Annotated in this window: 39 protein-coding genes (2 of these 39 cut by a window edge); 32 read left to right on the top strand and 7 right to left on the bottom strand. The window is 52.9% G+C overall.

Annotated elements, in window-relative coordinates; all coding sequences use genetic code 11:
- The 5 genes from PJDR2_RS25540 to PJDR2_RS33640 form a co-directional block, all read left to right on the top strand.
- Positions 1-954 carry the 3' portion of an extracellular solute-binding protein gene (locus tag PJDR2_RS25540; RefSeq protein WP_015846629.1) on the top strand. Its footprint begins 432 nt before the window's first position, so the window shows 954 of its 1386 coding nt (coding positions 433-1386); the start codon falls outside the window, past its left edge; the stop codon is at positions 952-954.
- Positions 955-1043: 89 nt separating this feature from the next.
- Positions 1044-1910, top strand: coding sequence for a carbohydrate ABC transporter permease (locus PJDR2_RS25535; RefSeq protein WP_041614656.1), 867 nt, complete (start codon positions 1044-1046; stop codon positions 1908-1910).
- Complete coding sequence (locus PJDR2_RS25530; RefSeq protein ID WP_015846627.1) at positions 1910-2749, top strand: carbohydrate ABC transporter permease; 840 nt, start codon at positions 1910-1912, stop codon at positions 2747-2749. The genes PJDR2_RS25535 and PJDR2_RS25530 overlap by 1 nt, the downstream gene beginning before the upstream one ends.
- A gap of 48 nt (positions 2750-2797) precedes the next feature.
- Positions 2798-3814, top strand: a complete 1017-nt coding sequence (locus PJDR2_RS25525) for a glycosidase (RefSeq protein ID WP_015846626.1) — start codon at positions 2798-2800, stop codon at positions 3812-3814.
- Positions 3815-3917: 103 nt separating this feature from the next.
- Positions 3918-11519, top strand: a complete 7602-nt coding sequence (locus tag PJDR2_RS33640; RefSeq protein WP_015846625.1) for a discoidin domain-containing protein — start codon at positions 3918-3920, stop codon at positions 11517-11519.
- Positions 11520-11566: 47 nt separating this feature from the next.
- Here PJDR2_RS33640 and PJDR2_RS25510 read toward each other — a convergent pair whose 3' ends face one another.
- The gene (locus PJDR2_RS25510) at positions 11567-12427 is read right to left on the bottom strand and encodes a LysR family transcriptional regulator (protein WP_015846624.1); all 861 of its coding nucleotides are present in this window, start codon (positions 12425-12427) and stop codon (positions 11567-11569) included.
- Positions 12428-12645: 218 nt separating this feature from the next.
- Here PJDR2_RS25510 and PJDR2_RS25505 point away from each other — a divergent pair, with 218 nt between their 5' ends.
- The 7 genes from PJDR2_RS25505 (at position 12646) to PJDR2_RS25475 (ending at position 22378) form a co-directional block, all read left to right on the top strand.
- Complete coding sequence (locus tag PJDR2_RS25505) at positions 12646-13677, top strand: NADH:flavin oxidoreductase/NADH oxidase (RefSeq protein ID WP_015846623.1); 1032 nt, start codon at positions 12646-12648, stop codon at positions 13675-13677.
- Positions 13678-14076: 399 nt separating this feature from the next.
- Positions 14077-14988 (top strand): ABC transporter permease, encoded by a 912-nt coding sequence (locus tag PJDR2_RS25500; RefSeq protein WP_015846621.1) that lies wholly within the window; start codon positions 14077-14079, stop codon positions 14986-14988.
- Between the two features lie 12 nt (positions 14989-15000).
- Entirely contained in the window at positions 15001-15873 is an 873-nt protein-coding gene (locus tag PJDR2_RS25495; protein WP_015846620.1) for a carbohydrate ABC transporter permease, read from the top strand.
- A gap of 99 nt (positions 15874-15972) precedes the next feature.
- Positions 15973-17520: an extracellular solute-binding protein gene (locus PJDR2_RS25490; RefSeq protein WP_015846619.1), complete on the top strand. Its 1548-nt coding sequence runs from the start codon at positions 15973-15975 to the stop codon at positions 17518-17520.
- A 69-nt stretch (positions 17521-17589) separates the two neighbouring features.
- Positions 17590-18837, top strand: a complete 1248-nt coding sequence (locus PJDR2_RS25485; protein ID WP_015846618.1) for an FAD-dependent oxidoreductase — start codon at positions 17590-17592, stop codon at positions 18835-18837.
- 30 nt (positions 18838-18867) lie between these two features.
- Positions 18868-20505 carry a response regulator gene (locus PJDR2_RS25480; RefSeq protein ID WP_015846617.1) on the top strand — a complete coding sequence of 546 codons (1638 nt, stop codon included), beginning with the start codon at positions 18868-18870 and terminating at the stop codon, positions 20503-20505.
- A 25-nt stretch (positions 20506-20530) separates the two neighbouring features.
- Entirely contained in the window at positions 20531-22378 is a 1848-nt protein-coding gene (locus tag PJDR2_RS25475) for a cache domain-containing sensor histidine kinase (protein ID WP_265525080.1), read from the top strand.
- 71 nt (positions 22379-22449) lie between these two features.
- Here the strand turns inward: PJDR2_RS25475 and PJDR2_RS25470 are convergent, their stop codons facing one another.
- Complete coding sequence (locus PJDR2_RS25470) at positions 22450-23289, bottom strand: helix-turn-helix domain-containing protein (RefSeq protein WP_015846615.1); 840 nt, start codon at positions 23287-23289, stop codon at positions 22450-22452.
- Positions 23290-23477: 188 nt separating this feature from the next.
- Here PJDR2_RS25470 and PJDR2_RS25465 point away from each other — a divergent pair, with 188 nt between their 5' ends.
- The 6 genes from PJDR2_RS25465 to PJDR2_RS25440 all read left to right on the top strand — a co-directional run bounded on the left by PJDR2_RS25465 (position 23478) and on the right by PJDR2_RS25440 (position 33207).
- Positions 23478-25949, top strand: coding sequence for a beta-mannosidase (locus PJDR2_RS25465; protein ID WP_015846614.1), 2472 nt, complete (start codon positions 23478-23480; stop codon positions 25947-25949).
- Positions 25950-26119: 170 nt separating this feature from the next.
- Complete coding sequence (locus PJDR2_RS25460) at positions 26120-27010, top strand: ABC transporter permease (RefSeq protein WP_049790081.1); 891 nt, start codon at positions 26120-26122, stop codon at positions 27008-27010.
- A gap of 3 nt (positions 27011-27013) precedes the next feature.
- Complete coding sequence (locus tag PJDR2_RS25455) at positions 27014-27913, top strand: carbohydrate ABC transporter permease (protein ID WP_015846612.1); 900 nt, start codon at positions 27014-27016, stop codon at positions 27911-27913.
- 85 nt (positions 27914-27998) lie between these two features.
- Positions 27999-29690 (top strand): hypothetical protein, encoded by a 1692-nt coding sequence (locus PJDR2_RS25450; protein WP_015846611.1) that lies wholly within the window; start codon positions 27999-28001, stop codon positions 29688-29690.
- Between the two features lie 104 nt (positions 29691-29794).
- Positions 29795-31594, top strand: coding sequence for a cache domain-containing sensor histidine kinase (locus tag PJDR2_RS25445; RefSeq protein ID WP_015846610.1), 1800 nt, complete (start codon positions 29795-29797; stop codon positions 31592-31594).
- Between the two features lie 2 nt (positions 31595-31596).
- Positions 31597-33207: a response regulator gene (locus tag PJDR2_RS25440; protein ID WP_015846609.1), complete on the top strand. Its 1611-nt coding sequence runs from the start codon at positions 31597-31599 to the stop codon at positions 33205-33207.
- A 21-nt stretch (positions 33208-33228) separates the two neighbouring features.
- On the opposite strand, the gene PJDR2_RS25435 is transcribed toward PJDR2_RS25440, so the two are convergent.
- Positions 33229-34707 (bottom strand): sulfatase, encoded by a 1479-nt coding sequence (locus PJDR2_RS25435; RefSeq protein WP_015846608.1) that lies wholly within the window; start codon positions 34705-34707, stop codon positions 33229-33231.
- A 242-nt stretch (positions 34708-34949) separates the two neighbouring features.
- Here PJDR2_RS25435 and PJDR2_RS25430 point away from each other — a divergent pair, with 242 nt between their 5' ends.
- Positions 34950-37070, top strand: a complete 2121-nt coding sequence (locus PJDR2_RS25430) for an alpha-galactosidase (RefSeq protein ID WP_015846607.1) — start codon at positions 34950-34952, stop codon at positions 37068-37070.
- Positions 37071-37089: 19 nt separating this feature from the next.
- Here the strand turns inward: PJDR2_RS25430 and PJDR2_RS25425 are convergent, their stop codons facing one another.
- The gene (locus PJDR2_RS25425) at positions 37090-37980 is read right to left on the bottom strand and encodes an AraC family transcriptional regulator (protein ID WP_015846606.1); all 891 of its coding nucleotides are present in this window, start codon (positions 37978-37980) and stop codon (positions 37090-37092) included.
- A 160-nt stretch (positions 37981-38140) separates the two neighbouring features.
- Between PJDR2_RS25425 and PJDR2_RS25420 the strand changes: the two genes are divergently transcribed.
- From PJDR2_RS25420 to PJDR2_RS25410, 4 genes are all read left to right on the top strand, one after another.
- On the top strand, positions 38141-41479 hold the full coding sequence (locus tag PJDR2_RS25420) for a DUF5107 domain-containing protein (protein ID WP_015846605.1): 3339 nt from the start codon (positions 38141-38143) through the stop codon (positions 41477-41479).
- Between the two features lie 94 nt (positions 41480-41573).
- Positions 41574-42524 carry a hypothetical protein gene (locus PJDR2_RS25415; RefSeq protein WP_015846604.1) on the top strand — a complete coding sequence of 317 codons (951 nt, stop codon included), beginning with the start codon at positions 41574-41576 and terminating at the stop codon, positions 42522-42524.
- Between the two features lie 103 nt (positions 42525-42627).
- A complete protein-coding gene (locus PJDR2_RS33300; RefSeq protein ID WP_015846603.1) occupies positions 42628-42789 on the top strand; it encodes a hypothetical protein in 162 nt (53 codons plus the stop codon).
- Positions 42790-43071: 282 nt separating this feature from the next.
- Positions 43072-43860 carry an SDR family oxidoreductase gene (locus tag PJDR2_RS25410; protein ID WP_015846602.1) on the top strand — a complete coding sequence of 263 codons (789 nt, stop codon included), beginning with the start codon at positions 43072-43074 and terminating at the stop codon, positions 43858-43860.
- Between the two features lie 77 nt (positions 43861-43937).
- On the opposite strand, the gene dhaK is transcribed toward PJDR2_RS25410, so the two are convergent.
- Entirely contained in the window at positions 43938-45698 is a 1761-nt protein-coding gene (gene dhaK, locus PJDR2_RS32585) for a dihydroxyacetone kinase subunit DhaK (RefSeq protein ID WP_015846601.1), read from the bottom strand.
- A 1-nt stretch (position 45699) separates the two neighbouring features.
- Complete coding sequence (locus PJDR2_RS25400; RefSeq protein ID WP_015846600.1) at positions 45700-46836, bottom strand: glycerol dehydrogenase; 1137 nt, start codon at positions 46834-46836, stop codon at positions 45700-45702.
- Positions 46837-47103: 267 nt separating this feature from the next.
- Between PJDR2_RS25400 and PJDR2_RS25395 the strand changes: the two genes are divergently transcribed.
- Positions 47104-48129 carry a PocR ligand-binding domain-containing protein gene (locus PJDR2_RS25395; protein ID WP_015846599.1) on the top strand — a complete coding sequence of 342 codons (1026 nt, stop codon included), beginning with the start codon at positions 47104-47106 and terminating at the stop codon, positions 48127-48129.
- Positions 48130-48277: 148 nt separating this feature from the next.
- Here the strand turns inward: PJDR2_RS25395 and PJDR2_RS25390 are convergent, their stop codons facing one another.
- Positions 48278-49147 (bottom strand): helix-turn-helix transcriptional regulator, encoded by an 870-nt coding sequence (locus PJDR2_RS25390; RefSeq protein ID WP_015846598.1) that lies wholly within the window; start codon positions 49145-49147, stop codon positions 48278-48280.
- A 127-nt stretch (positions 49148-49274) separates the two neighbouring features.
- Between PJDR2_RS25390 and PJDR2_RS25385 the strand changes: the two genes are divergently transcribed.
- The 8 genes from PJDR2_RS25385 to PJDR2_RS25350 all read left to right on the top strand — a co-directional run.
- A complete protein-coding gene (locus PJDR2_RS25385; protein ID WP_150106558.1) occupies positions 49275-50321 on the top strand; it encodes a Gfo/Idh/MocA family protein in 1047 nt (348 codons plus the stop codon).
- Between the two features lie 18 nt (positions 50322-50339).
- Positions 50340-51071, top strand: a complete 732-nt coding sequence (locus PJDR2_RS25380) for a ThuA domain-containing protein (RefSeq protein ID WP_015846596.1) — start codon at positions 50340-50342, stop codon at positions 51069-51071.
- Between the two features lie 110 nt (positions 51072-51181).
- A complete protein-coding gene (locus PJDR2_RS25375; protein ID WP_015846595.1) occupies positions 51182-52189 on the top strand; it encodes a LacI family DNA-binding transcriptional regulator in 1008 nt (335 codons plus the stop codon).
- An 80-nt stretch (positions 52190-52269) separates the two neighbouring features.
- Positions 52270-54045, top strand: a complete 1776-nt coding sequence (locus tag PJDR2_RS25370; RefSeq protein WP_015846594.1) for a histidine kinase — start codon at positions 52270-52272, stop codon at positions 54043-54045.
- The gene (locus tag PJDR2_RS25365) at positions 54023-55627 is read left to right on the top strand and encodes a response regulator transcription factor (RefSeq protein WP_015846593.1); all 1605 of its coding nucleotides are present in this window, start codon (positions 54023-54025) and stop codon (positions 55625-55627) included. The genes PJDR2_RS25370 and PJDR2_RS25365 overlap by 23 nt, the downstream gene beginning before the upstream one ends.
- Positions 55628-55702: 75 nt before the next feature.
- Positions 55703-56617, top strand: coding sequence for an ABC transporter permease (locus PJDR2_RS25360; protein WP_015846592.1), 915 nt, complete (start codon positions 55703-55705; stop codon positions 56615-56617).
- A gap of 10 nt (positions 56618-56627) precedes the next feature.
- Entirely contained in the window at positions 56628-57509 is an 882-nt protein-coding gene (locus PJDR2_RS25355) for a carbohydrate ABC transporter permease (protein ID WP_015846591.1), read from the top strand.
- Positions 57510-57573: 64 nt separating this feature from the next.
- A protein-coding gene (locus PJDR2_RS25350) for an ABC transporter substrate-binding protein (protein WP_015846590.1) crosses the window boundary here: on the top strand, positions 57574-57671 show its start. It continues 1510 nt past the right edge of the window; only the first 98 of its 1608 coding nucleotides appear in the window; its start codon is at positions 57574-57576; its stop codon lies beyond the right edge, outside the window.

Here is a 57671-nt window from a genome sequence, read left to right as displayed (position 1 = left end):
GTGCTGAGTGCCGATACGGCGTGGAAGGATGGCTTCCTGCCAACTGCTTTTAATGATTTGACAAGCGGCGGTCATACTTACGGCGTACCGTTCTCGATGCTGGCGACTTCCGTTATCTATTACAACAAACAAATTTTCGCCGATGCGGGCATTGTTTCGTTCCCTAAGACTTGGGCCGAATTGCAGGACGCGGTTGATAAACTTAAAGCGAAGGGCATAACCCCGATTGCGCTTGGCAACAAGGAGCAGTGGGTTGCGGAATCCTGTATTCTCAGTGCGCTGGGCGACCGGTTCACGGGTACGGACTGGTTCAACGGCATTATTAATAAATCCGGTTCCAAATTTACGGATCCTGATTTTGTGAAAGGACTTACAGCTCTTCAAGATCTGGCGAAGCAGGGCGCGTTTAACGCCGATTTGAACAGCATCAACAACGATCAGCAGAAAACGCTGTATTTCAATGGTAAAGCAGCCATGTTCATGGAGGGCAGCTGGGCTATTGGCGCGGTCGCTTCCGCACCAAAAGAAGTGGCGGACAATACGGATGTAGCGGTACTTCCGTCCGTGGAAGGCGGCAAAGGAAACGCGCTGGCAACATCTGGCGGAGCAGGCTCGGGTTATGCGGTTGGCATCAAAGGCTTTGCCGACAAGAAAGACGCTATCGCCAAGGTGATCAAGGCCATCAGCGGCGAAGAATTCGCGAAGGGTCTTGCCGAGAAAGGCGAGCCGGTTGCGTTCAAGGTAGCGGATTACGATAAGAGCAAAGTAAGCCCGTTAGCCGTGAAATATGCCGAATTGTCTTCGCAGCTGCAATTTACGCCTATCTATGATTCTTATTTGAGCCCTGCGCTGGTCAGCGTGCTGAATGCCGATCTGCAGGCACTCCTCATTAACGCGGTTACGCCTGAGGAGCTTGCCAAGAAGGTTCAAGCGGAGTACGAGAAAGCCAGCTAACTCAACTAATAGAATGGCGCCTTCCGGTGAGCCCGCTCTTTCGGAAGGCGCTGTAAGTAAGGAGTCTCGTCATGAGCAGAAGCCCTTCTATGAAATTATCCAGATTCGGACTGTTTGGCCTTCTGGCTCCGAGCGTCGCGATCTACACCTTTATTATGATCATCCCGCTTGCTCTATCCTTCTATTACAGCCTGACGGACTGGACCGGCGGACCAACAAAGAACTTCATTGGCCTGGATAATTACAAACTGCTGTTGAAGGATAGTCTTTTCTGGCATTCGTTCAAGAACAACCTGATTATTCTGGCTCTTACTCTCGTTATCCAGATGGGGCTGGCATTTTTGCTGACGACCTTCTTTATGTCGAAGGCGCTGCGGCTGAAGGAGTTCCACCGGACCGTTATTTTCTTTCCGGTTGTATTGTCCGCGGTTGTTGTCGGTTTCGTCTGGCAGATGATTTACAGCCATGATTACGGCATTCTAAACGCCGTATTGCGGTCGGTAGGTCTGGAATCGTCCATCCGCGCTTGGCTGGATGACCCGAAGATCGTCCTGTATTCCGTTACGCTTCCGCTTATCTGGCAATATCTCGGGATTCCGCTTATGATTTTTGTTTCGGCGGTTCACGGCATATCCAAGGACATATACGAGACAAGCGAGCTGGACGGCTGCACGGGCTTTAAGAAAGCGATCTATATTACCTTTCCGCTAATCTACGATACGATTAAAGTCGTGATGATGCTGAGCATTTCTTCCAACATGCTCGTATTCAGCCATATTTACGTCATGACGGGCGGAGGACCCGGGACCAGCTCGATGGTGCTTGCGCAATACGCCTACAAAACCTCGTTTGGCAGCATGCAGCTCGGCTACGGAAGCGCGGTTACGATCGGCATGTTTATCGTGAGCTTCGGCATTATTCTGCTGTTCAAGCGGCTGGCGGAGGTGAAAAACTAATGTCGTTCCCCTTGCTGCTCCGAAGAGCGGGAAATCTCTTATTTAACGCCGTGATGATTGTATTCTCGCTTGCCTGCGTCTTCCCGATCTTCTGGATTATCTATTCGTCGCTTAAGACCAAGGACGAATTCATGCTGAATTCGGTATCGCTGCCGCATCAGCTGCAGTTCCATAACTATTACAAGGCATTTGTAGAAGGCAAAATGTATCAGTATTTCATCAGCAGCTCCTTGAACAGCGCGGTGACGGTTATCGTCGTTGTCGTTCTGTCTTTCTGTACCGCTTATGCCTTGTCCAGATTCCGCTTCAAGGGCAGGAATCTGATCTATACGTATTTTATTGTCGGGATGCTGATTCCGGTATACGGCCTTATCGTACCGTTGTTCCTCCAGTTCAAGCAGCTTGGCATGTATGACAAGTTTTATACCTTGCTTCTGCCTTATATCGCGATCCGGCTGCCGCTGCCGATCTTTCTGCTCGAAAGCTTTATCCGCACGGTACCCGTCGAGCTGGACGAAGCGGCGCATATGGACGGCGCATCAACCTTCTATACGATGACCCGCATTTTGCTGCCGATCTGCAGGCCCGCGATAGCGACCATTATCATCTTGTCTTTCCTCGATACGTGGAATGAGTTTCCGTTCTCGCTGGTGCTGGTCAGCCATGATTCCTTCAAGACGCTGCCGGTTGGATTGACGAATTTCTATGGTCAGTACACGTCGGATTATACGACCTTAATGGCGGCAATGGTCTTGTCCATTCTGCCGGTCATGGCTGTCTATCTGGCATTCTACAAAAATATTATTCAAGGCATGACCGCCGGAGCGGTTAAAGGATGAGCCGGCTGTCCGCCCTTATCCTCTTAGACCTGACAGGGAGAGAAAGCAATGAAACTGACAAGACACGAGAATAATCCGATTGTTGTGCCGGGAGGCGCGGATTGGAGGAAAGCCGCCGTATTTAATCCGGGAGTCGTGCAGGCCGACGGAAAATACTACATGTACGAGAGAGCCGCGGGCTCGCTTCGGCCGTTCCAGACCTGTATCGGACTGCTCGAAAGCGAAGACGGCGTTAACTTCAGACCCGTGCTTGACGAGCCGGTGTTCACCGCCGAGATGCTGGGCTACCCCGGCGGAAGCGTGGAGGATGCACGGGTTGTCCGTATCGATGGCCTGTATTACATGTGTTACGCCCTTCAGCCCTATGGCTTTGATTGCTGGCCAACGGGCACCGGCCTTCCGGCTTATTATCCGGAGCATTATCCGGAGTGGGCGGATAACGGGGTAGAGCCGATGATTACGCGCTCTGGCATTGCGGTGTCCGTGGACGGCATCCATTTCAAGCCGCTAAGCTATACGACGCCTGCCGAGATCGATGACAGAGATAACGCCTTGTTCCCGGAAAAGATCGGAGGACGGTTCGCCATTCTCCGCCGGCCGTTGCAATACGTAGGAGAGAAATACGGAACGAATTCGCCGGGAATGTGGATCAGCTATTCGGATAATCTGTTCGACTGGACAGAGCCTGAGCTGGTAGCGGTGGCCGAGAATCCGGAGTGGGAAGGGACCAAGATTGGGGCGGCTGCTACTCCGATCCGGACGGATCGGGGATGGCTCGTGCTGTATCATGGGGTGGATGCCCGGTCGGTCTACCGCGTTGGCGCCTTGCTGCTCGATTTGGAGGATCCGAAGAAGGTTATCGCGCGAACGCGGGAACCGATTATGGAGCCGGAAACGTATTACGAAAAATTTGGCCTTGTTCTGCCAAACGTCGTATTTCCGACAGCGAATTTAGTAATCGATGGGCTTCTCTATATCTACTACGGCTGCTGCGATACTAGCATCGCTTTAGCCACGGTTCCGCTTAATGAGCTTCTTGATGCGATGACGGACGAAGCAAACTAAAGAACCTTGGAGCAGGATCCGAGTGTTGGATGCGACCCCAAGTGTAACCGCTTGGGGTTCTGCAGGGCCTTAATAATGATCATTCGAAAGGGGGTAAGCAGGTATGATTCTCAAGTGTAAGCAAGCTTCTAGTCTAGTCAGAATTCTGTTATGCGCCGTGTTATGCTCGAGTGCGTTTGGTTCTCTGATTAAACCGCCGGCCGTGTCGGCCGATCCTTCTTCAAGCACGGGGCAAACCCTTCATGTGGCGAAAAATGGAAGCGATTCCAATCCAGGTACGGAGGCGGAGCCGTTCCTGACCATTAATCATGCGGCGGAGTTGGCGCAGCCGGGCGACACCGTACTGGTGCACGCCGGCCTGTATCGCGAGACGGTAAAACCGGCGCGCGGCGGTACGGACGAAGCGCACCGCATCACTTACACGAACGCCGGTGACGGCGAAGTCGTGATTAAAGGCTCCGAGGAGATCGATTCCTGGACGCCTTACAGCGGAGACGTATGGCGCGTTACGCTGCCAAACAGCTATTTCGGCAGCTACAATCCGTACTCGACACGCCATCCGCAAGGGGGGGAAGGGAATTTCTTTCCGGGTTATACGGCTGGCGACGTTTATTTGAATGAGCAGGCTTATTACGAGAAGCCTTCCTTAAACAACGTATTATCGGCGGCCGATACCTGGTATACCGAGGTTTCGGCCGATACCACAACGATTTATGCCAATTTCGACGGCGCCGATCCCAACGGGAAGCTTGCCGAAATCAATGTGCGCAAGCAAATTTTTGCTCCGGATGCATGGGGCCTGGGCTATATTACGGTGGATGGCTTTACGGTCAAGCATGCGGCCAATACGTATTCCGATTTTCCGGGCGTGCCTTCAAGAGGACAAGCCGGGGCGATCAGCGTAAACGGCGGTCTCAAATGGATCATTCAGAATAATATCGTTATCAATGCCCGTACGATCGGGATCGATATCGGCCTCGGCAACGATGAGTGGGCAGGCAACAGACCGGGCAATACGCGGACGGATTTCCACGATACCGACAAGTACGGCTCGCATATCGTCCGCAACAACTATATCGCCAAATGCGGCCAGTCGGGAATCGCCGGCGTATTCTCCTGGAATTCCGACATCCTGTACAACAGGATCGAGGATACGAACTACCGCGGGGAGTTCAGCGGAGCCGAGACGGCGCCAATCAAAGTGCATTACATGAACGAAGGCCTCATCAAAGGCAACTATATCAAAAACTCCAAAGGCGGCAACTCGGCAGGCATTTGGACGGACTGGGGCAACCAGAATGTCCGCATTACCGGAAATATCGTCATGAACGCGCCATGGGGATATTACGCCGAAGCGGTTCACGGGCCGATTCTCGTGGACAACAACGTCTTTATCGGCAACAGCGATATCCGGATGCTGGATGCGACCGGCGTTGTATTCGCGAACAATCTGTTTATCGATAACGGCAATATCAACGTTGACGGCGGAGGCAGGGATAACTATTATTTCGAGCCGGGCACGATGAACGAGACTAGCTCCGTCAATGCCGTCCAAAAGTTCTTCTGGTATAACAATCTGGTGCAGGGCTCCGTTCTGCCGTCGGACGCAGCAAACAAAACGCATGTCAAAGAAGGCAACTTCACCAATGTCGTATCCGATGCTGCCTATACGGCCACCAATACGGACCTCAGCCTGAGCTTTAATCTGAATGCTTCCGGCATCAACGGATTGACCCCGGTGACGCAGTCCAGAGTGGGCCTTATTCCGGAGGCGAACGAAAGCATCGCGGCCGACGTTACGACCGACTTTTTCGGCAATGACGTAAACGCCGGCAATATGATGGCCGGGCCATTCGCCGATGCGCATAACGGCGCGAATACTTATGTCCTGTGGCCGCCTCAAGGGCAGACGGTTCCTACGCCTCCGGCGCCGCCAGTCGACGTGCCGGTTAATCTGTCCCTTAAGCCGGGCGTAACGGTAACCGCTTCTTATGAAGACGGTTCGTATACTGCAGCGAAGGCCATCGACGGAAACGGATCGACCCGCTGGTCTACGGATCACAGCAACGATAATAACGCATGGATCTCGGTCGATCTCGGCGATGTATACAACGTATCGAAGGTAGTGCTGTCGTGGGAAGCGGCCTATGCGAAGGAATATAAAATCCAGATCTCGGATGACGGAGAGCACTGGACGGATGCGTATCATACCGCTTCCGGCGGAGGCGGGAACGAGACGGTCACAATCAGGAAGGATACGCGGCATATCCGCATGCAAGGAATTCAGCCGCAGACCGCGTACGGTTACTCGCTGTACGAGCTCGAGGTTTACGGCACGCCGGCAGAACCGGAGGTTGCCGTTAACGTGGCACTAAACAAGGCACCTTCCGCTTATACGGCTTCTTCCCAGTCCAATGACGGAAGCGGGGAGACCAACAGCCAGCCCGATAAGGACAGATCGGCGTTCCGCGCGTTTGACGGCAACCCGGCGACCCGTTGGGGCTCCAATGGCGGAGACGACAACTGGCTTCAGGTGGACCTGGGCAAGACGCATGTGATCGACAAGGTTGTCCTCATGTGGGAAGCGGCTTATGCTTCCGAATATAAAATTCAGGTATCGGAAGACGGCAGCGCCTGGACGGATGTTTATTCCCGGAACGATGCTTCGGTAACCGGAGATCATACCGACGAGATCCAGCTGGATCAGCCCGCGGAAGGCCGGTATGTCCGGATGCAGGGCGTGAAGGCCGCGACGCAATGGGGTCTCTCGCTGTACGAATTCGAAGTCTACGGCAAAGTAAAGCCTGCCGATACCGCGCCGGAGTGGCCTTCCGCCGCTTTGCTCGCCGCAACGTCCGTAACGGATTCCTCCGCAGCGGTTCAATGGCCGTCCGCCGTCGACAACCAGGCGGTAACCGGCTATAAGGTTTATTTGGGCACAACGCTTGTCGGGAGCTTGTCTTCCGGTGAGCATGCTTATACTTTGAACGGGCTGACCGCAGGGAAAACCTATACGGTGAAGGTGACGGCCGTAGATGCGGCGGGCAATGAGAGCAAGGGACTGACCGGCTCGTTTACAACCTCCGGCAATCCTGCGACGAAGGCTTTGTCCACCACTTATCCTCAGAATTACGGCGACTGGGAGGACGGCTTGCTTGCCGGCAACGGTAAACAGGGCATAATCGTGTTCGGCAATCCACGGAATGACACGGTTATTTTTGACGACAAGGATTTCTTTATGGCCAGAACGGAAGCCCGTCCGAACAGAACCTTCAATACGGTAAGCGAGGCAAATATTCAAAAAATCCGGGATTGGCTTATTCAAGGCAAATACCAGGAAGCGAATCAGCTGGCCGCCGATGTTCAGGGTTATCAGAACGGCGGGGAAGGCAGCAAGCATCCTGGCTACAAGATGACCATTACGATGCCGGACACCGGTGAAATTACGAACTATGTCCGTTCCACGGACTATTCCGCCGGAGTCGTATCGGTCAATTGGTCGGATGACCGGGGCGATTGGGAACGCGACTCCTTCGTATCCAGACCGGACGGCGTTACGGTTCAGTATATGCCCGCACCGGCAGGCAAGACGCTGGACGTGAAGCTTGCGCTTAGCATCGATCCGGGCATGAACCTGCTGAATAAAGGAGTTACGTTCCAGAACAACTCCAATGCGGAATTCCTTAATCTGCGGGCGAAATACGCAAACGGCAGCTATAATGCCGGCTACGAGGGAGTTACGCGCGTCATTACCGACGGCACCAAAGTGATGGAAGGCGATGCGGTGTCGGTATCCGGCGCAACCTATGTGCTGCTGCTGTCCCTCACCCAGCGTTACGACGGCACTTACCAAGGCGGTCTTCCCGCCGAACAGGAATGGAATAAGGAGCTGCTGCAAAGCAAGCTGTCCGGAATAACGGACGATTATGAAACGCTGCTGGATCGTCAAGTGAGCGAGCATAGCCAGATTTTTGACCGCGTGTCCTTTGATCTCGGCGCAAGCCCGGAAGACCGCTCGAAGTCCAATGAACAGCTGCTCGCCATGCAGAAGCAATCCGCGACTCCGATTCCGGCCTTGTACGAGAGAATGTTCTACTCCGGCCGCTACCACCTGCTTGGATCTAGCAACGAGACGGCCGCGCCTGACCTGCTCGGCAACTGGACGGGGGACAGCAACGTCGGCTGGGATGGTTACTATCATTTGGACGCCAACTTGAACCTGCAAATTTCCGGCGGCAATATCGGCAATATGCCGGAGGCGATGGCCGGGTACTTCTACCTGAACAAACAGTGGCAGAATGATTTCCGAACGAATGCCGAGAAGCTGCTTGGCACAAGAGGGATGCTCACCGGCGGCAATACGCCTAACGGCGAAGGGCTGATCTCGAACATCAACTTCGACTATCCGTATCAATACGTAACGGGCGGAGAGTCTTGGCTGTTGTATCCGTTCTGGGAATATTACGAGATTAGCGGCGACAAGGATTTTCTGGAAAATCAATATTATCCGCTTATCCGCGACATGGGGGATTTCTATGAAGATTTCCTTGTGGAAAAAGACGGTAATGGCAAATATATCTTTGCCGGATCCATCTCTCCTGAGAACCGGCCTGCTGGCGGAGTGCCGTTGTCCGTCAACTCCGTTTACGATATCTCCGGCGCGCGCTTCGCACTGGAGACCCTGATCGAGACAAGCAAGCTGCTTGGCAAGGATCAGGACAAAATACCGGTCTGGCAGGAGAAGCTCGACAATCTGCCTCCGTATCTGGTTAACAACGACGGAGCGCTGGCTGAATGGGCATGGCCGGATCTGATGAACAAAAACAACTATCAGCATCGTCACTCCAGCGGCCTGATGCCGGTCTGGCCTTACAAAGAGGTAACGCCGGAAAAAAACAAAGCCTTGTATGACGCGGCTAAAGTTTTCCTGAACAAGAAAGACGGCGGCAATTACGAGAACGCCGGTCACGGCTTATTGCACGGCGCGCTTATCGCGGCCAATCTGAATGATGCGGATTCCGTGAATGCGAAGCTTCTTCGTTTCGCGAAGGATGATTATTATTACACAAGCTTGGCTACATCGCACTATAACAATCACGGAACTTTTGCGACGGATGTCGTGAACTCCGTGCCAACGATCATGATGGAGATGCTGGCAACCTCCGAGCCGGGAACGCTGGAGCTTTTGCCGGCCTTGCCGAAAGATTTGAAGAAAGGCTCGATTTCCGGCATCCTCGGCAAAAGCCAATTTACGATCAACAACTTAAGCTGGGATATGAATCAGCGTAAGGTTACCGTACAGCTGACTTCCGCGATTGACCAGGATCTGACGCTGATTCAGCGCGCGGGCATCGAGCAGATCAGCAGTGATGACGCGCAAATCCGCACGTCGCCGATCGGTAATATTGCGCGCGTCCTTCCGCTGAAGGCCAATGAGCCGGTTACGGTACAAATGACGATTAAAGACGCGGCCAAAATCAATCTGGCGCAAGGCAAAACCGCCAGTGCTTCCTCCGAATCGAACGGCCAGCAAACGGCCGACAAAGCGTTTGACGGAGACTCGTCAACCCGCTGGGGAGCTGGCGAAGCCGCGGACAACTTTATTCAAGTGGATCTTGGAGGCATCTATTCCCTGAACGAAATCGTCCTGCAATGGGAAGCTTCCTATGCCAAAGGCTACAAGCTTCAGACCTCGATGGACGGCGTGAATTGGAGCGATATTTACGAGCAGGCCAACTCGCAGGGAGGCAGGGAGCAGATTCCGGTGGATGCCGTTGGACGTTACGTCCGCATGCAAGGGATGGAAAAGTCCGGCCAGTGGGGCTTCTCCTTGTATGAGATGGAAGTATACGGCCAGGAAGCTCCTAATATTGCGCTTGGCAAACCATCGCAGGCTTCCTCGGCATCAAACGCCCAGCAGGCAGCTGCCGCAGCCTTTGACGGCGATAAGAGCACGCGCTGGAGCGCGAGCGAATCGGCTGCAAACTGGATTCAGGTAGACTTGCAGAACACCTATAACGTATACCGGGTTGCGATCGATTGGGAGGACTCTTATGCCAAAGGGTATAAGCTGCAATCCTCTCCGGACGGTCAGGCCTGGACGGATGTATATACCGAAACGAACAGCAATGGCGGTACGGATATCATTGACCTGAATACCGCTGCCCGGTATATCCGGATGCAAGGGGTGGAAAAATCCGGTCAATGGGGCTATTCCATCTACGAAATGAAGGTGTACGGAACGCAGCAGCCCGCTCAGCTTACCGCGCAGGAAGTGGCGGATGGCATTACGGCCATAGCTTCCCCCGCACAAGACGCGACAGCTTTGACCATGCCGTCCGTACCGGCGGGGTTCCAGGCAGCTATTAAGAGCAGCAGCCATCCGGATGTCGTTGGATTAAACGGCGTTATTACTCCGCCTGCCGCAGAGACGACGGTCAGCTTGGTTCTGACCGTAACGCGTACATCGGATAACTCGGCTGCGGATACGATTAGTCTTACGGTTACCGTGCCTGCCAAGTCCGGTGACGGAAACACGGGCGGCAATAACGGCGGGAATGGCGGTACAGGAGGTACAGGAGGTACAGGAGGTACTGGCGGCACCGGCGGTAATGGAGGTACGGGAACATCTCCGACCCAGACCTATGAGGTAAAGGCAGGAGAATTAGCTAATCTGCCGGCAAACGGTAAGGCCGTGGTACAGATTCCTGCTGATATCAGGCATGTGGTGCTTCCTTCTCAAGCCGCGTCGCTTCCGGCGGGAAGCCGGATTATTCTCCGGGCTGCGCAGGTTGAGCTGGAGCTGCCGGCAGAGCTTCTGAAGCAATGGCAGCAGAGTACAACGCAAGGCAATCAAATGGTAGTGGACTTGGATTGGCTGCCGCAAGAGAGCGCATCTAAGCAGCTGGGAAGCCTTCCGGATCAGACGCAGGCAACATTAGCCGGAACGTTTGTTTTGGGCCTGTCCAAGCTTACGGCGTTCGCTCATCCTGTCATTGTTCATTTGAAAGGCGATGCTGCCATTAATCCGAAGCTGGCCGGTATATACAAGCTGAACGCAAACAGTGAACCGGTATATATCGGAGGCAGCTACGAGAATGGTCAGTGGACATTTGAAGCAAATGATCCTGGCAGCTACGCTCTCATAGAGACCGTATGGAATTATAATGACGTGCCATCCGGTTACTGGGCGAAAGACGTCATTCAACAATTGGCGGCGAAGCATATCATAAACGGAACAGGCGGTGGCTCGTTCGCGCCGGGCCGTGCGGTTACCCGTGCAGAATTCGCGGCATTGCTCGTGCGTGCCCTTAAGCTTGAAGGGGATGGAGGTACGGTGTTCGCGGATGTAAGTTCGGATGCATGGTACGCGGAAGCCGTCGCAATTGCGTCAAATGCGGGCATCGTGACAGGCAAGGGCGGCGGAAAATTTGATCCGAATGCGCAAATCACACGCGAGGAAATGGTCACCATGTTGATGCGCGCCTTTTTGGACAAAGGCACTGCGGAAGGAAATAAGGATGCCACATTCCATGACCAACAGGATATTTCCTCTTGGGCGTCGGAATACGTAGAGCAGGCATCCGAACTTGGATTAATTAAAGGACGTTCGGCAGGTATATTTGATCCGCGGGGGATTGCTACCCGAGCCGAATCCGCACAAATCATATTTAATTTGCTTGGTGCTAAAAATATAATCAATTAACGGCAGCAGGGAAGAACGATTTCGTTCTTCCCTGCTTTTCGTTTTTCTCATCTCCGGATAATCGAAATAATTTCCTGCAGCTCGGGCAGATGCTTGTGCTTGCTTTTATAGCCGATTAACAGATCATTAGTAACAGTCAAATTGTCGAAGCAGGTATGAATGCCGGCCTTCGAATGCTCAAGCAGATAGGTAGGGATCACGCTGATTCCGGCGCCCATCTCGACGGCTCTAATAACCGCGTGCAGGTTGGGAATCACATGCTTGGGCTTGATTAGAGGACGTCTCTTGAAATGCTCTCTCCATAGGCGTCTAATTATGGGGAGTTCCAGCCCGTAGGAAATCCATCGCTGCTCGGACAGCCATTCCTCGATCTCTTTGGGATGGCGAAGATCGGGGATCTCGAGCGAAGCCGGCGTTATGATCGTAAAGGTCTCTTCCATTAACAGCTCATACTCAATGCCGGGCACGATAAATTTCTTGGGAGTAATAATAAGCTCCACTTGATCTTCCTTTAACAGCTCAAGCAATTGATCAGCAGTTCCGAAGTAAGAGACGCTGCACATGCCGGAATTCGTAACCTTGGGAAGAAACAGCTCCTGAAAATACTCCAGAGATAAGCCGATGCGGAACACCTTATTGTTCGGCAGGGACGTGGATTTCAGCCCGGCCGTTGTTTCCTCCAGCGATTCAACTAGCGGCGCAACCCGGGAGTACAGCTCTTTGCCCCGTTCGGTTACGGCAAGTCTCCTCGATACACGCGTGAATAACGCTTCTCCAACTTCAGCCTCCAGTGCGGCTAAATGCTGACTCATGGCGGGCTGCGTCATCATTCTGGTCTTGGCGGCTTCGGAGACGGAGTGATGCTTGTATATAGCAATAAAGCTTCGATACCATTCAAAATCGACCATCGTATTCCTCATCCTCTATCGTTATCAGTAAACCGAATTATAAATATTTTTATGGTTAAATGCAATTTATATAATTAGTTTTATTGTAGGAGCAAAGGTATAATGGGCTCTGTAGCATTCTTTTACAAATGCCTGATCATGAGTTGTCCAAAACTGGGTACATTATTATGTAGCCGAATTGGAGCCGTGGAACTATAGAATAGAGGAGAGATCGTATTTTGAAGCACTTATTTACTCCGTACGAGATTAAAAGCTTGTCCTTGAAAAACCGCGTCGTTATGCCGCCGATGTGCCAATACTCGGTAACGGCCAAAGGCGGCATCGCAAACGATTGGCATTACGCGCATTACGTCAGCCGCGCGGTTGGCGGCGCGGGATTGATTATTATCGAAATGACCGACGTCGAGCCGGATGGCCGGATTACGGACTATGATTTGGGATTGTGGTCGGATGATCATATTCCGGCGCTGGCACGCATCGTGGAGGCCGTCCATCAGCACGGGGCAAAAATAGGCATTCAGATTGCCCATGCCGGCCGTAAAGCCGAGGACGCGGAACTGCCGGTAGCACCGTCGGCTATTCCGTTTGACGAAAATTCAAAAACGCCTCGTGCTCTGACCACTGAAGAAGCGGAGCAAATGGTGGAGAAATTCAGACTGGCTGTACGCCGTGCCGTTCAGGCTGGCGTGGATACCATTGAAATTCATGGTGCTCACGGCTATCTGATACATCAGTTCGTGTCCCCGCTTACGAACAAAAGAGCGGATAAATACGGCCAAGACCGGACGTTATTCGGAAAAGAAGTGATTAAAGCCGCAAAAAGCGAAATGCCTGCCCACATGCCGTTATTTATGCGGATCTCCGCCCGGGAATATGCAGAAGGCGGCTATGGCATTAACGAAAGCATCGCGTTTGCGAAGGAATTCAAAGAAGCTGGCGTTGACGTCTTCCATATCAGCGCTGGCGGGGAAGGGCAAATCGCGGCCGCGGGCAGACCGGGCACGCATGCGGGTTACCAGGTGCCTCTCGCGAGAGCGATCAGAGAAGCACTGGATATCCCGGTTATCGCAGTCGGCAGATTAGACGATCCTGCGCTTGCCAATTCCGTGATCGGCAACGAAGACGCGGATCTTGTGGCCGTAGGCCGGGGCATGCTTCGCAATCCTTACTGGGCCCTCGAAGCAGCAAGCGTTCTCCACAAAGAAATCGAAGTTCCGAGACAATACGATCGCGGCTTCGCGCGCGGTTAACATAACTTAATTACCAAAAGCGGTGCAGGATTAAATCCTGCACCGCTTTTTTGATGTCACAAGAATAGTTCCGCTAATCCAATAGCGGAACCAAGAGGACCTCTTCCCCAAGTCGTAAGAATGTAAGGGAAGGTTAATTTCAAACGGAGCATTCGATGATTCTGGAGAAGCGCAGCGTTCGCTTTAGTAAGGGGATTACAACACTAGAATATTGTTCAGAAGGAATCCCCGAGCAAGGCGATCGGAAGAACATCGAATGCGCAGTTTGCAATTTAACCTATGGTCTTTTTCATTCTTTTATAGAAAATAACCAGAAATCAAAGGATTACATTCTACGAACCTCCCACCCTCATCTTTTACAATACAGATATAACATTTCAGAAAAGCAGGTGAGGAAAGTTGAATAACAACAGCCGCTGGAAGCTGGCGCGCAGCAATTGGGATATGTACCTGCTGCTTGTTCCGGGATTAATCTTTTTGCTCCTATTCAAATATACGCCGATGTACGGGGTTGTCATCGCGTTTCAGGATTTCAATATTTTCAGCGGCATCGGAGGCAGCGAGTGGGTGGGGCTGGATCAGTTCCAGAAGCTTGTCCATTCGGACGACTTCACTAGGGTGCTGACGAATACGCTGCTCATCAGCCTGTACAAGATTGTCCTCTTGTTCCCGATTCCGATCGTCGTTGCCTTGTTATTAAACGAAGTCCGCAAGATGATGTTCAAGCGCACGATTCAAACGATTATTTATTTGCCGCATTTCCTGTCCTGGGTTATTATTTCCGGCTTGTTCGTCACCTTGCTCTCTCCGACGGACGGTCTCGTTAACCAGATTATCACGCTCTTTGGAGGCAAGCCAATCTCCTTCCTGCAGGACAATTCCTTCTTCCGCAGCGTTGTCGTCTTTACGGCGGGCTGGAAGGAAATCGGCTGGAACGCCATCATCTTTATTGCAGCCATAGCAGGTATCGATCAGGAGCAATACGAGGCAGCGTCCATCGACGGAGCCGGACGTATCCGCAAAATGATTTCGATAACGCTTCCGGGCATCATGCCTACGATTATCCTGATGCTGATTCTGCGGATCGGCAGCCTGCTCGAAGCCGGTACCGAACAAATTCTGACGATGTACAATCCGCTTGTCTACGATAGCGGGGACGTAATCGGAACCTATGTGTACCGGATGGGGCTTGGCCAGCAGGATTACAGCTTTAGCACCGCGGTTGGCCTGTTTAATTCCCTGGTAGGTTTTATTCTGATCATCAGCGGCAACATGCTCAGCAAGAAGTTCTTGAAGAGAAGCATCTGGTAAGGGGGCAGTACCATGCACAGCAGAAAAATCGGTGATTACGTACTCGATATCTTCATTTATGTCGTATTGATTGCGATGGGAGTATCCACGCTGGTTCCGTTTATCACGGTATTATCGAAGTCGGTCAGCGAAGAATGGGCGATCACTTCCGGGAAGGTTAACCTGCTTCCCATCGGCTTCCAGCTTGATACGCTGAAATACGTCGTAACGAACAATCAATTTCTCCATGCTCTTCTAATCTCGGTGTTGGTAGCGCTCATAGGCACATTGGCATCGCTTATCGTTACGGCCATGACGGCTTATCCGCTGTCGAAGCGGGAGCTGCCCGGCGTGGGGGTCATCATTGTCTTGTTTGTCTTTACGATGATGTTTAACGGCGGCATTATTCCAAGCTATCTGCTCATCCGGCAGCTGGATCTGATTGATAACCTGGCTTCTCTTATTCTTCCGGGATTGATCAGCGTGTTTAATATGCTCGTCATCAAAAGCTATTTCGAAAGTCTCCCGCCAAGCCTGGAGGAGTCCGCCAAGCTTGACGGCGCGCGCAACTATACGATTTTGTTCCGGATTATTCTGCCGCTCAGCGGACCCGTCCTGGCTACAATCGGGCTGTTCTACGCGGTTTATTATTGGAATGATTACTTTAATCCGATGCTTTACATCAACAGCACGTCGCTAAAACCTTTGCAGCTGTACTTGCAGGACATCGTCATGAACGCGGATTCTTCCAGCTTCAAGATGAGCGCGGAGGATCGGATGAATGTTCCCGCGGAGGGAGTGAGGGCGGCAACCGTTATCGCCTCTACCATTCCGATTCTTCTCGTCTACCCGTTCCTGCAAAAGTATTTTATCAAGGGTGTACTAATCGGCTCCGTAAAAGGCTGAGCCACTTTGCGCAATCAACTCTTGCCGCTATGCTTTACGCATCCTGTAGCATAGCGGCAAGATTGATGATAAATAATAGCTAAAATGGAGGGTCATGCAATGAAACAAATGACAAAAAAGCTTTCACTTGCAGCAACAACGGTTGTTCTGGCGGGCTCATTAGCGGCATGCTCGTCGAATAACAATGGCAATGATGCGGCGGCATCCAATGCGCCGTCAGCATCCGCTAACACGGCTTCAACGGAGCCCGGCGGCAATCTTCCGACTCTGAAACGTCTGGATGTTTTCCAAGGCGAGGATTACGCCAATTATCCGGTAGCGAAGCTGCTCGAAGAGAAAACAGGCTACAAGGTGCAATACGATATGCTTCCGCAGGATAATCCCGCGCAAAAGCTGAATCTGCTCATGGCTTCCGGCGAGCCCTACGATATCGTAACCTCTTACATCGACATGGCTCTGTATTCGGATTATGCGAAGAAAGGCGCGCTTATTGATTTAACGCCGCTGATCGATCAATTCGGTCCCAACATCAAAAACGCGATTTCGCAGCAGTCGATGGATGCCTTGAAGGTTGACGGCAAGCTGTACGGGATTCCGAATATTATTACTTATCCGGTAGGCTTCGGCATTCTGATCCGTACGGATTGGCTGGATAAGGTTGGCCTGCAGATGCCAACGACAACGGGCGAATTCCAGGCCGCGCTGCAAGCCTTCAAGGACAAGGATCCGGGCGGCAACGGCAGCCAGAACGTGCCTTTTACGGTTAAAGGCGATTTGCCGATGATTGACGATCTTGTAGGCGCTTTCGGCATGCCGAATCCATGGAATGTGGTGGACGGACAGCTTGTGCCGCGCGTGCTTGATCCGGCCTTCCCGGATTACGTGAAGTACGTTTCCGGACTCTATTCGGGCGGATTGCTCGATAAAGAGTTTGTCGTCAATAAAGACGCAACAGCCAAAGAGAAATTCTCCAGCGGCAAAGCAGGCGCGATTGTCGTTCACTGGGCTGACATCCCGGGCATCTCCGATGCGCTTGCCAAAGCTGCGCCCGATGCGAAATTTGCTTACGTACCGGCTCTTAAAGGTCCTAACGGCAAATCCGGCTTTGGAGCGAATCAAGGCTTTGACCGTCTGAGCTTTGTTCCGAAATCCTCCAAGCATCCGGAGGACGCAGTTAAATGGATTAACGCAAGCCTTGAATCGGCAACCTTCAAAGAAGTAGCGATTGGCGTGGAAGGTACTCATTATACCGTTGATAACGGCTCTTACAATCCGATTCTCCCGATCTTCAACGACGAGCGCAACTTGGCGAACAACTACATGGTCGGAACGGACGAAGCCAACTATCCGCAATACTGGCAGGCCCGCGTTCGCAAAAATCCGGTTATGTTCGAAGCCTTCGATACGCTGAACAACAAAACGGCCGATTCGGATAAAATTCTTAACGTGCTTAGCGTAGCTCCGTATTTGGAGAACTACTCGAAAAATAATTTGAAGCTCGAAACGATGTCCGGCGATTACACCGTTAAATTGATTGCAGGCAGCGAGAAGCTGGACGGCCTTGGCGACTTCCAGAAGAAGTACAATGCCGAAGGCGCGGAAGCGAGCGCTAAAGAAATTAACGATTGGTACAAAACAACCAAATAACAACAAATCCGGCAGGGAGGGCTCCTTTACAAAGGCCCTCCGCTGCGTTCCTATGGAGAGGAGAAATGGATGATGACTACTTATTCTTTTTCGCGCGAGGTTGAGACTTACAAGCATGCGGATGTTGTGATTATCGGCGGGGGACCGGCAGGCACGGCTGCCGCCATCAGCGCAGCCCGCTGCGGCAAGAAGGTTCTTCTGCTGGAGAAAACGGCGCAGCTCGGCGGCATGGGGACGATCGCCAACGTTAGCGTATTTATGCCGATCGGCAACGTAACCGGCATTTATCGCGAGCTTATATCCGAGATGCTGGCTGAATCTTTGCCGGCTGGCCATGATGAATCCATCGCGCCGCAATATTCCCCTTTTATGCTGCGTCATTATTTGAATGAAAAGATGAGGAAAGAGAACGTTGAGGTCTACTTCCATTGCGAATTTGTAGGGACGATCCAAGAGGGCGGTACAATTAAGGCGGTTATCGTGTCCACCCGCGAGGGATTGAGAGCATTTGAAGGCGATTGCTTTATCGATTGTACGGGGGACGCGCGTGTCGCCATCGACGCTGGCGTGCCTTACACAACCGGGCGGGAAACCGATGGACTGACGCAGCCGATGACGCTGATGTTTACGATGCAGGACACGGGCAAGCCGGTAACGCCTATTTTGCCGGATGGCTGCTACGAATACAAAGAAGTGTCCGATCTGCCTCAGGGCAGAAGATTGTATTGGGAGCAGAACAAGGACGGCTCGCTGCTGGTCAACATGTCGCGGGTGAAAGCGAACGGTGCGAAGATTGAAGATATCAACTATGCCGAGACGGAAGCGCTCCGGCAGGTGTTTTCCATTGCTTATTATCTTCAGAAGACCGGCTTTGAGAACTACGCGCTTACGCATATCGCCCCGCAAACAGGAACGCGCGAGACGAATCAGATCGTTGGCCTGTATACGCTGAACGAGCAGGATCTGACCAGCGGAGCGAGATTCCAAGATGTTGTGGCGCAAACGAATTACGAGATTGATATTCATAGCCCGGACGCGCAGAAAACAACCGATGAACGCAAAATCGACGGCTACGATATCCCGTACCGCTGCATGGTGCCAGCAGCATTCGATAACCTGCTTATAGCGGGCCGTTCGATTTCGGCGACGCATGTGGCCATGTCTTCGATGCGCGTGCAGGCGACCTGTTATGCGCTGGGGCAGGCTGCGGGGATTGCGGCATCGCTGTCGATCGACGACGCGGCAACGATGCAAAATATAGCCATGGACAAACTGCACAATATATTGGAAGATCAAGGTGTGAAGTTTAAGAAATAACGCGAACCGCTTAAGAAGGAGGACAACCCCATGTACAAGCTGCTTATCGTTGATGACGAGACTACGGTCAGAATGGGCTTGCAATCTTACTTCAACTGGTCCTCTTTCGGAATCGAGATTATGGGGGAAGCCGACGACGGGGATGTCGCCTTCGAAATGATCGGGCGGGAAGCGCCCGATCTTGTCCTGACGGATGTGCGTATGCCCAATATGGACGGGATTACGTTGGCGCGCCTGATTAATGAACATTACCCGCATGTGAAAATCATTTTCGTCAGCGGACATGACGATGCCGATTATTTGAAATCCGCGATGAAGCTCAGTGCGGTTGATTATATCTTCAAGCCGGTTAACCTGGAAGAGCTCAGCTCGGTGCTGAGGCATGTCGTAAGCGACTTGGATGAGCAACGCGCCGAGCAGCAGCGGAAGGAAGAGCTGCAGGTACGGCTGAAGGAAGGAATGCCTGTCCTGCGGGAAAAATTTCTGTTGTCGCTGATGGGCAGCGGCGTTCAGAGGCAGGATATCCGGGAGAGGGTGCAGTTCCTCGAGCTAAGCCTGCCCGAGGAGGCATCGTATTGGGTGATCGTCATATCGGTGGATGATCTCCCCGAAGTGATGAGCACCCGCAGCGAACGGGACCGGCAGCTGCTCTGGTATTCGATCAATAACATCTGCCAGGAGCTGATCGACAGCCATATGGGCGGATACGTGTTTGAGTATCAGACGGGTGAATTCGCGGGTATTTTGCGCAGGGGGGCCGAAAGCGAAGTGTCCGGCGATGCCGCTGAAGGACTGCTTGAGCTGACCAGCAGGATTCGCGACAATCTCGAACGGTGGCTGAAGATCAGCGTAACGATTGGGATCAGCGACCGCGTGACGGGACTTGGCAATCTGGGCAACTGCTACAAGCAGGCGCGCGAAGCGGTCAATCATAAATGGTATTTGGGAAAAAACCGCATCATCACGATGGACAGCCTGGAAAGTTCGGAGCAAGCCAGCTTAAGCGCCGGCCGGTATGAATTCGTCTATGACGAGGAGCTTACCTCCGCGCTGAAAGCGGCGAACCCGGAGAAGCTGCGCGAGGTGCTGGACGCGATCTTTGCCGATTTGAACCGTAACCGCCCCGACGGCCTGAAGTATGGTCGCAACGTCTGCATGCAGATATTTCTGGCCGCTGGCCAGCTGCTGCTGGAGTTGAATATGCAGTCCGAGGAGCTGGAATCGGCGGAAGCCGCCGTATGGGAATCCTTGCTGGACCGGGAAACGCTTGGCGAAATGCGGCTTATTCTCGAGGCTTATCTGCTTGCGGCCTGCGAGCGGATCGGCGAGAAGCGGACGGGCAAGGTAGCCAATCTGGTTGAGCGTGTCCGCGCTATTATCGACCGGGATTATTCGAACGGCAGCTTAACCGTTACGGATATCGGCAGGGAGGTATTTCTGACTCCAACCTATGTCAGTCTGTTATACAAGCAAGAGACCGGTCAGACCGTTGGCGAATATATGACGCAGGTCCGAATGGAGAAGGCGAAAGAGATGCTGCGCGACCCGCAATACAAGTTTTACGATATTTGTTACGCGATCGGGTATACGGATCCGAGCTATTTCACCAAGCTGTTCAAGAAAATGACCGGCGTAACGCCAAGCGGCTACCGGGAGAAATATGTTTAGGGAAGCAAGGGAGACGCGCCAAGCATTGCGTCAATCCAGAGGAGAAGGCGGCGGATGGTTCCGCCGCCTTCTTCGCCGTCTTGCGATCCCGCGCCAATGGCTGATCGCTTATTGTATCCTGATCGTTTTCCCGGCAGCGGTCATCCTGTACGGGTATTACGAACGCTCGGCCGCCATTCTGAAAAACGAAGTGATGCGGACGATGCAGCTGACGCTGGAGCAGGCGGGCAGCAATTTGTCCTATAGGCTGGAGCATATCGAGGAGATCAGCGATGCCGCGTTTATGAATAACAAGCTGCATGAATACTTATCCGTAAGCGATACGGACAAGCTTATCAGCACGCAGCTTGAGGTCGTCAAGGATTTGCGGAATCTGGTCGAATCGGTTCAATCGAATTCGGATGTGTTCCGCGTCAGGCTGTTCGTAGACAAATCAAAGCTGTACGCGGGGGAGAAGGTAAACTTTTTCTCGCTGGACAGCTTGATGGGCGAGCCCTGGTATAAGGAGATTCTCGCGGCTAACGGAAGTATTGTCTGGAGCGGCATTTACCGGCAATCTTATTTGGAAGCGGGTAATGTCGACGTGCTGTCGTCAGCCCGCATGCTTCGCGATCCCGAGCATTACGATCGAATCTCCGGAGTGATGATGATCGACGTGAAGGAGAAGATGGTCTCGGATCTGCTCTCCGCCCTCGAATTCTCGTCCGGCACGCAGGTCTACCTGGTAGACTCGAACGGAACCGTCATCGACCATCCTGACAGAGCCCGAATCGGAACGCAGATTGCTCCCGAAATGAGGGACCGGCTTAATGCAAGCAAGGACAGCGGAGGGCATGCTTTCCGGTTAAGCAAGGATTCGGACGAGGTTATGTTCACAACGGTATCACCGACCAACTGGAAGCTTGTTGCGCAAAATAGCGGCGGTCAGCTGTCTCCGCAGGCGGTGAAGCTGACCCAAAGGTCAAGCCTGACCTCTTTGCTGGAATATTTCGCGCTCTTCACGCTGCTGCCTTTTGTGCTGCTGGCTATTATCGTGCGGGGGATGAACCAGAGGGTGAGGAAGGTTATTACCGTTATCCGCAGGGAAGGCACCGAAAGTCTGGAGGAGCTGCCCGTTGTAGCGAATAGCGATTTTCTTGCTTTGGAGCGAAGCGTGGATCATCTGATCCTGCGCGTGCGTACGCTTGTCGAGGAGAAATATTTGGCCGAGATTCATGAACGGGAGGCGCAGCTTCAGGCGCTTCAGGCGCAGATTAATCCTCACTTCCTGTACAATACGCTTGATATGATCAATTGGATTGCCATCGGCAAAGGGGCGTCGGATATCAGCCAGATGATCGACTCGCTGGCGAAATATTTCCGGCTAAGCCTTAACAAGGGCAAGAGCATCGTTAGCGTGGAGGACGAGGTCCGGCTTGCGGAGGTTTACCTGGGCATCCAGCAAAGCCGGTTCCCGAATACGTTCGATGTCCGGGTCGAGGTGAATCCTCAGATTGCAGGCTGCCGGATTCCGAAGCTGATTTTGCAGCCGATTGTGGAAAACGCGCTTTTGCACGGCATACGTAAAATGAAGCAAAGACGCGGTCTTATCTCCATTATCGTAACAGAGGAAAATGAGGATTTGCTTATTACCATTTCGGATAACGGCATCGGAATGGAGGAGGAGCGTGTCCGTCAATTGCTGAAGGCGGCACTGCCCCCGGAGGAGAAATCGGACGCCACGGGAAGCTCTTACGGATTGTTTAATGTAAACGAGCGGATCAAGCTGTACTCCGGGGATCATTACGGATTGGAGATAACCTCGGCCCTTGGGGTCGGCACAACGGTAACGATTCGGATGCGGGCGGATAGGGCGCACGAGGGCAATTCGTAAAAATGCGGTAAGTAAAGAGGTTATCTCAATCTTAGGTTGAGATAACCTCTTTTTATTGTAGAGCCTGCATTTCATTGCCAGTTGCGGATTTTGCCAGGTGCAATCCCGTAGGCGTCTTTAAAGAGATGATAGAAATGGCTTAAATTATCGAACCCGGCCTCGTAAGCGATATCGACGATGGGAAGCTGCGTGGTGAGAAGCAGGTTTTTGGCATGGCCAAGCCGCAGATGGTTCAAATAAGCCGTTGGCGTCATCCGAAGATACTGCTTGAATACGCGGTTGAGATGGCCGTCGCTTCGGTCCGTCAATTCCCTCAGGCGGGGCAGCCCGGCGCTGAAATTTTCTTTTCGCTGCAGCTGAGCGAGCAGATGATCGAACCATTGCGGCATCGCTTGCGTGCCGTCATTCCGGAACTCGAGGAAAAAATGGGTTAAGGCATCGCTTAAGAAGCTGCGGGCCATCGTTCTTGCCTTTTGCTTATCGGTCGAGTTAAACAGCTGGATCTGCTCGCTTTTCCTCATGAGAGCCTCCATGTCCGTTCCGGGGAGCATGATGAAGGGCGGGAGCTGCGGACTCCGGAGCGCCTGGGCAAACGCCGCGTGGCCAATGTAATCGAAAGCCCCCTCCACGACCTCTTTATAGAAGTTGACGTTCAAGAACCGGCAGTCCCCGCCTTCCAGCAAATCATAGCTATGCGTGTCGTCGGGACGAATGAACACCATAGCTCCCTCTCTCAATAATTGGGTATCTCCGTTGACCAGATGCGTGCATTGGCCGGAAATGACGATAAAGATTTCGTAGAAGTCATGTCCGTGCAGCGGATACGCATGTCTCACCGAATGCACGATGTGGAAATTGGATTGCACCAGCGGATCAATCAAAGCTGCCGCATACAGCATGGGAACGTTCATGGCTGCTGCCTCCTAGTCGCTGTTCGTTTATTGATGTTAATATAGCACAAAAAAAGCAACTGCATAACAAGACGGAATTTTGCTTGGGATGCTACGATAGGGCCGAATCATGCATTCTTCCTTACCTGGTATTAAAGGAATCGCATCATTCCAGCACAATTCATATTTTTGAAAGCAGGTTGATAAGCATGCGCTCAGTAACGCTAAACGGCAATTGGACGATGAAAAGAACGGATGAAGCGGAATGGAACAACGCCGTTGTTCCGGGCTCCGTATTCCATGATCTAATGTCTGCGGGTAAGATGGAGGATCCTTATTACCGCGATAACGAATACGATATTTTAGAGCTGACGAAGTTTGACTATGAATACCGCCGCAGCTTCCTCGTTGACGGGGATCTGCTGCGGATGGACCGCGTGCTGCTCCGCTGCGAAGGGCTCGATACGCTTTGCGAGGTTTACGTAAACGGGCAAGCCGTATTAAATACGGACAATATGCACCGGACATACGAAGCGGATGTGAAGGGGCTGCTCACTGAAGGCAGTAACGACATTCACGTCATTATCCGCTCGGCCACGAACTTTGTGCTTGCGAAGGATAAGGAGCTTTTTCTGACGAGCTGCGCCGACGCCGTGCCGGGCATCTCGCATCTGCGCAAGGCGCATAGCATGTTTGGCTGGGATTGGGGTCCGCAGCTGCCGGATATGGGCATTTGGCGGGACATGTCCCTCTGCGGATTTAATATCGGCCGGATCGATGATGTCTACATCACGCAGCAGCATGGCGACAATAACGTTAAGGTGAATATCGCCGCGGAATTGCAGCGCTGGTCCTCTGACGAGTCTCTTGCTCTTTATGCTACGATCGAGACACCGGATGGAAGGACGCTGGAGGCGTCGGTAAGCGAAGCTGGCGAAATCTCCAACCTTGTGATCGACGTTCAGGATCCCGAGCTATGGTGGCCGAACAATCTCGGAAGCCAGCCTTTATACGGGTTGCGGGTTGAATTGCGGAGCGGAGACCGGCTTCTGGATGAACGCTCGCTGAGCATCGGACTCCGGACGCTGCATGTCGTGCGCCAGCCGGATAAGTGGGGCGAGTCGTTTGCGTTTGAAATCAACGGTCATCAGATCTTCGCGATGGGCGCCAATTTTATTCCGGAGGACAACATCTTCGGTCGGCGCAGCAACGAACGGACGGAGCAGCTGATCCAAAGCTGCGTCGAGGCTAACTACAACTGCATCCGCGTCTGGGGCGGCGGGTACTACGCAGACGATTACTTCTACGATCTGTGCGACCGGCACGGCCTGATCGTGTGGCAGGATCACTTATACGCATGCGGAGCTTACGATTTTAACGACGAGTTCAAGGAAAATATCCGGCTCGAGACGATCGACAATATGAAGCGGATCCGTCACCATGCCTCGCTGGGCCTCTGGAGCGGGAACAACGAGCTGGAATACGCCTGGGCGTATTGGGGCTGGACGGAGCGCTACGGCGAGAAGCAGCGCGACGATTACCTGAAGCAGTTCGAAGAGTTCCTGCCGGTGCTGTCGCAGTCGCTTGATCCAAACACCTCTTATTTGGTGTCATCGCCATCCTCCAAGGGCGGTATCGACGATCCGAATAACGAAGACATCGGCGACATGCATTATTGGGATGTCTGGCACGGGCGGAAGCCGATAACGGAATACCGGACGCTTCATCCCCGTTTTATGTCCGAGTTCGGTTTGCAGTCGTTCCCGTCCATTAAGACGGTCGAGACGTTTACGCTGCCAGAAGACCGCAATATTTTCTCGAGGGTCATGGAAGCACATCAGAAGAACGGCACCGGCAACGAAAAGATCATGTATTACATCAGCGAATATTTCAAGTATCCGAGAAACTTCGAGAAGCTGCTGTACGTCTCCCAGCTTATTCAGGCCGAAGGCATGCGGGTTGGCGTGGAGCATTGGAGACGCAACCGCGGCAGATGCATGGGGGCGGTCTACTGGCAGCTTAACGACATTTGGCCGGGCGCATCCTGGTCAAGCCTGGATTACTTCGGCAGATGGAAGGCGACGCATCATGCCGCCAAGCGGTTCTTTGCGCCGGTGCTTGCATCCGCTCTGGAAGAAGGGACAACGGTATCGCTTCACGTGACCAACGAAACGCTGCAGACTGTAAGCGGGCAGCTCCGCTGGAGACTGCTGGACCGCAAGTCGGAGACGATTCAATTCGGCGAAGCCGAAGTAACGCTTGACGCTCTCGCTTCGGAAGAGATCGTCTCGCTGGACTTCTCGGAGACGCTGACGACCAAGCAGCTGCTCAGCCAAAGCTATCTCGCTTTCGAATTTGTTATGGGCGAAGAGACGATCAGCGAGGGTACGGCACTGTTCGTGAAGCCGAAGCATTTCGAGCTTCTCAATCCGGAGATCCGCGCTGCTGTCGCGGAGGAAGACGACCGTTTTGTCGTTACGCTGGACAGCCGGGCGTTTGCACCTTTTGTTCTGTTGGAATTAAGCCATGCCGACGCCCGCTGGAGCAACAACGTATTTGCTCTTTCCGCCGACCGTCAGGCCGTTGTGACGGTACCGAAGGACGGCTTGTCCGAGCCGCTTAGCCTGGCTGCGTTCCGCGAGCAGCTCGTCGTTACAAGCCTATACGATACTTTCGAATAAAGCTCTTCATGGAAGGGAGGACACACGTCCGGCAATAGCCGTATACGTGTGTCCTTTCTCTTCGGGGCTGCCAATCAAAATTGACAAACATTGCGATAGAAAACCAATCGTTGTTGCGTAGTTCGAAAGGCCGGCGCTGCCGTACAATGAAGCTAGAAAGAGGTGATACGATGTCTGCCATACTTAAATACAAATGGCAATATCTCATGATCATGCCGGCCGTCGTGCTGCTTCTGTTGTTCAGCTACGTGCCGATGGCCGGTATACAGGTCGCGTTCAAGGACTTCCATATCGGCTATACGATTTGGAACAGCCCATGGACCGGCTTCGACAATTTCGCATTCCTCCAGGACAGCCAATTCTGGCTGGTGGTGAAGAACACCGTGTACATCGCGTTGCTCAAATTCGTATTCGGTTTTCCCGCTCCAATCATTCTGGCTTTGATGATCAACGAGGTAAGCCACGGGGGCTTCAAGCGATTCGTTCAATCGGTCAGTTATCTGCCCCACTTTTTCTCCTGGATTGTAGTCGCTTACATTCTGCAGTCGCTGCTCACGCTGGACAACGGTCTCGTGAATCAGCTGATCGTGTCTCTCGGCGGAGATCCGGTATTCTTCCTGGGCTCGACCGAGTGGTTCCGTCCGATGATCGTAGCCAGCGGGTTGTGGAAGGAGGTTGGCTGGAACACGATTCTGTATCTGGCCGCGATCACGTCCATCGATCCGCAGCTCTACGAAGCTGCCAAGGTGGAAGGAGCGGGCCGTCTGGCGCAAATCCGGCACATTACGTTCCCGGGCATCCTGCCGACGATTTCCATCGTCCTGATCCTCAGCATGCCAAGCCTCATAGCGGTCGGAATGGATCAGATCTATCCGCTGATGAACCCTGCCAACCAGCCGGTTGCGGATGTTCTGGATACTTATATTCTCCGAAGCGGCTTGCAGCAAGGCTATTTCGGCAGCGCGACGGCAGTAGGCTTGTTGTCTTCGGTTATCAGTCTGCTGCTGGTTCTCAGCACGAACCAGATATCCAGAAGAATCAACGGAGAGGGGCTCTGGTAACCGATGAAACGTTCAACCGGCGAAAAGTTCGGACAGGCGGTTATTACCCTGCTCCTGCTGCTGCTCTGCCTGACGGTCCTCTATCCCTTCGTCTACATGCTGGCGATCTCCCTGAACACGGGCAGCGACGCCGCCAAGGGAGGCGTATATTTGTGGCCGAGGCAATTCACGTGGTCCAACTTCCATATCGTGCTTGGCAACAAGGTCATTCAGCACTCTTACCTGATTACGATTCTGCGAACGATCATTGGCACAGTAAGCGGTCTTCTGGTGACTCTGCTTGCCGCGTTCGCCTTGTCCTACAGGCAGATGCCGGCGAGAAGGGCGCTGCTGACGATCGTGCTGATCACAATGCTGTTCAGCGGCGGACTCATTCCGTTCTATATCCAGCTGTTTAATCTATCGCTGATCAACACGTTCTGGGTATATATTCTGCCAAGCGCCTTCTCGGCCTGGAACATGTTCGTTATGCTGAAGTTTATCCAAGGCATTCCGGAAGCCTTGATCGAATCGGCGGAGATGGATGGCGCCAAGCCGCCAAGAGTCCTGTTCTCGATTATCATTCCGCTTTCCAAGCCGATGCTCGCGGCTCTTGGTCTGTTCACGGGCGTCATGCACTGGAACGATTGGTTCGCCGGCGCCTTCTTCGTCTCGGACCAGAATCTGATTCCGGTCCAAACGTTTCTGCAGCAGCTGCTCTCCGCACAGGATATCTCGGTGGTGATGGGCTCCAACAATAGCGTGGAGGCGCTCGCGCGGGGCAGCCAAAACTTGGCCCAGGTGACGCTGATGTCCGTCAAGATGGCAACCGTTATGGTAAGCGCGATTCCGATTCTGTGCGTGTATCCGTTCCTTCAGAGATTTTTCGTCAAAGGCGTACTCATTGGTTCGGTCAAAGGTTAAGGCATTCCGATCTTGTTGCATGTTATCGCAGGGTATTAGGATTAACCACATATACCAAAATAGCTAGACAGAGAGGGGAAAAAACATGAAAAGTCGCGCATTTTACGCGAAGTCGACCACGGCCGGCGCGCTTGCCGCGCTTATGCTGGCGTTAACCGCTTGCTCGGGCGGAGGTGGCAGCTCGACTAACTCGCCGTCGCAGGATCCGGAACAGACCGGACAGACGGCCGAGGGAGGCAAGCAAGGAGGAAAGTTTGATCTGTGGCTCGGATGGACGACCACCGTCAACAACGACAGCATGGTGCAGAAATATTGGAGAGAGAACGAACCGTTTGTCGACGTGCAGATCGAATCCACGCAAGGCGACGCTTCCACCGCGCTTAACCTGAAGCTGAATACGGGCGGCTTCGACGATGCGGCCATCTTCGGGCGGAGCGACGTTATCAATACATCCATGGTTCGTTCCGGCACGATCCAGCCGCTTGAGCAATACTTCGACATGCCGGACAAATATCCGGGACTCGCTTCGATTCCGAAGCAATATCTGGATGCGATGAAGGACAAGGACGGACATATCTGGTCCATTCCGACTTGGTATGACCAGAATCCGCAAGATCCATGGCCGGGCTGGGCATCTCTTGGCTGGTTCGTACGCGAGGACGTCTTGGAGAAAGCAGGCATGAAGAAAGAAGATTTGGCTACGATTGATGGCGTCGAGCAATATTTGAAGGCGGCAAGCCAGCAGACGGACGCCTCCGGCAACAAGCTTATTCCTCTCGGCTTCCTGTCGGATGCCAATGACGAGAACGTCATCCTGAATACGTTCGGCGTATCGACCAGCGGCGGCGGCGTCGTACCGGTGGAGAAGAAGGGCGACGACTACGAGTTCATCTATGACAATCCGCAATACAAAGAGGCTTACAAGTGGATGAACAAAATGTATAACGAAGGACTAATCGACAAAGAAGCGATTACGGACAAAAAAGAGCGCTACAAGGAAAAAAACCAGTCCGGACGCATTGCGTTGAACGTTGGCGGATTCTTCAACATGGATGCTCATCTGTGGGAAGTGCTGAACGGACCAACCGCACCGGCCTGGTACTATCAGACTGTTCCGTATCCTAAGGTGGCCGGCGTAGACAAAGTCGGCATCAACACCATCATCAATCCGAATCCGGGCGATGACGTGTATATCAGCAAAAACACGAAAAATCTCGACGCCATCCTCAAATTCTTCGATTATACGCTTACGCCTAAACCGGAAATGCAGCAAGTCGTAAATGAAGGACCTGCGGGCACGTTCTGGGATTGGGTCGATAAGCCGCTGGGCAAATGGCATTATATCGACGAGAACTACACTGCGCTTCATGATTCCGGCGATGCGGCGAAGAAAGCAAGCACGACGCCTGAGCTTTACGCGACGTCCTCGTACAGCAACGAGTGGTATCCATGGTGGAATTACGAGGCTACCGACACTGTAGCGGGACGTCAGAAGACAATCGACTTCACCAACGCGATCAGCAAAATGGGTGCCATTCGGGTAGCCGAGCCGTATGACTTGGTCAAATCCGAACCGGGCAGCCTGTGGGAGAAATATTCGCCTGAACTGGAAAACGTAAGGAAAGAATACAAGGCCAAACTGATGATGGCCAAGGACGACAAGGCCTTCGAAGCGGCATGGACCGAGTTCCAGTCGGCGCTTGAGAAGCGCGCGCATTGGAGCGAGCTGAAGGATGAATGGCATCAGCTGTTGTCCAAGCAATTCCCGGGAGCGTAAAATATAATACGGCGCAGCTCAAGCCGTGAGAGAAGGGAAGCCGGGAAGCCGGCTTCCCTTCCGTCGGCTCCGGCTGGGCATTTTCAGGAAAGGAGCGGGGTCTCTTGCGCATTCCTCTCTCTCGATGGATCATCCGATTTACCCGCGGCATGAGTCTCCGCGGTAAGATTTTGTCCCTATACGTGCTCATCCTGCTGCTGCCTACGCTGCTATTGGGAAGCGGTTCCGCGTATCTGGTCGCCCGGGGCTTCCACAACAGCTACCTGTCCGCCGTGGATGAGACGGTCCTGCAGACGGCGCAGATTACGGATTTCAGCAAACGCAACTACGACCTATTGGCAGTCCGAACGGCGACCGACGGGGAATTGATAGCCCGGTTATCCAGACATTACGACGATATGACCGAAGTGGTGGATACCGTCAATTACGTGGACCGCACCTTCCTGCTCACGGGCAAATATTTGCCCGGCATCCTGGATTTTCGCATTTATCACACGAACGATACGCTCGTGCAGGACGGTCAGCTGTTATGGCGCCCGGAATCGAGAAGCATTGCGGGCCAGAAGGAAAGCACGTGGTATCGGAATACCATGGCAGCCGCGGAGCCTCTCAAATGGAGCAGCGTGCCGGGCAGCCCGGATCGTGTCGTCATCACGCACAAAATTGTAGACAGGACGGGGACTCCTCTTGGTCTCGTTTATATATTGCTGGACTATGACGCTGTATTCGGAGAACGGGTCGACCGTCCTTTTAACGATAAGGGAAGTCTGTTCGTCGTGGATAACGACCGGAGCATCCTGGCATCGACCGATCGGGAGCAGATCGGGAAGAAGCTTGCGCTAAGCGAGTGGCAGGAAGACTTCGCGGAGGACGATATCACGAATACCGCCCATTGGCTGGATCTTACGCATAGCAAAGAGCTGCTGATCGTTAAGCCGCTATCTTCCGGTTGGAGCGTTGTATCGTCCACCGCGATGAAGCAGTTAAGCGCGCAGGACCGCATGATTCTGCTTCTAATTGCCGGAATTACGATCTTCTTCCTGCTGCTGTCCATATCGCTGATGATGACCGTCGTGCAGAACATCGTTCGGCGAATCCGCAAGCTTGGCAACCGGATGGGTGATTTGTCGCGTGGCGAGTTCGAAGCGGCAATCCGCTACAGCGAGCAGGACGAACTAGGCGACCTGGAAAACAGGTTTAACCTGATGTCCGAACGTCTAGGCAAGCTCGTCGAAGACATTACGCAAGCCGGCTTGCAAGAGAAGGAGCAGGCTTTCAGGGCTTTGCAGGCCCAAATCAATCCGCATTTTATTTATAATTCGCTAGGGCTGCTCCGCTGGCGCGCCATGGATGCAAGGGATCAGGAACAAATTCAGATTATCGACGCGCTGACGACCTTCTACCGGCTGACGCTCAACAATCAGATTAGCGTTATCCGAATCAGGGATGAGGTAGAGCATGTGAAGGCTTACCTGGAAATCTGTCAATTCCGTTATCCGGGCAAAGTTCGGCTTGAGTGGGAAATCGACGAATCGGCGCTTGATTTGTATACGATCAAGACGGTGCTGCAGCCCATTGTGGAGAATTGCTATCAGCATGGGGCTATTGTCCGCAAGCCGGATGCTTTTATCCGTACCTCCATTGAGAGAAGGGGTGACCGGGTCGTGATGTCGGTGTTCGACAACGGACAGGGCATTTCCGGGGATACGATCAGGCAGCTGGCCGATGGCGTTTACGAAGGGAACGGGAATGGCTTTGGATCTACCAATATTAAGGAGCGGCTGGCGCTGTATTTTGGGGACGATGCCCGTTATACGATAGAAAGCGCTTTGGGAGCATGGACGCTGGTTACGATTGATTTTCCGGCCTGCCGGGTCCAGCCAGTCATTAAGAAGGGGCGATAAAGATGCTGAACGTACTTATTGTGGATGACGAAATATCGCATGTGCAGGGACTCGTCCGGTTTATCGAATGGGAGAAGCTTGGCTATGCAGCCCCGTCGACGGCGGAATCGGGAGAGGAAGCGGCAGAGATGCTTCAAGGCTCGGAATTTGACGTGCTGATCTCGGATGTTTCCATGCCGGGCATGACGGGAATCGAGCTTGCGGCGGAGGCGAAGCGGCTTCATCCCCATATTCAGATTCTGATGATTAGCGGCTACAACGAATTCGAATTCGTCCAGGATGCCATCCATGTCGGCGCTCAGGCCTATGTGCTGAAGCCGCTCAAGATTGAAGAAGTGGCTTCGCGTCTGCAAAGCTTCCGAAGCGCCATTGAGATGCGGAAAGAAGTCGTTGAGCAGACCAGGGAGCTAGAGAAAAAAGTGTCGGGCAGCGTAAAGCTCGTCAAAGAAAGGTTCGTAGACGACCTGATTGCCGAAGCCCTTCCCGTCGATGAGCTTCTTGCTTCGTGGGACGGACTGCTGACGCTGCCTGAACTGGATTCCGGCTATCAGATTATCGTGCTTGGCCTGGATCGTAATCCTTCCTCCGGGCAGGAGGCGAAGCAGCGGATGCTGCTCGGAAGCAGCTTTAAGAAAACGGTGGAAGTCGCCTTCTCCCAAGACGATTCCATCTGGCTTGCACAGACTTCGTTTGACGAATTTGTCGCGCTCCACGTCAATCCGTCGCCGCCAGCGCGCGCCAAAGCGGAGAAGCAATATCAGTTTATTCAATCCATCATGAGCGAGCAGTACGGGGCAAGCGTGACGATCGGCTGCAGCCGCGAAGGCTCCGCATGGGAAGAAGCTTCGCTTCTGTACAGGGAAATACGGTTCAGCATGACCAAGGCGAGGTTGATAGCCGACGGGCAGATCGTACGTTACAACGAAGTAGAGCCAAGCGACTTCGCGGCCTACAGGATGCATGACGAATTTATTCCGGGCTTGCTTAAGCGGCTGGACTCCGGCGATGCCGGGCAGGTTGCCGAATACATGAACCGGATCAAGGATGCGCTGCTTGCGACGGGAAATGCTTCTTTCTCTTATGCGCAAGCATTCGCCATGAGCTTCCTTGGAGAGCTGATCCGCCATTTGAAGTGGAAGAACGAGCCGGATAGCGAGGCGAACATTCTCTTGTGGCGGCAAATGCTCGATTGCGGAAGCGCCCTGCAGCTGGCGGAGCTGCTGGCCGGTTACGTGCAGCGGTACATGGATACCGAGCAGAAGGCGCAATTGAACCAGCAGCATAACCTGATCCGGAGAGTATCCCTATTCATCGAGGAGCGGCTTCACGAGCATTGGACGGTGAAGCAATTGGCGGAGCATTTCAACTTGAACGCCAGTTATCTCAGCGTACTGTTCAAGCGGGAAATGGGCCGGACGATCTCCGAGTTCGTTCAGGATACCCGTATTGAGCGGGCCAGGAAGCTGCTCCAGGATCCCAATATTAAAGTTTACGAGGTTGCCGAACAGGTGGGCATTCAGACAACCGCGTATTTTACTTACCTGTTCAAGAAGCTGGTAGGCGTCACTCCGCAGGAGTACCGGGATTACGGCTATTCGCCGGGAGACGCCTGAAGCTCCCTTGAACGGCCTTCGTCAGCTCAAGCCAAGGCGTTCATATTGCTCGGACGGCGCATCGCTTGCTTTCATAAGCGACACGAGCAGCTCCTTCATCCTATTCTCGGCGTCATTGTCATCCAGGGGCCGCAATTGATCCGGATCGTTTACCGTATCGTAAAGCAGCGTCCCCATTCGATGGGCGGGAACAAAACAATCCGCTTTAATCCGGAGCGTGCTAACGCCTTTCGTAAACGGGAAGGGCTCGGCTAGCTCCATGCCGCGCAGCTCGTCGACGGAGAACAACGAGGCCATATGCGTCGGCATTAAGGTGTAATTGTATAATGGCGAGTTGTCCGGATGCACGGGTGCGCGCATATAAACGTATTGCCCGTCGGTGCAGTTGACGTGAGCGCCATGTATGCCGAATAGTGCGGCCTCGCGGCTGCGCCGTCCTTCGGCTTCCGCCTTAAGCGCCTCCGTCAGCGGGATGCCGGTCATATCCGGCGTCGCCGGAACGCCGAACAGCTCGAGCAGAGTTGGGGCAAGATCAATCATTTGCGTTAATTGGCCGCATCTCGTGCCGCGGTCGCCGGAGCGCGGATCCCATAGGAACAGCGGCGTGCGGGCAATTTCGTTATAGAAAGGCATCATGCTTTTGCCCCACCAGTCATGCTCGCCAAGGAGCAGACCATGATCCGTCGTGACGATCAGCATGGTATCCTTCCACAGATCATATTCGTCCATCGCGTCCAGCACCTTGCCAAGCGAAGCGTCGCACATGCTGAGCAGCGACGAATATTCGAAGCGGCAATGCTCGATTTCCTGTCTGGTTTCCTGTACCTTGGCATAGTTAGGCCAGTCGAAGGGCTTGCCGTTATATTCGTGGGGATAGAGATCCCGGTAAGCTTGCGGCGCAAAAAACGGCTCATGCGGATCAAAGGCTTCAATCTGGAGCAGCCACCGGTCTTCGCTCCGGTTAGTGCGTATAAATTCCAGCCCCTTCTCGAAGGTCTGCGACTGCGAATGGTCGGTCTCCGTGCTCATATATTGCCGGTTAATCCAATCCTGCCGGAACAGCCATCCGCGGTACCCTTCATATTGATGAACATGCTCCGGAATATCGGGATTGGCGACAACGCCTTTCCAAGGATCGCCTTCCTGCCCCCGCACGTTATCCCAGGTCGTATATTGATTATGGTAGGTTGCGCCGCCTGCCTCCCAGTAATGATAGTGGTCGCTGACCAAATGCGAATAGACCCCTTGCTGCCTTAGCAATGCGGGCAGGGAATCGTCAAAAGGCTCCAGCGGTCCCCAGCTTCGATGCAGGAAGTTATGACGGCCGGTGAGCAAATCCCGTCTTGCGGGCATGCAGGGCATGCTGCCTACCCAGTTGTTATCGAAGGTTACGCTTCTTTCCGCAAGCCTGCTGAAGTTGGGCGCGTGAACATCCTTCCCCCCGTAGGGAGGCAGCATATGGCGGTTTAGTGAATCGAACATGACGATTATGGCTTTCATTCGGGTTCTCCTTTTGAAGGAATTAATTCGAAATTAGAGAAATCAGATCATCGTGCATCTTCTGCGACTTTATTATACCGCCTTACGGGGGAGAGGCCATTGGCATAGCGGTTGGATTTTTATCGTTTTGATTGCCTCCTTGACTGAATCATCATATCGTCCATCATTATCCGTATATCGTTAATGGATTCGGGCTTCGTTTTTCCGTACGATTAGCGCATCAAATACATGAGGTGATTCTCTTGAACATACAATTTAACTCTGATTTGCGGTTATTTTCGATCTCGACGGTAAACAGCTCTTACGTGTTTGGATTAAACGATAAGGGGATCCTGCAGCATTTGTACTGGGGTGCTCCCGTTGAAGCAGCCGATTGCGCGCTCCTTATGGGTTCCCGTTCGCATAGCTCGTTTGACGCCGCGCTTGACCGCGAAGCGGAAGAATTCGCTTTCTGGGGCGGGTTGTCGTATATGGAGCCCGCGCTGAAGGTTCGCTTGCATGATGGCGTGCGCGATCTGCGTCTTGTTTATGACGGATATCAAACGGAAGCAGCGGGCGGCAAAGAGACACTGACCATTACGCTGAAGGATGAGACGTATCCGATTGAAGCCCGTCTGATCTATACGGTTATGCCAGGGCTTGATTTGATTGAGCGATCCGCGGTTATCGTGAATACCGGCAGCGAGGATATCGTGCTGGAAAATGCCCAATCGGCAGCGTGGACGATGCCAACGCTCGATAATTACCGGCTGACGCATGTAACGGGCAAATGGGCCGGCGAGTTTCAATTGAGGGAGACGGTGCTTTCGGAAGGGAAGAAGGTACTGGAGTCCCGTCGCGGCTTTACCGACGCCCACGCGAATCCTTGGTTTGCGATCGACAACGGCAGAGCAACGGAGGAAGCGGGAGAGGTATGGTTCGGCGCGCTCGCCTGGAGCGGCAACTGGAAGATCGTCGCGGAGAAAACGGCGTTTGACCTTCTGCGGGTAACGGGCGGCATTAATGACTTCGACAGCGAATGGACGCTTGCTCCGGGAGAAAACTTCGAGACGCCCGTATTTGTCGGAGGATATGCTTCCGGCGGCTTTGGTTCAATGAGCCGCATGCTGCATCAGTATCAGTATGAAGTCGTGGCTCCGGGACGAAGTCTACGCAAAGTATTGTATAATTCGTGGGAAGCGACGTATTTTGACGTCAACGTTCAGGACCAGACGGCCCTTGCCGAGCGTGCGGCGAAGCTTGGCGTAGAGCTGTTCGTTATTGACGACGGCTGGTTCGGACAGCGCAACCATGACCGCGCGGGCCTTGGGGATTGGACCGTTAATCCGGAGAAATTCCCGAACGGGCTCGGCGAGTTGATTGACAAGGTTCGCGGACTAGGCATGGAGTTCGGCATCTGGGTCGAGCCGGAAGCCGTTAACCCGGACAGCGACCTGTACCGGCAGCATCCGGACTGGGTATACCATTTCCCGACCCGCTCGCGGACGGAGCTGCGCAACCAGCTTGTTCTTAACATTTCCATGCCGGAAGTAAAACGCTACATTATCGGCTTTATGTCCGATCTGCTTGAGCGTCATCATATTTCCTTCGTTAAATGGGACATGAACCGGACGATTACCGAGCCGGGCATGATGAACCATCCGCTTAACCGGCAGAAGGAGCTGTGGGTCCGCCATGTGCGAAGCTTGTACGAGATCTGGTCGGAGCTGCGGGAGAAATTCCCTCATGTCGCGTTCGAGACTTGCGCGGGCGGCGGTTCCCGCATAGACTTCGGCATGCTGCGGTATGCAGAGCAAGCTTGGCCAAGCGACAACACGGATGCTTTCGACCGGCTGAGCATTCAAGAAGGCTTCTCGTATGCGTACGCGCCTAAGCTGATGACCTGCTGGGTGACGGAAGAAGTAAGCGGAATGAACAAACGCGTTACTTCCATCCCTTACCGCTTCCACAGTGCCATGACGGGCACGCTTGGCATCGGAGCTAATCTGAATCATTGGAGCGAGGAGCAGCTTGCGGAAGCGGGCGCCTTGGTCGCGCAGTATAAAACGGTACGTCCGCTCGTTCAGGAAGGCCGGCAGTATCGATTAAGCGCGCTGAAGCATAAAGGCGTAGAAGCGGTTCAATACGTCGGCATCGGCGAAAGCGGGGAAGAAGAAAGCGTGCTGTTCGCTTTCCTGCATTCGCAGAAGCTGGGAGACCACTTCCCGCGCTTGCTCCTGCAAGGCCTTAACCCGGACAAGCAATACGCTATTAAAGGTATCGAAGGCGTGTTCAGCGGACGTTCGCTTATGCGCATTGGCGTAGAGCTGCCGCTGAGAGGCGACTTCGACAGCTTGATGTACCATATCCGGGAACAACAATAATCGTTTCCTGACGGGGAAGTTATCCTTTATGCGTGCTTCGGTACGCGGAAGGCGACTTCCCCATTATTTTTTTGAACAGCCGGGAGAAGTAGTAGGGATCCTGGAAGCCGACGCGAATGCCAACGGCCTTGACGCTTTGATCCGTCAGATCGAGGTATTGGCTGGCCAGCTGAATCTTCAGGCGCAAGTAATAATCGATCGGCGAATAGCCGGTCTTTTTTTTGAACAATTGGGTAAAATGGGGCACGGACAACGCCGCTTCCGCCGCCAGCTCCGCCAGCGACACATTATCCTCCAGATGCTCCGTCATATATTGGATCGCCTTCTCGATGTCGAGCTGCCTGCGCGGACTTGGGGCCGCCTGTCGATGCGCTTGGACTAACCGGATTATGCCTGCCAGATGGCAGGCGAGCTGCGAGACGTAGATGACATGATCCAGCGTATAGCCTTTCAGCAGCATTTCGTAACATTCGTCGAACAGCCCGATGATAGCCGAGGAACGCTCCACCGGGATGGGCACGGGTGCTGCTTTTCCTTGCTCGCCGAAGAAGGAGAACGCAAGCTCGCCTTTCAGATGGATCCAATAGATGGTCCATGGTTCCTCTTCCGACGATCCGTATTCATGAGGCGTGCCGGCGGGGATTAAGGTAAGCTCGCCCTTGCGTACCTCAAGGCGCTTCTCGTCGTCCAGCTTGACCCATCCGCAGCCGTCCGTGCAATACATGACAATATAGGCTTCGCTTCCTTCCGGGCGGTGCCGGTAGTGATGCCGCGCGTAAGGGAAACAGCCGATATCCGTAATATGAAGGGGGCGGATAAGAGGATGGGCGGCATATTCGGCCAATATGTGGTCGGGAAGCACGATCAGCTTCTGTGAAGGGAAGCCTTCTTCCTTTAATAGTCTATCCATGCCTTGAGAGATCCTCCAATCATGCCTGTATATAAGGATTCGAAGGTTCTGATAATCATCATATTGTCCATTATAATCATTTGATTGTCAATGGCGGTCCTTGCCGCAATTGCGTACGATTAACCCATAACAATCGTACCTCGGGGAGGATGAATCGAGAATGGCTACTGAAGTAAAAGTATGGGAGCAGACGGTGGAGCTTCCCACCTATGAAGTAGGGAAACCGGACCCCAATCCGATGTTTCTGGAGAAACGCGTGTATCAAGGCAGCTCGGGACGCGTCTACCCGCATCCCGTTATCGACAAGATTTACGACGAGAAGGTGATGAAGCCTTACCGGATCGTCTTTTTGGAAAATGAATTCGTGCAAATTCAATTGATGCCCGAGCTTGGAGGCCGGATCTACCGTGCGGTGGACAAAACGAACGATTATGATTTCGTCTACCATAATCAGGTTATCAAGCCGGCTCTGGTTGGACTTGCCGGTCCTTGGATCTCCGGCGGCATTGAGTTCAACTGGCCGCAGCATCACCGTCCGAACACCTATGGACCGGTGGAATGCGATATTCGGGAAAATGCGGACGGCAGCAAGACCGTATGGGTCGGCGAGATCGACCGGATGTACGGCACCAAAGTAACAACGGGCTTCACCCTGTTTCCCGGAAAGGCTTATCTGGAAATAAGCGCGCAGCTGTTCAACCGGACCTCCGAGCCGCAAACGTTCCTGTGGTGGGCGAATCCGGCGGTTGCGGTCAACGACCATACGCAGTCCGTATTTCCGCCAGACGTTCACGCCGTGTTTGACCACGGCAAGCGGGATGTATCCAAATTCCCGATCGCAACCGGGACGTATTACAAAATGGATTATTCCGAAGGCGTCGACATCTCCCGTTACCGCAACATACCGGTGCCAACCTCGTACATGGCATACCGGTCGGATTACGACTTTGTCGGCGGCTATGACCACAACGTAAAAGCGGGCATTCTTCATATTGCCAACAAGCATGTGTCTCCCGGCAAAAAACAATGGACCTGGGGGCATGGCGAATTCGGCCAGGCTTGGGACCGGAACCTGACGGACGAGGACGGGCCTTACATCGAACTGATGACGGGCGTTTATACGGATAACCAGCCGGACTTCACCTGGCTGCAGCCATACGAGGAGAAGAGCTTCAAGCAATACTTTATGCCTTACAAGGAAGTCGGCATGGTGAAAAACGCTACGATTAATGCCGCGGTCAATTTGGAGGTCGAAGGCCAGCAGGCTAGAGTAAATGCTTACGCGACTTCGGTCTTCGAAAAAGCCCGTATCGTGTTAAAGGGAGCAGCCCGCACCTATATCGATCAAATGGCGGCTTTATCTCCATCCCAGGTATTCACGGAAGCGGTGGTTCTTGAAGAAGGGGAGCTGGAGGAGAACCTGAAGCTTGCTGTATTCGCGGACAACGGCAAAGAGCTTGTCAGCTATCGTCCGCAGCGGAAGCAGCTGGAGAAGACGCCGGATCCGGCAAAAGCGATTGGCGAGCCGGAAGAGCTTCGCAGTACAGAGGCTCTGTTCTTGGCGGCCCAGCATTTGGAACAGTACAGGCATGCTACTTATGAGCCGGATCCTTACTACTTGGAAGGACTTAAGCGCGATCCGGGGGATATCCGCCTGAACAATGCTTACGGCTTGCTGCTGCTGCGCCGCGGCCAGTTCGCGGAGAGCGAGACGTATTTCCGCCGCGCGATCGAGACGCTGACGCGGCATAATGCACGGCCATACGACGCGGAGCCGTTCTTCCATCTGGGCAAGGTGCTCAAATGGCAGGGACGCCACGAGGAAGCGTTCGCCGCATTCTATAAGTCGGTCTGGTCCGGAGCTTGGCAAGCTGCGGGATACTTTGCTCTTGCTCAGCTGGCTGCAGGCAGCGGCAAATACGAAGAAGCGCTGGAGCTAATTGATCGTTCCATCGATGCGCAGTATCGCAACCGCAAGGCCCGGCTGTTAAAAATGGCGCTGCTGCGCAGACTGGGACGTCTGGAAGAAGCAGGGCGGCTGGCGACGGAAACATCCGATTACGATCCTATCGACTTTGGCTCGCGTAACGAATGGATTCGCATTCACCAGCTTGAGGGCAGAGAAGAGCAAGCCTCGTCAGCTTTGGAAGCTCTTGCCGGCCTTATGCGGGACGATGCCCACAATTACATCTCGCTGGCGCAGGATTACGCGGATGCGGGATTGTACGCCGAAGCGCTTGACGTGCTGGGACGAATCGAGGAGCGGACGGCGGGCAACGTCTATCCGATGGTCCATTATTACCAGGGATACTACCATCATATGGCCGGAGACCAAACCGCCGGCAACTATTACTACTCGTTTGGTCAAGTAGCGAATCCAGCTTACTGCTTCCCGAATACGATTGCGGATTACGTCGCCCTGACCCATGCGTCCCGGATGCGCGCGGATGACGCAAGAGCGTTCTATTATCTCGGCAACCTGCTGTATGACAAGAAGCGCCATGCCGAAGCCGCGGCAAGCTGGGAGGCTTCGACCGGCATCGACGGCAATTACGCGACCGTTCACCGTAATCTCGCGCTTGCTTATTACAATAAACAGAACAAGCCGGAAGCCGCCTTGGCTTCGCTTGAGAAAGCCCATGCCTTGGCGCCGGATGACGCCCGCATCTTCTACGAGCTGGATCAGCTGTACAAGAAGCTGGCCTATACGGCGGAGCAACGCTTGACCATCTTGGAGCGGAATAAGGAGCTGGTCCTGCTTCGCGATGATTTGTATCTTGAATACGTAACGCTTCACAACTCGCTTGGCCGTCATGAAGAAGCGCTGAAGCTCATCTTCGCCCGTTATTTCCATCCTTGGGAGGGTGGAGAAGGAAAGGTGCCGGCTCAATACGTACTGGCTCGCGTAGAGCTCGCTAAGCAGCTTCTGGAGCAAGGGCAAGCCGCCGAAGCCATCAACCAGCTGGAAGCGGCCAAACAATATCCGTTGTCCATCAACGAGGGCAAGCTTGATGGCGCGCAGGAGAACAATATCAACTACTATCTCGGCATTGCGTACCGGATCCTTGGCCACGCGGAGCAGGCTGAGACCTTCTGGTCGCTGGCTTCGGAAGGGCTGGACGAACCAACCAGCGCCATGTTCTACAACGATCAGCCGCCTCACATGATTTATTACCAAGGCGTGGCTTTGCGCGAGCTGGGACGCGAGCGGGAAGCGCGCAGCCGCTTCAACAAGCTGGTCGACTACGGCGAGCAGCATTTGTTCCAGCCGCAGAAAATCGATTACTTTGCGGTATCGCTTCCGGATTTCCTGGTCTTCGACGAGGATCTGGACAAAAAGAACCGCATTCATTGCCACTACATGATAGCGCTTGGTCAATTAGGCTTAGGGCAGGCAGCAACAGCCGAAGAGCATTTCCGCGAAGTGCTGGAGCTTGAGCCGACCCATCAGGGTGCCGCTATTCATCGCAGCTTGCCGGCCTTGGCCTACATGTCATAATTTAACGGGAGCGAGGTACAGTCCGCTGAGGACTGCATAACGCTCCCTTATTTGCGGAAGCTGCTTCAATAAGAACGGGAGGTGCTTGAAGACAATGACAAGCATGTATTGGGAGAAAGTGATGTTCGAGGGTTACGAGGCATGGAGAGGCTGTTCTTCCATGCTGGAGCTGACGCTTATTCCGTCGCTGGGCAGCAAGGTCGTATCGCTGAAGGACGCTGCCACCAGCCGAGAGTGGCTGTCCCGCACTACGCTTCCGCTTGGCAACTTGGGGTATGCCAGTTCATTCGCGGTAGCTGACGGCAGCGGCTGGGACGAGATGTTCCCGACGGTTGACGCTTGCCGCCTGCAGCAATCGCCCTGGGCGGGCATCGATCTGCCCGATCACGGCGAGGTATGGTCGCTGGCTTGGCAATGCGGCCTGCGGGATAATCGTTTGTTTTGCGAAGTGGAAGGCCGCAGACTGCCTTACCGGTTGGAGAAGACCTACTCTTTTACGGAAGAAGGCCGCTTGAGGATTGATTATATCGCTCATAATCTAGGAGCAGAACCTCTCCCGTTTCTATGGGCGGCTCATCCTTTGTTTCAAGTCGAAGCGGGAATGGAAATTATCGTACCCGCAAAGCTGGAACGAATTGCGGTATCCTACTCCCATAATCGCAGACTTGGCGATAAGGGGACGCTTCTGCCGTGGCCAAGGCCTCTGCCGGACGTTAGCTTAAATATCGCGGAAGCGGCAAGCGCGGAAACCGCGGAGAAGTTTTATTTTGACGGTACGCTGCCGGAAGGCCGGGCTTCCTTATATGATCCGGCAAGCGGGGAGATGCTGACGATGACATTCCCGAAAGAGCAGGTTCCTTATTTGGCGGTATGGGCGAATTACGGCGGTTATTTGAATCAGTATCATGTCGCGCTGGAGCCCGCAACCGGCTTCCTCGACGATGCCTCCGCGGCTTGGGACGAAGGAGAAACCTCGGTTATTCCCGGTTACGGACGGTACGAATGGCATCTTGAGCTCGAACTTGAAAATAAACTGAAACGATAATGCTTCTTCCGGCTTTTTGTTGCCTTCGCCGTTTTATTATCGAGTCCCGATTAATACAATTGGCTTAAAGAAGGCAGTCAAAGAGGGAGGAGGATTCGTAGGCATGGAGACGTTTGGCAGAGGTTGCCTCTGGCTCATTATTGGCGCTTTAGGCGTACTGGTGCTCGCCGTGATTACCCAAAGCACGATTCATATTCCTTGGTTTATCTTTATTCCCGTCGTTATTCTCGTTTTCTGGATGGCTTCAAAGAAAAACAAAAAATGAATCATTTTGCATGCCGGCAGCCAGTCTTTGATTGGCTGTTTTTCTTTGCGTCATTTTGGGCTAACGAACCTGCATAGCGCTATCGGCTCGAAATGACGGCATTTGGATTTGTAACGAATCCTCATATCGCTATAGTCCATAAAAACGTATTATGATGTCTTCAAGGAACCAAATAGCGTTACGAGGTTTCGTTAGAATCGTAAAACTGTTGTTTTTTGATAAATAAGCATATGAGGTTTCGTTAGCAGGACCACTATAACTGATACGGGAGGTAAATCTAAAATGGCCAGATTAAAAGGAAAAATCGCCATCGTTACGGGAGTGACCCGCCCCGGTGGAATTGGAGCCGCCATTTGCCGGACATTTGCCGCCGAAGGGGCCGATCTGTTCTTTACGCATCTGTATGACTACGATAAAAATATATATCCGAATGACGCCAATGAAAGCTGGCCTGATCTTTTCGCCGGGGAGCTTCGTCAATCAGGTCGAAAAGTAGGAAATATGGAGTTGGATCTTGCTTTGCCGGGTTCGGGCTTGTTGCTATTGGAAGAAGTGCGGAAGACCGTTGGTATTCCGACCATTCTCGTGAATAACGCGACTTACAGCGTGGATGCCGATTTCCGGCAGTTGACCGAAGCTCTGATTGACGCGCATTGCGCGGTAAATATCAGGGGTACATTTATGTTAACTGCGGAATTCGCTCGCATGCTTGAGGCAGAGCAATCCACCCTTTGCAAATTAGGCGGACGAATCATCAACCTTACCTCCGGCCAGGGGAAAGGCCCTATGCCCGGGAATCTTGCATATGCAGCAACAAAAGGCACTATTTCCGTCTTTACCGAATCGCTGGCCGCAGAGCTGGCTCCGCTTCGCATAACGGTAAACGCCGTTGATCCCGGTCCTACCGATACGGGCTGGATGTCCGAAGAGTTGAAAGAGGGTCTGTTGCCGCAGTTCCCGATGGGCCGGATTGGACTTCCGGAAGATGCAGCGCGTCTGATCACGTTTCTAGCAAGCGATGATTCAGAATGGATAACCGGTCAAATTATTCATTCCAGAGGCGGGTTTTAAGAGTGTGCGAGCAAAAGTTCTTCCATATAGTAAACAGCAGCAGTCATCACGACTGCTGCTGTTTCTATATCCACCTGCTATTTCAACACGACCGACAATCCCGTGAAAATAACCCCAAGCGCGTAAGCGCCCGCATCGGGATAACCGATGCTGCGTTCGCCGACGGTGCCGGCGCGGCCCATGCGGGCAACGATAGTCTCGGTTTGTTTGGCGCCTTCGACCGCTGCATCCGCAGCCGCAATGCCGGCAGACTTCAGCTCGGTTCCCGCTTCCGCCGCGGATTTCCAGCTTTGCGCATAAGGGATCAACGCGTCGATGAGCGTCTTGTCGCCTACAACGGCGCCGCGGCCAAACGATCTTTCGCCGGTTGCCTGAATGCCTTTCACTACCGCATCAAGCAGTTCTGCTACCTCGGCAACAGTCAGCTCCGTTTTGCCTTCGGCATATTTGCCGCCCGCGCGGAAGGCCGAGCCCCAGATCGGGCCGGAAGCGCCGCCGCAATGCTCCATAATGATCAGGGAGCAGGCATGCAGGAAGCTGCCGATATCCTTGGACTCGCCCGCGATATCCTTCCATTCCGCTTTCAGCTGCTTGAAGCCTTTTGCCACGCTCATGCCAAAGTCTCCGTCGCCGGCATGGGAATCCAGCTCGCAGAATGGCACTTCGTTCTCGATAATGATCTCGCTCATCTTGTCAATGAGGTAAGTCATGTTGCGAAGGGACAGCTTTCCGTTCTCCACTACGGCATACTCTTCGCCGGTTTCTACGCGGTAAGACACGTTCTCTGCGATTGCCGCCTGTTCCTCCAATGCCACGTAAGACACGTTCTCCGAGGCACCGCCGCGCACGATGAAAGCAGGCGTATCGCATTCTTCGTTCAGCAGCTGCTTCAGCTGCTCGTCCAGCTTCATGATTGACAGGGATGCACCTGCCATATCGATGCTGGTCATGTAGTTGCCGACAAACACCTTGTTAACGGCAATGCCTTTTTCGTGCAGCTCACGCATGACGGCGTTGTTCAGCAGGTACAGTTCCTGTAGCGGTGTGCCGCCAAAGCCGTTGACCAGAACAGCAACTTCCTCTGTGGAACCGGCATTCATGCCCAAGCTGGCAAGCAGCTCCGAAACCATGCGCTGCGACAGCTCGTCGGCGGAAATCCGCTTCTCTCTGCGGATTCCAGGCTCGCCGTGGATACCAACGCCATATTCCATTTCGTCTTCGCCAATCGCAAACGTAGGCGTGCCTTTCGCCGGAACCGTGCAGGAGGTAAAAGCAAACCCGATGCTGCGGACATGGGCAATCGCGTTCTCGGCCGCAGCTTTTACTTCGGCGAGACTCCGTCCCGCTTCCGCCGCCGCACCGGCAATCTTGTGGACAAGCACCGTACCGGCAACGCCTCGGCGTCCCACCGTATACAGGCTGTCTTCAACGGCAATGTCGTCGTCTACTTTGACATAACCGACTTGAATGCCGTCTTCCGCCGCAAGACTAGCGGCGTTCTTGAAGTTCATCATGTCGCCGCTGTAGTTCTTGATAATAAGCAGCGTGCCTTGCTCGCTTGCCGTAGACCTAATCGCCTGATAGACCTGAATTTGGGAAGGGGAGGCGAATACGTCGCCGCAGACTGCCGCATCCAGCATCCCTTTGCCGATAAAGCCGGCATGAGCCGGCTCGTGGCCGCTCCCGCCGCCGCTGATCAGCGTCACTTTGGCGGCATTGATGTCTTTTTTCTTCATGACTTTATATTTGGAGTTGAATTCAAGGCCTGGATGAGCCATTGCAAGTCCGTTACACATCTCGCGGACAAGCGTCTCCGGCTGATTGATGATCTTTTTCATCTTACGACTTCCTTCCTTGTTTGAAAGCCTGGCCGAGCTGATCGGCAACGATGATCGCAGCGGCTACAGCTTCCTCCGTAATCGGGAATGGCATAGCATGAATCGATTCTTCCGGGATGCAGGCAAGCGCCGCAACCTGGGCAAGCTCCTCATCCGTAATGCTGTCTACGCCGATGTCGGAAAGACATACAGGCAGTCCAACCGCCGCGCAGAATGCAAGAACTTCGTTTACTTCTTCCTTCGGCGCATTCTCCAGAACGAGCTGCGCAATCGTGCTGAAGGCAACCTTCTCGCCGTGGAAATAGTGATGCGTGCCTTCTAGCACGGTCAGACCGTTATGGATCGCATGGGCTGCCGCAAGGCCGCCGCTTTCGAAGCCAAGACCGGAGAGCAGGATGTTGGTCTCGATGATGTTCTCAAGCGCCGTCGTTACTTTGTTGCTGTCGGATGCCAATTTCGCTTGCACGCCGTCCTCGAGGAGTGTCTCATAGCAGAGCTTCGCGAGCGCAAGCGCCGCTTTGGTTCCGCGGGCAATTGGCGCCGCACCGGCATGTACGCCGTTAGGCAGGCCGGCATTTACTTTGGAGAAGGAGCGGGAAGTTGCTCTTGCTTCAAAGTAAGTCGACAGCGCGTCACCCATGCCGGATACGAGGAAGCGGGTAGGGGCATTGGCAATAACGGTCGTGTCGATCATAACAACGCTAGGGCTGGATTTGAAGTAAGCATAATCCTCGAAAGCTCCGTCATTGGTGTAAATAACCGCGGAATGGCTTGTTGGAGCATCGGTCGCGGCTATCGTCGGAACGATAATAAGCGCTTCGCCTTCGGCCACGCATTTAGCGGTATCGATTGCTTTGCCGCCGCCGAGACCAATCGTGCAGGAGCAGTTTTTCTCGCGGGCAAGCTCTTTCAGCCGGGCGATTTCCTCACGGGAGCATTCACCGCGGAATCCGCTTTCAACCAGCGTAATATTGAATTTATTAGAAGTAAAGTCCAGCTTGTCCTTTACGCGCTTTACATCTTCGGGATGAGCAATAAGAAGGGCGGAATCGCCGTACGATTGAACAAAAAAGCCGAGGTTAAGCAGTTCGTTTTCACCTTGAACGTATTTGCTTGGGCTGATAAATGCTTTTCTCATTTTGAATAACCTCCTGAAATGAATTGTCATACAAGGTTTATTATGTGGTAATTCATACTTCGTAAGCATGAGCCATGGCAAGCCGCAGCTTACCGACTACTCTCATTATAAAATTAGGAGGCGGGAGGAAGCATTGTACGATAAGCGCAAAATAAAGCAGATTAAGATGGTGTTTTTATGCTCAATCCTTCCTGGAATTGTACTATTTTGTCCTAGCAACGAGTTCTAGTATAATATAGTTATCTCTTCAGGTTTGGAGCGATCACAATGAACGCAAGATATGATCTGAAACAAATTATGGATATCGACAAATGGCACAAGCTTCAGGATTCCATGTCTCTTGTAACGAAGATGGCGATCATTACGGTTGATTACAAGGGTAACCCCGTTTCCAAGCATAGCGAATGCCAGGCTTTCTGCCGCGAGGTGCGGAAGGACTCCACGTTATCGTCCTATTGCCAGAAATGCGACGCGCGAGGGGGACTCGAGGCGGTCCGTTCGAACAAGCCTTATATTTATCAATGCCATTTTCAAATTCTCGATATAGCGATTCCGATTGTGGTGGATAATCAATATATTGGCGCGGTTATGGCGGGACAGGTGAAGCTGAGCGATCCCGAAGTGCCGATTGAGCAGATCGTGACAAGGCCTCCCAACGTGGAGACGGATAAAAAGTTTAACGCTCTGCAGGAGCATTACCGGTCGCTGCCGGTGTTGTCTTTCGAGGAAGTCGAAAAAATCGCAGATATGCTGTTTCATCTGTGCAACTATATCGTGGAGGAAGCGATCCGCAAGAGCGATATGCTTCAGATGTACCGGGACTCCTTGTCCAGGGAAAATCCGGCCGCTGCTCTCGTGCATACGATTGATTCCTCTTATGAGCATATTCAAGCGCTGCAAAGCGAGCTGTCCAATACGCTGATTGAGAAAAAGCTGAAGAATTCCGCCAGCGTCTACCAGGCAGGCAACTCTATTTTGCAGCCGGCTTTTGATTATATTTACCGCCATAAGCACGTGAATGCGGACCTCAAGGAGATGGCTGCCTTATGCCATGTCAGTCCGAGTTATTTCAGCCGGATTTTCACCAAGGAGACGGGCGAGAATTTCTCGGTGTTTGTCCCGCATCTGAAGATCGGCTGGGCGAAAGAGCTGCTCGAGACAACCGATCTGTCCGTCAACCAGATCAGCGACGAGCTGGGCTTCGCCGACGCGGGTTATTTTATCAAGACGTTCAAAAAGTTCGAGAGCCTTACGCCGGCCGCATACCGGAAAATCTACCGGGACAAAGCCTAATTATCCGGAATGAAACGTGCTCCTCCGCCTAAGGACGGAGAAGCCGTTTCACCTTGAATTCTAAGAGTTTATAAGTTGTATCTTATAAAATGGCTTAGAATTCTCCGGAATGAAACGCGCTCCTCCGCCTATGGACGGAGAAACCGTTTCACCTTGTCCCTTTATAATAAGCAGGGGAAAGCCCGACGTATTTTTTGAACACTTTGCTGAAATAATAAATATCGCTGAAGCCAACCAGCTCGGCGACCTCGCCGATGGTCATATGCGTTTTCTCCAGCAGCTCCCGGGCCCGGTTCACCCTTACTTTATTGACGTAATGCGTAATGGAGCAGCCGGTAATCTTGTTAAAGATCCGGTTCAAATAATCGAAATTGCAATCAAAGCGGGCTTCGATATCGGAGCCCGTTATTTTGTCCGGGTAATGCTGATGGATGTAATCAAGCAGCTCGTAAGCGGTAGCCTCCCCTTTGGTGGTCCGTTTCCTTGCGCTTTGCAGATGCTCCGCAAGATAAGCGCGGGACAACTGGACGAACAGCTCCGCCAGCTTGAGGGCCGTCATGCTGCGGTTATAATTTTTCCGCAGGTATAGCTGCCCCATCTCATTCAGGTGATTGTACGCTTGACTTCTCACGTTTACGTTGGCCAAGTTAAAATGCTTCGGGAAGCCATGGCTGCAGCCGGCCTCCGGTTCCTGATCCTCCAGAAAGAAGCTCCTCGCGTAACTCTCCATATCCTCGATATGCACCGTTTGAATATCCGGATGCTTAAAGTGAATGTAATAATAGTCGCATACATGCTTCTCGAACCCTTCATGATCCAGATTCGGCTCCAGCATAAATACGTCCCCTCTGCGCAATACGTAACGCTCGCCATTCTCTTCGATATGCAGCTCTCCGCTTTTGATAATGTACAGAATATATTCGTCTACGTTTCGTTTGAAGTGAATCCACGGGCTGGTGTAAGCCACGAATCCAAGAAACGTAACGGTAGGAATAAGCTCCATGTTTACGGACAGCATAACATTCCCCTTTTTCTCAAAAGTCGCTATTGTACAAAAAGTGTCTCGATCCGCCATTTTCAATCATTCTATCACAGGCTAATCTGATGGTGTGGTTTTTAATCCGGGAATCGTTGGGATGGTGCGTATGAGTAAATTAAAAATCGGTATTATCGGACTTGGCGGCATTGCCGACTTTCATAGCGAAGGCATACTCGCAAGCGGGGAGGCCGAGATTTGGGCGATCTGCGACGAGGATGAGAACCGCCTTGCCGCAAGGCGCGTGCAGTGGAATATTCCCGAGGATCGTGCTTACCTCAGCTACTCCGAGCTGCTTCGCAATTCGGAGGTCGATGCCGTCACCATCGGCACGCCAACCGTCAGCCACTTCGCCATTGCTATGGCAGCCATAGAGCACGGCAAGCCGTTTGCATTGGAGAAGCCGGTCGGGATGAACGCGGAGGAAGCGTCCGCTTTGAAGACTGCCTTGCGGAATAAACCGCTGCCTCATATGATCTGCTTCTCCTACCGTTATAAAGCTGCCGCCCGATACGCCAAGCAGCTGATTGAAGAAGGAAGGCTGGGCACGATCCGCCATGTCTATAGCCAATACTTGCAGGATTGGGGCATCCATGAACATATTCCGCTTGTTTGGCGGTTCGTGCAGTCGGTTACCGGCTCGGGAGCCTTTGGCGACCTGGGCTGCCATATCCTTGATCTCACCCGCTTCCTGGTAGGCAATACGCAGCGAGTGATTGCCGATGCGGACACGATTATCAAGCAGCGTGACCTGCTGGACGGCTCCGGCCAAGGCGAGGTTGACGTGGACGACTTCTGCCATGTTCTCTCCCGGATGGAGGGCGGCATATCGGCTTCCATGCTGATCTCCCGTTTCGCTTACGGGCGGGGCAATTATCAGCAGATTGAGATTTACGGCTCCAAAGGCGCTCTTGTCTATAACCTGGATGAGGCAGACTCCCTTCAGGTGAAGTTCAAGGAGGAAGGCGATGAACAATTCCGGCAGGCAGACATTCCGGATCACTGCCGCACGGGTCAAATGCAGGCGTTCTTTCGCCTCTTGAACGGCCATGGCGACGGCTTGGACGCAACGATAGAGGACGGTTATATCAACCAGCTGGCCGTAGACGCGATTATTCAATCTTTTACCGAGGAACGCTGGATCACCATTCAATAATAGGAGGCACCAACAAACATGAAGCAAATAAAAGTAACCGTATGGAACGAGTATCGCCACGAGAAGCATAACGAGCATGTAAAAGGCATCTATCCGGAAGGCATTCATAATGCCATTGGCGGATATCTGAAAACGATTGAAGGCCTTGAGGTTGGAACCGCTACGCTTGACGAGCCGGAGCATGGTCTTACGGACGAAGTACTGAACAACACCGACGTGCTGATCTGGTGGGGGCATCTGGCCCATCATGAAGTGCGGGACGATATTGCCGAGAAGGTAAGGGACCGGGTACTGCAGGGCATGGGACTGATTGTCCTTCATTCGGGCCATGCCTCCAAAGTGTTCGAGAAGCTGCTTGGCACGAAGACCGGCGCGCTCAAATGGCGGGATGACGGCGAGAAGGAACGGCTGTGGGTTATTGAGCACGGCCACCCGATTGCCGACGGCCTTGGCGAATTCATCGAAATTCCGAAGGAAGAGATGTACGGCGAACGCTTTGAGATTCCGGCACCGGATGAGCTGGTGTTCATCTCCTGGTTCGAAGGCGGCGAAGTATTCCGCAGCGGCTGCTGCTACCGCAGAGGCAAAGGGAAGCTGTTCTACTTCCGTCCGGGGCATGAAACGTTCCCGATTTATCATCAGCCGGAGATTCTTCACGTAATCAAAAATGCCGTACATTGGGCGGCTCCGACGCAAGGCGCGGCAGCAGCTTACGGACGCGTAGAGCCATTAGAAAATATAAGTAAATAATTTACTATTTCAAGGCGATTGACAGAGAGTTTTTCAGGGCCATATACTTTGAGGTAACCGGTTACGTAAAATGGACGGGGCAATACTTCATGGAATGAGATGGATGGTCTATGATACCGACAATCAGAGATGTTGCTAGAGAAGCCAATGTATCAATCGCCACTGTTTCCAGGGTTCTAAACGGACTATCAGGCTACTCCGATAAAACCAAGCAAAAGGTGATTAAGACAATAGAGGATATGGGCTATCATCCAAACGCCATAGCGCGTTACCTGAACAACAGGCGCACCCAGACGATTGGGGTGATGTTCCCCGCTGTTGCGAGCGAGTTCGCATCGGCGGTTCTGCAGGGGATCGAAGAGTATGCGCTGGAGCGGGGCTACAGCGTGCTTGTATGCAATACGGCGGTAGACGGGAACCGGACGATGAAGTATCTGCAGGTGCTTCGGGAACGGCAAATCGACGGCATTATTTTTGCAAGCGAAGTGCTTAAGCATGAATACAAGCAGATGCTGGATACGATGCAGGTGCCGATTGTGCTCGTCTCCTCCGAGAATGAGGATACGAAGGTTCCGTTTGTGAAGGTCGATGACCGGCAAGCCTCGTACGATGCGGTAAGTTATCTGATCGACAAGGGACATAAGGATATCGCGATGATCGCCGGTACGGCGGAGGATCCGATAGCGGGTATACCAAGACTGCAGGGCTATAAGGATGCCTTGCATGACAAAGGAATTCCGTTCCGCGGCTCGCGGGTTGCTTACGGTGATTTCCATTATGACAGCGGCAAAGCGGCGATGGAGACGCTGCTGGAGCACGAGCGCGGGATAACGGCCGTATTTGCCGCAAGCGACGAAATGGCCGTTGGAGCCATGAATGCCGCTATGGAGAAAGGCATCCGGGTGCCTGAAGATTTATCCGTGATCGGCTACGATAATATCCGGCTGTCGAGGATGGTTTACCCGGCGCTGACGACAGTTGGGCAGCCGTTGCTTCAGTTAGGCCGAGATGCGGCCGACAAGGTTATTACGATGATTGAAACGGGAAAGATCGTCCCGAGCCTTATTGTTCCGCATGAGATTGTGGAAAGGCAGACGGTCAAGGATTTGCGTGCATAAAACAGAAAATGCGTGGCGGGCCAATGCAAGAGGTCTGCCACGCATTTTCTGCTCTTAGATTGGGTACGGGAGGTTCCACCATGTTTGGGAAATCCATGAAAAAAACGAAAAAGCTAAGCTCGCGGTTTATCATGCTGTTCTCGGCCGTCACTCTGCCGCTCCTGCTTATTCTGTTTGCGGCCGGTCACTACGCGCAGGATGTCGTGCTCATGCAGGTAGCGAATTCCTATCAGAATCTGGTGAATTCCAATCTGAATATGATCGACCGGAGCTTGGACGACATTACGACGAATATGGTCTACAACGTGGACCATGACGAGAACTTTCAGAAGTTCGGACAGACTGGGCTGTCGGACTCCGAATACTATTTTGCCCAGATGGAGCTGATTCAGAGGAACTCGGCCTACCGCTCCTATTACCATACGGTAGACATGTTCTATGTGTATTCGAAGCCCAACAACGTCCTGGCGACAACCAATGTCATCTCGGGCACCGACCATGACCAGGTCAGCAGCTGGATTACTCAGACGCTTAATAACACCGAAGTGCTGCATCCGCTTCTGTATCAATGGAAGGCCGTCAAGATTGGCCAGGATTATTATTTGCACAGGGTTGTCAGCGATGATACGACCAATAACGCTTATATCGGCGCCTTGATAAGCATGAATACGTTAAAGCTGCCTCTTCAGGATGTGCGTACGAGCGGTGACGTGCTGTTTGCCGGGGAAGACGGCATGATTCTGTCCGAGCCGTCAGGCAGCTTAAGCAAGGATTTCCGGCTTCCGGCCGATAAGCTGGCAAGGAATACGTCCTTCTCTTATTCGGACGGGGGCAGGAAGTTGTTTATCATTACAAGCAAATCGCCGCTCAGCGGGATCAGCATGGCCGTTGTTCTGCCGTATTCGGATCTCTTGAAAGGGCTGAAACAATTCCAGACGATTATTAATTTGCTTCCGCTGTTTGTCCTGATTATTTTGCTTGTCTATCTCTTTGTATTCCGGCGCATTATCCTGAATCCGATTCTTCAGCTGCTTGGCACCATCCGGCGCGTGAAGGACGGGGATATGGAGATGAAGCTGCCGGATTCGCCGATTACCGAATTCGCGATTATTAACCATACCTTTAACAACATGATGGACGAGATCAAGGACCTGAAGATCGACGTGTACGAGGAGCGGCTGAACGCGCAGAAGGCGGAGCTGAAGCATCTGCAGACGCAGATCAATCCGCATTTTTTCCTCAATACGATGAACATTATTTTTCAGCTGGCGGATTTGAAGAGATACGAGCTGGTGAAGAAGACGGTTCGCCATATGGTCGGCTATTTCCGGTTTATGCTTGGAACAAGCCGGGATACGATCACGCTGTCGCAGGAGCTTGAGCATATCCGCAACTATTTGGAAATTCAGAAGATGCGGTATCAGGATACCTTCGACTTCGAGATCCGGTGTGCGGAGGAGCTTCTGGAAGCCCGTATACCTTCGCTGCTCGTACAGCCGTTTGCGGAAAATGCGATGATTCACGGCATGAGCGTAAAAGGGGAGCCGTTCCTGCTTCAAATTACGGCCTTACGGGACGCTGAGAATTCCGGATTGATGCATATCGAAGTAAAGGATAACGGCAAAGGCTTAAGCGATGAGCGGATGAACGAGCTGGCATCGGACCAATACAAGCCCTCCTCGGACGATAATCATATCGGTATCTGGAATGTGAAGAAGCGGGCAGCGATGCGTTACGGCAGCCTGGCCCGGATCAGCTTCCTGCCAAACGAACCAAAAGGATTAGCCATACGGATGACTTTACCTATCGATCATATGAAGGAGCGGGATGAACATGGCGCAGATGCTGGTCGTTGATGACGAGAAATTTGCGGTGGATGGCATTTGCGAATGTAATGATTGGTCTACGCTGGGCATTAAAGCCGTGTTTACCGCCAATCACGCCGATGCCGCAAGACAAATCATGAAGGAGCACCGCATCGATATACTGGTTTGCGATATCGAGATGCCCGATGAGGACGGATTGTCGCTGGTCCGCTGGGTGAAGGAGCATTCCCCGCATACCGAGTCGCTGTTTCTTACCTGCCATTCGGAGTTTACTTACGCCAAGCAGGCGGTTAACCTTGGCAGCTTTGATTATTTGCTGAAGCCGGTGGACGGCGAGGAGCTGGTGCAGGCGGTCTCCTTAATGCTGCAGGCTGTTAGAGAGAAGGAAGAGAGCGTACAGCATCATGCCGAGTACCGCAAATACGCGGAGCTGTGGCGCAAACAGCAGCCTCTGCTCACCGAACGCTTCTGGCAGGATCTGTTGTCTAGGCGCCAGCTGTCGTTTGGCGACTTCCTTGAGCGAGGGCTGAAGGATGCCCAAATCGAGCTGCAAGCAGACGGCAGAGTCATGCCGATTCTGATCAGCATCGAGGAATGGCATAAGCCGCTTGATGCGCGGGATCAGGAGATTATGGAGTACGCGGTGAAAAAAGCTGCCGGAGAGCTGTTTCTCCCGGGCTGCGCCGGGGATGTGATAACGGACCGGAGCGGCGTGATGTTCGCGATGATTTACACGGCAGGCGCCGCCCGGTCCGCGGGCAGCTGGACGGAGACCGCCAAACGGTTTATCGAAGTATGCCGAACCTATTTCTACTGCCAGATCACCTGCTATATCGGGAAGTTCGTCAGCCTGCAGGAAGTGTCCGGGCTATGCGAAGGTTTGAAGGACAAGGAGCGTCATAACGTCAAGGAATCGCAGTCGGTTATTATGTATGTGCCTCAAGGCGGTGCGTCCGCGCCGCTGCTTGTGCCAGACAATATCAATGTAACGGAATGGTCGTCCTATATGCTGAACAAGGAACGGGACAAGGTGATTTCCTTGATTAACCGGAGCGTGGATAAGCTGGAAGCAGGTCAAATTCATCAGAACCAGCTTGAGACATTCCATCTGGACACGTTGCAGGTGGTATACGGCTTTATGCATGTAAAAGGGATTAATCCAAGCCAGGTGCCAAACTTCCCGCTTTGGGCTTCGGCTCAAATCCGCAGCTTGTCCCAATACAGGCATTGGGCGGAAAATATCGTCTCTGCCGTTATGGATGCGGCCTTTACTGCATTAGAGAGCGACAGCGTCGTGCAGAAGTCGGTTCAATATATAAAAGAGAACGTGGAGGAGGACATCTCCCGCGAGGATGTCGCCGCTCATGTCGGTTTGAATCCGGCATATTTGTCCCGCCTGTTCAAGAAGGAGACCGGGCAGAACCTGATTGATTACCTCATCGAGACGAAGATGGCAAGAGCCAGACAGCTGCTCGATACGACGGGAATGACGGTCAGCGCAATAGCGCAGCAGGTGGGCTACTCGAATTTTTCGCATTTTACGAAGATGTTTAAGAAGCAATACGGAATTAATCCGCAAGAATACCGCAATGTCACAAAACGACTAGACTGAGGTTACAAAAACGGTAGGGGGGTCTGCCGGGCGGCCGTATACTTAGGACATACAAACAACAAGAAGGTGAAACACATGCCCGTGCTGCGACGGCTGCTGAAGCATCGCGCCTTGGTTATTCTCGCGATACCGGGGATTATCATGCTATTTATCAATAACTATCTTCCGATGTTCGGCATCTTCCTGGCGTTCAAGGATCTGAACTATACGAAGGGCGTATGGGGCAGCGATTGGGTAGGACTGCAGAACTTCAAGTTTCTGTTTGCCTCCAATGACGCATGGATGATCATTAAGCACACGATTTTGTACAATGTCGCTTTCCTGGTCATCAATACGGTATTGGCTGTACTGCTTGCGATTCTGCTCAATGAGGTTAGGCGGAAGGTGCTGTCGAAGTTTTTCCAGAGTGCCGCCATTCTTCCGAACTTTGTCTCGATGGTTATCGTTGGTTACCTCGTCTACGGCTTCCTGAATCCGGAGCTTGGTTTTATTAACAAATCGATTCTCGAGCCGATGGGCAAGGAGACGATTGCCTGGTATGCGGAGCCGAAATATTGGCCGTATATTCTCACGATCGTAAATACGTGGAAAACGGTCGGCTACTCCGCCATCGTCTATCTGGCCGCGATTGTTGGCATCGACCAGGAGTATTACGAAGCTGCCCGCATTGACGGGGCGAGCAAATGGAAGCAGATGACCGGAATTACCGTACCGCTCATTACGCCGGTCATTATTATTCTGACGCTGCTTGCGGTAGGCCGTATCTTTAATGCGGATTTTGGCTTGTTCTATCAAGCAACGATGGCTTCGGGGATGCTGAAGGAAACAACCGAGGTTATCGATACCTACGTCTACAACGCTTTGCTGGTAACCGGCGATACGGGGCTCGCATCGTCCGCAGGTCTTCTTCAATCGGTCGTTGGCTTTGTGCTTGTCATTACGGTCAACTATATCGTGAAGAAATTCAGCAAAGAAAACGCGTTGTTCTAGGGGGCCAAGCATGAAGACGAATAATCGCACAAACCCGTTTATCCTGTTGTTCTTAACCTTGTTCAGTTTGTCTTGTCTAATCCCGTTCTGGCTTGTTTTTATGGTATCGGTGACCAATGAGAACGATCTGACGCGAAATGGCTACACGTTCTGGCCTCAGCATTTCGACTGGGAAGCCTACCGTTACCTGATCCATGATTCAGCGAATATCGCGAGGGCATACGGGGTAACGATCACGGTTACGCTTACCGGTGTTGTAATAAGTCTGCTTATTACTTCAGCCATGGCTTATGCTTTGTCCCGAACTGAGTTTCCGTATCGGAATGCCCTAAGTTTCTATGTGTTTTTCACGATGCTGTTCTCCGGCGGTCTCCTGCCCTGGTATCTGGTCTATACCCGATTCCTGCATGTGCAGGATACGCTGCTGGCACTGATTATTCCGGGGTTAATAGGAGGCTTCAACATCTTTATTATCCGGACATTCTTTACGAACAGCATTCCGCCGTCACTCGTCGAGTCGGCCAAGATTGACGGCGCGAGCGAGTACCGGACGTATTTTAGCATTATCTTGCCGCTGTCCTTGCCGGTTATGGCCACGATCGGGCTGTTCACCATCGTATCCTACTGGAATGACTGGTTCACAAGCCTGGTGTTTATCAATAACGAGAAGCTGTACTCCTTGCAGTATCTTCTTAACAAAACGCTGATGAACGCTTCGTTCCTGCAAAGCATCGCGAACAAGGCCTACAGCAATACCGCCAATGTGACGCAGCCGCTGGAATCGATTCGGATGGCGATGGCGATGGTGGCGATCGGCCCGCTTGTGTTCGTGTTCCCGTTCCTGCAGAAGTATTTCGTCAAAGGGCTGACGGTAGGCGCAGTCAAAGGCTAAGTCCGAACACGCTTCGGTTTAGTATACAGAACTTAAGCTTGATCATTTTGGGGAGGTCACTTTAATGAAAAGGTTTAGACAAAGCTCGCTTGTTCTTCTTACGCTTATCCTTGCGATTGTGTTTGCCGCAACGGGATGCTCGTCGACGAACAAAACCTCAAA

Source organism: Paenibacillus sp. JDR-2 (genome assembly GCF_000023585.1).
Lineage (GTDB): Bacteria > Bacillota > Bacilli > Paenibacillales > Paenibacillaceae > Pristimantibacillus.
Note: the sequence above shows the minus strand (reverse complement) of the source record. Positions and strands in the feature narration are given on the sequence as shown.

Coding starts and splice junctions, on each gene's coding strand:
- dhaK (WP_015846601.1), bottom strand. CDS start 45,698: ATGAAAAAGATCATCAATCAGCCGGAGACGCTTGTCCGCGAGATGTGT.
- PJDR2_RS25380 (WP_015846596.1), top strand. CDS start 50,340: ATGAAGCAAATAAAAGTAACCGTATGGAACGAGTATCGCCACGAGAAG.
- PJDR2_RS25425 (WP_015846606.1), bottom strand. CDS start 37,980: ATGGATAGACTATTAAAGGAAGAAGGCTTCCCTTCACAGAAGCTGATC.
- PJDR2_RS25450 (WP_015846611.1), top strand. CDS start 27,999: ATGAAAAGTCGCGCATTTTACGCGAAGTCGACCACGGCCGGCGCGCTT.
- PJDR2_RS25490 (WP_015846619.1), top strand. CDS start 15,973: ATGAAACAAATGACAAAAAAGCTTTCACTTGCAGCAACAACGGTTGTT.
- PJDR2_RS25420 (WP_015846605.1), top strand. CDS start 38,141: ATGGCTACTGAAGTAAAAGTATGGGAGCAGACGGTGGAGCTTCCCACC.
- PJDR2_RS25400 (WP_015846600.1), bottom strand. CDS start 46,836: ATGAGAAAAGCATTTATCAGCCCAAGCAAATACGTTCAAGGTGAAAAC.
- PJDR2_RS25485 (WP_015846618.1), top strand. CDS start 17,590: ATGATGACTACTTATTCTTTTTCGCGCGAGGTTGAGACTTACAAGCAT.
- PJDR2_RS25455 (WP_015846612.1), top strand. CDS start 27,014: ATGAAACGTTCAACCGGCGAAAAGTTCGGACAGGCGGTTATTACCCTG.
- PJDR2_RS25360 (WP_015846592.1), top strand. CDS start 55,703: ATGCCCGTGCTGCGACGGCTGCTGAAGCATCGCGCCTTGGTTATTCTC.
- PJDR2_RS25535 (WP_041614656.1), top strand. CDS start 1,044: ATGAAATTATCCAGATTCGGACTGTTTGGCCTTCTGGCTCCGAGCGTC.
- PJDR2_RS25410 (WP_015846602.1), top strand. CDS start 43,072: ATGGCCAGATTAAAAGGAAAAATCGCCATCGTTACGGGAGTGACCCGC.
- PJDR2_RS25395 (WP_015846599.1), top strand. CDS start 47,104: ATGAACGCAAGATATGATCTGAAACAAATTATGGATATCGACAAATGG.
- PJDR2_RS25390 (WP_015846598.1), bottom strand. CDS start 49,147: ATGCTGTCCGTAAACATGGAGCTTATTCCTACCGTTACGTTTCTTGGA.
- PJDR2_RS25495 (WP_015846620.1), top strand. CDS start 15,001: ATGCACAGCAGAAAAATCGGTGATTACGTACTCGATATCTTCATTTAT.
- PJDR2_RS33640 (WP_015846625.1), top strand. CDS start 3,918: ATGATTCTCAAGTGTAAGCAAGCTTCTAGTCTAGTCAGAATTCTGTTA.
- PJDR2_RS25385 (WP_150106558.1), top strand. CDS start 49,275: ATGAGTAAATTAAAAATCGGTATTATCGGACTTGGCGGCATTGCCGAC.
- PJDR2_RS33300 (WP_015846603.1), top strand. CDS start 42,628: ATGGAGACGTTTGGCAGAGGTTGCCTCTGGCTCATTATTGGCGCTTTA.
- PJDR2_RS25525 (WP_015846626.1), top strand. CDS start 2,798: ATGAAACTGACAAGACACGAGAATAATCCGATTGTTGTGCCGGGAGGC.
- PJDR2_RS25460 (WP_049790081.1), top strand. CDS start 26,120: ATGTCTGCCATACTTAAATACAAATGGCAATATCTCATGATCATGCCG.
- PJDR2_RS25375 (WP_015846595.1), top strand. CDS start 51,182: ATGATACCGACAATCAGAGATGTTGCTAGAGAAGCCAATGTATCAATC.
- PJDR2_RS25355 (WP_015846591.1), top strand. CDS start 56,628: ATGAAGACGAATAATCGCACAAACCCGTTTATCCTGTTGTTCTTAACC.
- PJDR2_RS25440 (WP_015846609.1), top strand. CDS start 31,597: ATGCTGAACGTACTTATTGTGGATGACGAAATATCGCATGTGCAGGGA.
- PJDR2_RS25470 (WP_015846615.1), bottom strand. CDS start 23,289: ATGAACGTTCCCATGCTGTATGCGGCAGCTTTGATTGATCCGCTGGTG.
- PJDR2_RS25415 (WP_015846604.1), top strand. CDS start 41,574: ATGACAAGCATGTATTGGGAGAAAGTGATGTTCGAGGGTTACGAGGCA.
- PJDR2_RS25510 (WP_015846624.1), bottom strand. CDS start 12,427: ATGGTCGATTTTGAATGGTATCGAAGCTTTATTGCTATATACAAGCAT.
- PJDR2_RS25365 (WP_015846593.1), top strand. CDS start 54,023: ATGGCGCAGATGCTGGTCGTTGATGACGAGAAATTTGCGGTGGATGGC.
- PJDR2_RS25370 (WP_015846594.1), top strand. CDS start 52,270: ATGTTTGGGAAATCCATGAAAAAAACGAAAAAGCTAAGCTCGCGGTTT.
- PJDR2_RS25480 (WP_015846617.1), top strand. CDS start 18,868: ATGTACAAGCTGCTTATCGTTGATGACGAGACTACGGTCAGAATGGGC.
- PJDR2_RS25435 (WP_015846608.1), bottom strand. CDS start 34,707: ATGAAAGCCATAATCGTCATGTTCGATTCACTAAACCGCCATATGCTG.
- PJDR2_RS25530 (WP_015846627.1), top strand. CDS start 1,910: ATGTCGTTCCCCTTGCTGCTCCGAAGAGCGGGAAATCTCTTATTTAAC.
- PJDR2_RS25465 (WP_015846614.1), top strand. CDS start 23,478: ATGCGCTCAGTAACGCTAAACGGCAATTGGACGATGAAAAGAACGGAT.